Origin of the sequence: Pseudomonas sp. FSL R10-1339 (assembly GCF_009600545.1) — a bacterium.
Taxonomy (GTDB): domain Bacteria; phylum Pseudomonadota; class Gammaproteobacteria; order Pseudomonadales; family Pseudomonadaceae; genus Aquipseudomonas; species Aquipseudomonas bubulae.
In genome coordinates this window covers 1-55903 of sequence record NZ_WIVQ01000027.1, presented here as the reverse complement: position 1 = coordinate 55903, position 55903 = coordinate 1, and the positions used below count along the sequence as shown (strand labels likewise).

The 55903-nt window shown below is 59.2% G+C and carries 53 protein-coding genes and 1 tRNA gene; 26 read left to right on the top strand and 28 right to left on the bottom strand.

What is annotated here, in order from left to right:
• Window positions 1-304 (top strand): heme-binding protein (locus GHO03_RS10900; RefSeq protein WP_256668500.1); only part of this gene is annotated, 304 nt, incomplete at its 5' end.
• Window positions 305-331: 27 nt separating this feature from the next.
• Window positions 332-742, top strand: coding sequence for a hydroxyisourate hydrolase (uraH, locus tag GHO03_RS10895; RefSeq protein ID WP_095017768.1), 411 nt, complete (start codon window positions 332-334; stop codon window positions 740-742).
• 105 nt (window positions 743-847) lie between these two features.
• Here uraH and GHO03_RS10890 read toward each other — a convergent pair whose 3' ends face one another.
• Genes GHO03_RS10890 through GHO03_RS10870 form a run of 5 tightly spaced genes read right to left on the bottom strand, consistent with a single transcriptional unit; the run spans window position 848 to window position 5018 of the window.
• Window positions 848-2056 carry a methyltransferase gene (locus GHO03_RS10890; RefSeq protein ID WP_133143907.1) on the bottom strand — a complete coding sequence of 403 codons (1209 nt, stop codon included), beginning with the start codon at window positions 2054-2056 and terminating at the stop codon, window positions 848-850.
• Window positions 2037-2726 (bottom strand): ABC transporter permease, encoded by a 690-nt coding sequence (locus GHO03_RS10885; protein WP_095000769.1) that lies wholly within the window; start codon window positions 2724-2726, stop codon window positions 2037-2039. The genes GHO03_RS10890 and GHO03_RS10885 overlap by 20 nt, the downstream gene beginning before the upstream one ends.
• A complete protein-coding gene (locus GHO03_RS10880; protein WP_133143906.1) occupies window positions 2726-3418 on the bottom strand; it encodes an ABC transporter permease in 693 nt (230 codons plus the stop codon). The genes GHO03_RS10885 and GHO03_RS10880 overlap by 1 nt, the downstream gene beginning before the upstream one ends.
• 57 nt (window positions 3419-3475) lie before the next feature.
• Complete coding sequence (locus GHO03_RS10875; RefSeq protein ID WP_133143905.1) at window positions 3476-4231, bottom strand: ABC transporter substrate-binding protein; 756 nt, start codon at window positions 4229-4231, stop codon at window positions 3476-3478.
• Window positions 4232-4244: 13 nt separating this feature from the next.
• Window positions 4245-5018: an ABC transporter ATP-binding protein gene (locus tag GHO03_RS10870; RefSeq protein WP_088378475.1), complete on the bottom strand. Its 774-nt coding sequence runs from the start codon at window positions 5016-5018 to the stop codon at window positions 4245-4247.
• 543 nt (window positions 5019-5561) lie between these two features.
• On the opposite strand from GHO03_RS10870, the gene gabP reads away from it, so the two are divergent.
• From gabP to gltS, 4 genes are all read left to right on the top strand, one after another.
• Window positions 5562-6953, top strand: coding sequence for a GABA permease (gene gabP / locus GHO03_RS10865; protein WP_095017765.1), 1392 nt, complete (start codon window positions 5562-5564; stop codon window positions 6951-6953).
• A gap of 193 nt (window positions 6954-7146) precedes the next feature.
• Window positions 7147-7872, top strand: a complete 726-nt coding sequence (locus tag GHO03_RS10860) for an IclR family transcriptional regulator (RefSeq protein WP_153399810.1) — start codon at window positions 7147-7149, stop codon at window positions 7870-7872.
• A gap of 20 nt (window positions 7873-7892) precedes the next feature.
• Window positions 7893-8831, top strand: coding sequence for a formimidoylglutamase (hutG, locus tag GHO03_RS10855; RefSeq protein ID WP_095025198.1), 939 nt, complete (start codon window positions 7893-7895; stop codon window positions 8829-8831).
• 57 nt (window positions 8832-8888) lie between these two features.
• On the top strand, window positions 8889-10097 hold the full coding sequence (gene gltS / locus GHO03_RS10850; protein WP_095020136.1) for a sodium/glutamate symporter: 1209 nt from the start codon (window positions 8889-8891) through the stop codon (window positions 10095-10097).
• Window positions 10098-10194: 97 nt separating this feature from the next.
• Here the strand turns inward: gltS and GHO03_RS10845 are convergent, their stop codons facing one another.
• Together GHO03_RS10845 and GHO03_RS10840 are read right to left on the bottom strand one after the other, a co-directional pair.
• On the bottom strand, window positions 10195-12432 hold the full coding sequence (locus tag GHO03_RS10845; RefSeq protein WP_095000776.1) for an ATP-binding protein: 2238 nt from the start codon (window positions 12430-12432) through the stop codon (window positions 10195-10197).
• Entirely contained in the window at window positions 12429-13034 is a 606-nt protein-coding gene (locus GHO03_RS10840) for a biliverdin-producing heme oxygenase (RefSeq protein WP_133143903.1), read from the bottom strand. The genes GHO03_RS10845 and GHO03_RS10840 overlap by 4 nt, the downstream gene beginning before the upstream one ends.
• Window positions 13035-13385: 351 nt before the next feature.
• Here GHO03_RS10840 and GHO03_RS10835 point away from each other — a divergent pair, with 351 nt between their 5' ends.
• Window positions 13386-13631, top strand: coding sequence for a DUF1272 domain-containing protein (locus tag GHO03_RS10835; protein WP_095000778.1), 246 nt, complete (start codon window positions 13386-13388; stop codon window positions 13629-13631).
• Between the two features lie 2 nt (window positions 13632-13633).
• Here GHO03_RS10835 and GHO03_RS10830 read toward each other — a convergent pair whose 3' ends face one another.
• From GHO03_RS10830 to GHO03_RS10805, 6 genes are all read right to left on the bottom strand, one after another.
• Window positions 13634-14530 carry an alpha/beta fold hydrolase gene (locus tag GHO03_RS10830; protein ID WP_133143902.1) on the bottom strand — a complete coding sequence of 299 codons (897 nt, stop codon included), beginning with the start codon at window positions 14528-14530 and terminating at the stop codon, window positions 13634-13636.
• 59 nt (window positions 14531-14589) lie between these two features.
• Window positions 14590-15060, bottom strand: coding sequence for a hypothetical protein (locus GHO03_RS10825; protein ID WP_095000780.1), 471 nt, complete (start codon window positions 15058-15060; stop codon window positions 14590-14592).
• Window positions 15061-15223: 163 nt separating this feature from the next.
• Window positions 15224-15299 (bottom strand) — tRNA-Phe (locus GHO03_RS10820).
• A gap of 104 nt (window positions 15300-15403) precedes the next feature.
• Window positions 15404-15676, bottom strand: coding sequence for an oxidative damage protection protein (locus GHO03_RS10815; RefSeq protein WP_003438557.1), 273 nt, complete (start codon window positions 15674-15676; stop codon window positions 15404-15406).
• Complete coding sequence (gene mutY / locus GHO03_RS10810) at window positions 15673-16740, bottom strand: A/G-specific adenine glycosylase (protein ID WP_133143901.1); 1068 nt, start codon at window positions 16738-16740, stop codon at window positions 15673-15675. Before mutY ends, GHO03_RS10815 begins: the two co-directional genes overlap by 4 nt.
• Window positions 16737-18944, bottom strand: coding sequence for an AsmA family protein (locus GHO03_RS10805; protein ID WP_153399808.1), 2208 nt, complete (start codon window positions 18942-18944; stop codon window positions 16737-16739). Before GHO03_RS10805 ends, mutY begins: the two co-directional genes overlap by 4 nt.
• A 291-nt stretch (window positions 18945-19235) precedes the next feature.
• Here GHO03_RS10805 and GHO03_RS10800 point away from each other — a divergent pair, with 291 nt between their 5' ends.
• From GHO03_RS10800 to GHO03_RS10770, 7 genes are all read left to right on the top strand, one after another.
• The gene (locus GHO03_RS10800; RefSeq protein ID WP_095023763.1) at window positions 19236-20897 is read left to right on the top strand and encodes an OFA family MFS transporter; all 1662 of its coding nucleotides are present in this window, start codon (window positions 19236-19238) and stop codon (window positions 20895-20897) included.
• 214 nt (window positions 20898-21111) lie between these two features.
• Window positions 21112-21705, top strand: a complete 594-nt coding sequence (gene hisB / locus GHO03_RS10795; RefSeq protein WP_016783108.1) for an imidazoleglycerol-phosphate dehydratase HisB — start codon at window positions 21112-21114, stop codon at window positions 21703-21705.
• Window positions 21705-22343 carry an imidazole glycerol phosphate synthase subunit HisH gene (gene hisH, locus GHO03_RS10790; RefSeq protein ID WP_016783109.1) on the top strand — a complete coding sequence of 213 codons (639 nt, stop codon included), beginning with the start codon at window positions 21705-21707 and terminating at the stop codon, window positions 22341-22343. The genes hisB and hisH overlap by 1 nt, the downstream gene beginning before the upstream one ends.
• Window positions 22343-22600, top strand: coding sequence for a DUF2164 domain-containing protein (locus GHO03_RS10785; protein WP_016783110.1), 258 nt, complete (start codon window positions 22343-22345; stop codon window positions 22598-22600). Before hisH ends, GHO03_RS10785 begins: the two co-directional genes overlap by 1 nt.
• Before the next feature lie 39 nt (window positions 22601-22639).
• Window positions 22640-23377, top strand: coding sequence for a 1-(5-phosphoribosyl)-5-[(5-phosphoribosylamino)methylideneamino]imidazole-4-carboxamide isomerase (hisA, locus tag GHO03_RS10780; RefSeq protein ID WP_088378464.1), 738 nt, complete (start codon window positions 22640-22642; stop codon window positions 23375-23377).
• Between the two features lie 10 nt (window positions 23378-23387).
• The gene (hisF, locus tag GHO03_RS10775; RefSeq protein ID WP_048383956.1) at window positions 23388-24158 is read left to right on the top strand and encodes an imidazole glycerol phosphate synthase subunit HisF; all 771 of its coding nucleotides are present in this window, start codon (window positions 23388-23390) and stop codon (window positions 24156-24158) included.
• A 72-nt stretch (window positions 24159-24230) separates the two neighbouring features.
• Window positions 24231-24986, top strand: a complete 756-nt coding sequence (locus GHO03_RS10770) for an ABC transporter substrate-binding protein (protein WP_095017757.1) — start codon at window positions 24231-24233, stop codon at window positions 24984-24986.
• A gap of 70 nt (window positions 24987-25056) precedes the next feature.
• On the opposite strand, the gene GHO03_RS10765 is transcribed toward GHO03_RS10770, so the two are convergent.
• The 4 genes from GHO03_RS10765 to gpmI form a co-directional block, all read right to left on the bottom strand.
• Entirely contained in the window at window positions 25057-25839 is a 783-nt protein-coding gene (locus GHO03_RS10765) for a divergent polysaccharide deacetylase family protein (RefSeq protein ID WP_095017756.1), read from the bottom strand.
• 1 nt (window position 25840) lies between these two features.
• A complete protein-coding gene (locus tag GHO03_RS10760; protein WP_095000787.1) occupies window positions 25841-27157 on the bottom strand; it encodes a S41 family peptidase in 1317 nt (438 codons plus the stop codon).
• 35 nt (window positions 27158-27192) lie between these two features.
• A complete protein-coding gene (locus GHO03_RS10755) occupies window positions 27193-28479 on the bottom strand; it encodes a murein hydrolase activator EnvC (protein ID WP_133143899.1) in 1287 nt (428 codons plus the stop codon).
• Window positions 28480-28674: 195 nt separating this feature from the next.
• Complete coding sequence (gene gpmI, locus GHO03_RS10750) at window positions 28675-30210, bottom strand: 2,3-bisphosphoglycerate-independent phosphoglycerate mutase (RefSeq protein ID WP_095000789.1); 1536 nt, start codon at window positions 30208-30210, stop codon at window positions 28675-28677.
• A 148-nt stretch (window positions 30211-30358) separates the two neighbouring features.
• Here gpmI and GHO03_RS10745 point away from each other — a divergent pair, with 148 nt between their 5' ends.
• From GHO03_RS10745 to secB, 3 genes are read left to right on the top strand one after another with little or no spacing between them, the layout of a single operon-like run.
• Complete coding sequence (locus GHO03_RS10745; RefSeq protein ID WP_086799305.1) at window positions 30359-30772, top strand: rhodanese-like domain-containing protein; 414 nt, start codon at window positions 30359-30361, stop codon at window positions 30770-30772.
• A gap of 2 nt (window positions 30773-30774) precedes the next feature.
• Window positions 30775-31029 carry a glutaredoxin 3 gene (gene grxC, locus GHO03_RS10740; RefSeq protein ID WP_095023766.1) on the top strand — a complete coding sequence of 85 codons (255 nt, stop codon included), beginning with the start codon at window positions 30775-30777 and terminating at the stop codon, window positions 31027-31029.
• Between the two features lie 41 nt (window positions 31030-31070).
• On the top strand, window positions 31071-31556 hold the full coding sequence (gene secB, locus GHO03_RS10735) for a protein-export chaperone SecB (protein ID WP_003438592.1): 486 nt from the start codon (window positions 31071-31073) through the stop codon (window positions 31554-31556).
• Window positions 31557-31698: 142 nt separating this feature from the next.
• On the opposite strand, the gene trmL is transcribed toward secB, so the two are convergent.
• On the bottom strand, window positions 31699-32154 hold the full coding sequence (gene trmL, locus GHO03_RS10730) for a tRNA (uridine(34)/cytosine(34)/5-carboxymethylaminomethyluridine(34)-2'-O)-methyltransferase TrmL (RefSeq protein WP_095000791.1): 456 nt from the start codon (window positions 32152-32154) through the stop codon (window positions 31699-31701).
• On the opposite strand from trmL, the gene GHO03_RS10725 reads away from it, so the two are divergent.
• Window positions 32153-32590, top strand: coding sequence for a hypothetical protein (locus tag GHO03_RS10725; RefSeq protein ID WP_095017754.1), 438 nt, complete (start codon window positions 32153-32155; stop codon window positions 32588-32590). The genes trmL and GHO03_RS10725 overlap by 2 nt on opposite strands.
• 453 nt (window positions 32591-33043) lie before the next feature.
• Here GHO03_RS10725 and ntrC read toward each other — a convergent pair whose 3' ends face one another.
• The 4 genes from ntrC to glnA all read right to left on the bottom strand — a co-directional run bounded on the left by ntrC (window position 33044) and on the right by glnA (window position 37966).
• Window positions 33044-34477, bottom strand: coding sequence for a nitrogen regulation protein NR(I) (gene ntrC, locus GHO03_RS10720; protein ID WP_088378458.1), 1434 nt, complete (start codon window positions 34475-34477; stop codon window positions 33044-33046).
• A complete protein-coding gene (gene glnL / locus GHO03_RS10715; protein ID WP_095000793.1) occupies window positions 34474-35559 on the bottom strand; it encodes a nitrogen regulation protein NR(II) in 1086 nt (361 codons plus the stop codon). The genes ntrC and glnL overlap by 4 nt, the downstream gene beginning before the upstream one ends.
• Before the next feature lie 409 nt (window positions 35560-35968).
• The gene (locus GHO03_RS10710; protein ID WP_095023767.1) at window positions 35969-36385 is read right to left on the bottom strand and encodes a cupin domain-containing protein; all 417 of its coding nucleotides are present in this window, start codon (window positions 36383-36385) and stop codon (window positions 35969-35971) included.
• A 174-nt stretch (window positions 36386-36559) separates the two neighbouring features.
• Window positions 36560-37966: a glutamate--ammonia ligase gene (gene glnA, locus GHO03_RS10705; protein WP_095000795.1), complete on the bottom strand. Its 1407-nt coding sequence runs from the start codon at window positions 37964-37966 to the stop codon at window positions 36560-36562.
• A 332-nt stretch (window positions 37967-38298) separates the two neighbouring features.
• Here glnA and thiI point away from each other — a divergent pair, with 332 nt between their 5' ends.
• Window positions 38299-39753 (top strand): tRNA uracil 4-sulfurtransferase ThiI, encoded by a 1455-nt coding sequence (gene thiI / locus GHO03_RS10700; RefSeq protein WP_133143898.1) that lies wholly within the window; start codon window positions 38299-38301, stop codon window positions 39751-39753.
• A gap of 140 nt (window positions 39754-39893) precedes the next feature.
• On the top strand, window positions 39894-41714 hold the full coding sequence (typA, locus tag GHO03_RS10695; protein WP_016783126.1) for a translational GTPase TypA: 1821 nt from the start codon (window positions 39894-39896) through the stop codon (window positions 41712-41714).
• A gap of 228 nt (window positions 41715-41942) precedes the next feature.
• On the opposite strand, the gene GHO03_RS10690 is transcribed toward typA, so the two are convergent.
• Window positions 41943-42380, bottom strand: a complete 438-nt coding sequence (locus GHO03_RS10690; protein ID WP_095001087.1) for a YkgJ family cysteine cluster protein — start codon at window positions 42378-42380, stop codon at window positions 41943-41945.
• Between the two features lie 265 nt (window positions 42381-42645).
• On the opposite strand from GHO03_RS10690, the gene GHO03_RS10685 reads away from it, so the two are divergent.
• From GHO03_RS10685 to GHO03_RS10670, 4 genes are all read left to right on the top strand, one after another.
• Window positions 42646-45093, top strand: coding sequence for a glycogen/starch/alpha-glucan phosphorylase (locus GHO03_RS10685; RefSeq protein WP_095000797.1), 2448 nt, complete (start codon window positions 42646-42648; stop codon window positions 45091-45093).
• Window positions 45094-45316: 223 nt separating this feature from the next.
• Window positions 45317-46327 (top strand): class 1 fructose-bisphosphatase, encoded by a 1011-nt coding sequence (locus GHO03_RS10680; protein ID WP_133143897.1) that lies wholly within the window; start codon window positions 45317-45319, stop codon window positions 46325-46327.
• A gap of 204 nt (window positions 46328-46531) precedes the next feature.
• Entirely contained in the window at window positions 46532-46786 is a 255-nt protein-coding gene (gene bamE / locus GHO03_RS10675; RefSeq protein WP_016783130.1) for an outer membrane protein assembly factor BamE, read from the top strand.
• A 21-nt stretch (window positions 46787-46807) separates the two neighbouring features.
• Window positions 46808-47377, top strand: coding sequence for a lipocalin family protein (locus tag GHO03_RS10670; protein WP_095000798.1), 570 nt, complete (start codon window positions 46808-46810; stop codon window positions 47375-47377).
• Between the two features lie 46 nt (window positions 47378-47423).
• Here the strand turns inward: GHO03_RS10670 and GHO03_RS10665 are convergent, their stop codons facing one another.
• Complete coding sequence (locus GHO03_RS10665; protein WP_095023770.1) at window positions 47424-48812, bottom strand: inorganic triphosphatase; 1389 nt, start codon at window positions 48810-48812, stop codon at window positions 47424-47426.
• A gap of 158 nt (window positions 48813-48970) precedes the next feature.
• On the opposite strand from GHO03_RS10665, the gene argE reads away from it, so the two are divergent.
• Both argE and argA read left to right on the top strand, forming a co-directional pair.
• A complete protein-coding gene (argE, locus tag GHO03_RS10660) occupies window positions 48971-50113 on the top strand; it encodes an acetylornithine deacetylase (protein WP_133143896.1) in 1143 nt (380 codons plus the stop codon).
• 133 nt (window positions 50114-50246) lie between these two features.
• A complete protein-coding gene (argA, locus tag GHO03_RS10655) occupies window positions 50247-51545 on the top strand; it encodes an amino-acid N-acetyltransferase (protein ID WP_095017751.1) in 1299 nt (432 codons plus the stop codon).
• Between the two features lie 218 nt (window positions 51546-51763).
• On the opposite strand, the gene GHO03_RS10650 is transcribed toward argA, so the two are convergent.
• From GHO03_RS10650 to GHO03_RS10635, 4 genes are all read right to left on the bottom strand, one after another.
• Window positions 51764-52027 carry a DUF3077 domain-containing protein gene (locus tag GHO03_RS10650; RefSeq protein ID WP_095000802.1) on the bottom strand — a complete coding sequence of 88 codons (264 nt, stop codon included), beginning with the start codon at window positions 52025-52027 and terminating at the stop codon, window positions 51764-51766.
• 359 nt (window positions 52028-52386) lie between these two features.
• Window positions 52387-53970 carry a glutamate--cysteine ligase gene (gene gshA, locus GHO03_RS10645; protein WP_095000803.1) on the bottom strand — a complete coding sequence of 528 codons (1584 nt, stop codon included), beginning with the start codon at window positions 53968-53970 and terminating at the stop codon, window positions 52387-52389.
• A gap of 198 nt (window positions 53971-54168) precedes the next feature.
• Window positions 54169-54552: a PaaI family thioesterase gene (locus GHO03_RS10640; protein ID WP_095023771.1), complete on the bottom strand. Its 384-nt coding sequence runs from the start codon at window positions 54550-54552 to the stop codon at window positions 54169-54171.
• Window positions 54552-55903 (bottom strand): helix-hairpin-helix domain-containing protein (locus tag GHO03_RS10635; protein ID WP_153399806.1); only part of this gene is annotated, 1352 nt, incomplete at its 5' end. The genes GHO03_RS10640 and GHO03_RS10635, both read right to left, overlap by 1 nt.

Below are 55903 nucleotides of genomic sequence, written 5' to 3'. Positions count from 1 at the left end.
TGACGTGATGCTGCCGGGGCTCAATGGCTGGCAACTGCTGCAACTGATTCGCCAGCGCGGCGCCACACCGGTGCTGTCGACCAAAACCCCGACCCGCCTGTTTGCCGAGCGTGCGCGTAACAACCCCGAGGCCGCCAATCTCAACTCCATTGCCGAGCTGTTGCTGCTGGGCGGCGGTGTGCCGTTGTTCGCCGAAGGTGAACTGGTGGGCGCGCTGGGCGTGGCCGGGGCGGGCGGTGCTGAGCAGGACGAAGCCTGCGCGATCAAGGCTGCCGGGCAAGTTGGCCTGACCATTCAACGTTGATCAAATTTTAACCACTGAGGACTTACCATGAAATCGTTGCGAATCACCCTGGCGGCTTTAAGCCTGAGCGCTGTGTCGAGCCTGGCGCTGGCTGCCGGCAATCCGTTGAGCGTGCATGTGCTGAATCTTGAAAACGGTCTGCCGTCCCCGGGGGTCAATGTGACCCTGGAAAAGCATGTGGGCAAGGATTGGCAGCCGCTGGCGCAAGGCGTGACCAATGAGCAGGGACGTATTGGCGAGTTGTTCCCGGGCAAGCAGGCGTTCGAGGCGGGGGAGTACCGGGTGGTATTCAAGACCGGCGATTATTTCAAGAAGGCAGGGCGTGACACGTTCTTCCCGGAAATCCCGGTGATTTTTGAAGTGAAGAATGTGGATCAGCATTACCACATTCCGTTGTTGCTCAGCCCTTATGGTTTTTCGACATATCGCGGGTCGTAGTCCTGCGAAACCCTTTGTGGGAGCGGGCTTGCTCGCGATGAGATCGCTGTGGTTTAACTGTCAGACCGCAGCGCCTGAATCGCGAGCAAGCCCGCTCCCACAGGGTTATCCACAGCGCTGCGCAAGCACCATCAAATTGCGCGGCGTCAGCTGGCTGTCGCAGAACTCGCCAACCTGCACTGCATAGCCGTTCTCCTCCAGGTAGAGCGCCCGATCGAGCACCAACCACAGCTCCAGCGGGCGGCGAAACAGCCCGCGCACCAATTCCAGGTTGCGCACCTGCGCCAACCTCTCCCAGCCTGCGGCTTCCAGCGCCGGCCAGTCTTCTTCGCCACTTGTGGATAAGTTCTTCAGCGCCGCCAAGTCCGAGCAGTACTCGGCAAACGGCTTGTTCAGCCAACTGCTGGGCAGCGAGGGTGTGGATAAGTACTCATCACACTGACGGCGCTGGCGCTGCCACAGATCAAAACCCAAGCGCCGTGCCATCGACTGGTCACGCTGAAGGCGCACGCGGGTGCCGGCGGTCACGGTTTCGCTCATGGGCAGGTTCAGGTCCTCCAGTGACAGTTGCAGGGAAGATGCCTTGGCGGCTGTGGATAACGCTTGATAGTGCGACCCGCCGATGCGGTTGTAGCAGCAGGGGGACACGGCAAGTTGTGCACACCCCGCCGCGCTGGCCAGTTGCAGCAGGCGCACATGCAAATCGCCGCAGGCGTGCAGCGCCACGGGTGTCATTTGGGGTGTGAGCTGCCGGGCTGCTGCTTCAGCGAGCACATCTTGCTGAACATGACGGGCCGCCAGTTGATGACGCTGGCTCAGGTGTTGGCCGGATTCGATCAATGCCGGATCATATTCCAGGCACGTCAGTTGTTGCCCGGCACTTAACAGCCGGCGCCCCAAATGCCCCTTGCCCGCACACCAGTCCAGCCAGTGGGTTGGCGCTTGTGCAAAGGTCAGGCTCTGGGCGAAGGCCTCGATCTGTTGCCATTTGCGCCCGGGTACATCCACTTGTAAGCGCGGGTTTACGGGCGCAAGGGCTTGGGCCGCTAGTCGTGGCACTGCGCTCAGGGCAAGGGAAGTCGCCGCCAGTTCAGGGAACGGCGCAGGGGCGGGCAGGTGTTGGGGGTGGTTGTGGCTGGCTTCGGCGTCTTGCAGCGAACGCTGGCGCAACCACTGCGCCAGTTTCGGGTTTTGCGCTTCCCACGGCACGTTCAACTGAGTGAAGGGCCGTGGGCGCCAGAGGTGCTGGTGGTTTTGCAGAAACCCGTCCAGCGCCTCGAAGCGGGTAAGCAGGTCAGCGCCCTTGGCAGGCATCGACGCGCAACCAGCGCTCCAGCAGTTTGAAGCCCTGGATCAGCACAAACGACATGACCAGGTAAATTGCCCCGGCAGCCAGGAACATGTCCACGGTCTGGTAGTTGCGGGCAATGATGGTGCGGGTCATTCCGGTCAGTTCCAGCAGGGTCACGGTACTCGCCAGCGAGCTGGCTTTGAGCATCAGGATCACTTCGTTGCTGTAGGCCGGCAGACCGATGCGTGCAGCGCGTGGCAGGACGATATGCACCAGGGTCTTGAAACGCGACATGCCCAGGGCCCGTGCTGCCTCGATTTCACCTGGCGGGATGGCCTGGATCGCGCCGCGCAGGATCTCGGCAATGTAGGCAGCGGTGTGCAGGGTCATGGTGATGATCGCGCACCAGAACGGGCTGCGCAGGTACGGCCACAACGCGCTGTCACGCACCACATCGAACTGCGCCAGGCCGTAATAGACCAGAAACAGCTGGATCAGCAACGGCGTGCCGCGGAAGAAAAAGATGTAGGCGTAGGGCAGTGAGCGCACATACCAGAGCTTGGATGAGCGGGCGATGCCCAACGGGATGGCCACGATCAGACCGGCGATCACCGAGATGGCGGTCAGCTCCAGGGTCAGGGTCGCACCCTGCATCAGCTTGGGCAGCCACTTGAGGATTACTTCCCACTCCATTACGTCCTCCTCACGAAGCCGCGCGCTGCGCGTTTTTCAAGCACGTGCATGGTGCCCATGGCCAGTACGGTAAGGCACAGGTACATCACGGCTGCCACCATGTAGAAGGTGAACGGGTGTTTGGCGAAGGTCACGGCGTTTTGCGCCTGACGCATGATTTCTTCAAGGCCGATGACCGACACCAGCGCGGTGTCCTTCATCAGGATCATGAACAGGTTACCCAGGCCGGGCAGGGCAATGCGCCACATTTGCGGCAGCACCAGCTTGGTGAAAATCCGCGGTTTGGACAGGCCCAGTGCCATGCCCGCTTCGCGGTGGCCCTTGGGAATGGCCAGGATGGCACCGCGGAACACTTCGGTGGCATAGGCACCAAAGCACAGGCCCAGCGCGAGTACACCCGCCGCAAAGGCGCTGAGGGTGAGGTCGGGCATGCCGATGTATTCGCCGATGGTGCGCACCAGGTTCACGCTGCCAAAGTAGATCAGCAACACCCAGAGCAGTTCGGGCACGCCGCGAACCAGGGTCGAATAGGCGCCGCCCAACCATCTAAGCGGTTTGAAGGGGGAGGTCTTGGCCAAGGCACCGAGCAATCCGAGCACCAGGCCCAGACACAGCGCGGTAAGTGCCAGTTTGACGGTCATCAGCGCGCCAGCGGCAAGCGCCGGGCCGAATCCGTATAAATCGATAGTCATGGGGTAGGCAGGCTTTGCTAGGGACCGGCGCGCCTACAGGCGCACCGGTCAGGCAGGTCAGTAGATGCTGAACGGGAAGTACTTGTCGTTGATCTTCTTGTACGTGCCGTCTTCAACGATTTGCTTGAGGGCCAGGTTCAGCTTGGCACGCAGTTCGTTGTCGCCTTTGCGCAGGGCGATGCCGACCTTGTCGTCTTCGTTGACCGGTTCACCCTTGAACTCGTATGCCTGGCCAGCCGGGCTTTTCAGCCAGTCGTAGTTGGCGTACTTGTCAGCCAGCAGCGCGTCTACACGGCCCGAAGTCAGGTCGAGGTAGGCGTTTTCCTGAGTGTCGTACAGGGAGATGGTGGCGTCGGTACCCAGGTTGTCATCCAGCCAGGTCGCAGCCTGGGTTGAACGCTGAGTGCCCAGGGCCTTGCCCTTGAGGGACGCGAGGTCGGTTTTGAAGTCGACTTTTTTCGGCGCGATGAACTGCTGCTTGTTGGAGTAGTACGGGTCGGTGAAGTCCACCGCCTGCTTGCGTTCGTCAGTGATCGACAGCGACGACACGATGAAATCGTACTTTTTGGCGTTCAGTGCCGGGATGATGCCGTCCCAGTCGGAGGTGACGATGTCACACTCGGCTTTCATCTTGGCGCACAGGGCCATGGCGATATCCGGGTCGAAGCCCACGACTTCACCACTGGCGTTCTTGTTGTTGAACGGTGGGTAAGCGCCCTCAATGCCGACTTTGTACTTGTCTGCAGCCAAGGCGTTGGCGCTGAAAACCAGTGTGGCGGCAGCGGCCATGAGAAGCTTTTTATAGTTCTGCATTCGTGTTGCTCCGTTAGCGGTTGCTGGACATGAATTGTTTACAGCGCGCCGAAACCGGGTTGTCGAACACCTGTTCTGGCGACCCTTGCTCTTCGATCAGGCCCTGGTGCAAAAACACTACTTCGGTGGACACCTGACGGGCAAAGCCCATTTCGTGGGTGACCAACAGCATAGTGCGACCTTCTTCGGCGAGTGCGCGGATCACACTAAGTACTTCTTGAACCATTTCCGGGTCAAGTGCCGATGTCGGTTCATCGAACAGAATCACTTTGGGCTGCATGGCCAGGGTGCGGGCAATCGCTGCGCGTTGCTGCTGGCCACCGGACAATTCGGACGGATAGGCATGGCGTTTTTCGGCAATGCCGACTTTGGCCAGCAATGCTTCTGCCACTTCGATGGCCTCGGCCTTGCTTTGCCCCAGTACGCGACGTGGCGCCTCGATAATGTTGTCGAGGATGGTCATGTGCGGCCACAGGTTAAAGTTTTGAAACACAAAACCCAGTTCGCTGCGCATGCGGTTGATCTGCTTGCCGTCGGCCGCGATCAGTTCGCCATTTTTGGCTTTCTTGAGTTTGAGCTCTTCCCCGGCGACCACGATCTGGCCTTCGTGGGGGTTTTCCAGAAGGTTGATGCAGCGCAGCAGAGTGGACTTGCCGGAACCGGAAGAACCCAGGATCGAGATCACGTCGCCGTCGCGTGCGGTCAGCGAGATACCCTTGAGTACCTCAAGCTCGCCGTAGCGTTTGTGCAAGTTGCGGATTTCAAGCGCGGGCGTGGCCAAAGCCATGTGCGTTCCTCTTTGTGTTCGGGTGCGATCCTGCTGTTGGGCGGCCTTCCTGGCGCAGGCCAAGCTAGCATAGGGTTGCAGAGGCAACCAGCCGCCCTGAAGACACAAAAGGCGCGAGGGTGGCAGTTTGTCGCATCGCTACAGCAGAGTGTCGCGCCGACAACAACCGACCCTGTAATTCGCCGTTCGGCCAGACAGGTGTCGCTTAAAAAAGGTCGCGATGTTGCCAGCTTTGGCCCGGTGTTGGAAGCGCGAACCTACTAAAGGTTAAAGATGTGCACTGCTTTTGGGCCATATGGGGTGTTTTGGGTATTTTTGGTGCGTCGAGACCCTTGTAGCTGAGTGTTTCGGTAACGACTTGGCGAAATGCCATTGCGCTCAATGGCTTGCAATGTCTGTTGCAAATCGTTGCAGCCCGCGGAAACCGTGCATATGTCACATTCTGGCTCAGTTATTGCGTCAAGGATTCTAAACGCCCCGTTGGTTACTTTTTACGAAAGTCAACGCGGGTGCTCGGAGTGGCTTCAATGAAAGGTAGTCCCAATGAGCAATACGCAATCCTCTAGCGGCCTGGAACAAGGGCTCAAACCACGGCATGTGACCATGCTGTCGATTGCCGGTGTTATCGGCGCCGGTTTGTTTGTCGGTTCCGGACACGCGATTGCCCAAGCGGGCCCTGCCGTGTTGCTGGCTTATGCCGCAGCAGGCACCTTGGTCGTGCTGGTGATGCGCATGCTGGCCGAAATGGCCGTTGCCTCACCTGATACCGGTTCGTTCTCCACTTACGCCGACCGTGCCATCGGGCATTGGGCTGGTTTTACCATTGGCTGGCTGTACTGGTGGTTCTGGGTCCTGGTGATCCCGCTGGAAGCTGTCGCCGCAGGTACCATCCTGCATGCCTGGTTCCCGGGTACGGCGATCTGGGTGTTTACCCTGGTCATCACCCTGTTGCTGACCGCCACCAACCTGTTCAGCGTCAAGAACTACGGTGAGTTCGAGTTCTGGTTTGCGCTGGTCAAGGTGCTGGCGATTATTGGCTTTATCATTTTGGGTCTGCTGGCCATTTTCGGCTATCTGCCTACCAGCCAGGTCAGCGGTGTCGCGCATCTGTCCGATACCATCGGCTTTATGCCCAATGGCATGGGCGCCGTTCTGGCTGCCATGCTGACCACCATGTTCTCGTTCATGGGCACTGAAATTGTCACCATCGCGGCGGCGGAATCCAAAGATCCGAGCAAGCAGATCACCAAGGCCACCAATTCGGTGATCTGGCGTATTGGCCTGTTCTATCTGGTATCGATTTTCATCGTTGTGGCCCTGGTGCCGTGGAACGACCCGAGCCTGGCGCAGTTGGGTTCCTACCAGACCGTACTTGATCGCATGGGCATCCCGAATGCCAAGCTGATCGTTGATATCGTGGTACTGATCGCCGTAACCAGCTGCCTGAACTCGGCGCTCTACACCTCTTCGCGCATGCTCTACTCCCTGAGCAAGCGTGGTGATGCACCGGCTGCGGCCAAGCGCACCAATGCTGCGGGCACGCCTTACTGGGCGGTGATGATGTCCACGGGTGCAGCTTTTGTAGCGGTATTTGCCAACTATGTGGCGCCGGCTGCCGTGTTCGAGTTCCTGCTGGCCAGCTCTGGCGCGATCGCGCTGCTGGTGTATCTGGTGATTGCCGTGTCGCAACTGCGCATGCGCCAGAAGCGTACGGCCCTGGGCGAGAACATCTCGTTCAAGATGTGGCTGTTCCCGGGCCTGACCTATGCGGTAATCGTCTTTATCGTGGCTATTCTGACGGTCATGCTGTTCCAGGAAGCGCATCGCGTTGAAATCATGGCGACCGGTATGCTGAGCATTCTGGTGGTGGTGGCAGGCCTGCTGGTGGCACGCCGTCGTCGCATTGAGAAGTTGGGGGCACCGGTACTCAACTGAGGCCAGGACGGTTCTCGCGGTTGAATACCCAGAAAAGCCGTCATCCTTCGGGATGGCGGTTTTTTTGTGCCTGTAAGGGGGGCAATTTGCGACCGCTGATCACTATCTGGCGGTTTTTTCCCATTCAGTGGGAATCGAATTTCAGCTAATGGGAAACACCGTGCACCATGCAGGCAAGAGCATGGGGCCGATAATGAACTACAACACGCCAACTGATCGCTTGCTGCAAATCCTCGTCAGCCTGGGGCAATCCGCCGAGGCGATCTCCGCCAAGGCGCTTTCCGAGCAACTGGGGCAACCGCTGAGCAGCACCTATCGCCACCTCAACACCCTGTTGCGTTGGGGCCTGGCCGAAGAGAACGGCCAGGGCCGCTATCTGCCAGGGCCAGCCTGTTTGCAGCTGGCGAAAAAATTTGACCGCGAAGCGGTGCTGGTAACGCTGGCCAAACCTGAACTCAAGCGTCTGGCCGAGCAAAGCCAGGAGAGCGTGGCCTTGATGGTGCCGAGCAACGGTCAGGCGATTTGCATTGAGCTGGTCGACAGCCCGCAGCCGCTGCGCTGCTGTTACCAGAAGGGGCTGGCCCAGCCGCTGCTGGTCGGCGCTTCTGCGCGGGTGCTGCTGGCGTATATGGATGAAGCGCACAGTGTGTCGGCGCTTCTGGCGCAAGGCGTCGAGCCTGAAGAAGTTGCCACCTATCAGCGCAGCTTTGCCCAGATCCGTGCTGCCGGTTATGCCGTGAGTGTGAGTGAGATCGACGACGGTATCTGGGGCATCAGCGCGCCGTTGCTCGACAGCCGCAATCGCCTGCAAGGCGCCATCAGCCTCATGGCCCCGGCTACCAGGGCACACACCCGCAGTGAACGCCTGATCCGCTGGAGCCAGGACGTTGCCCTGCGCCTGAGCGCCCGGCTCGACTGAATTTGACTGGAGTTTCAAACATGACGGTTGTACCCGACATGTCCTTGTGGACAGGCCGTATTGATGCCGCTGAAGGGCAGGGCGCGTTGCGCTGGCATCAATGGGTCAAGCCTGTGGCCGATGGCCTGCCAGCGGGGGCTGCATTGATTGGTTTGGCCAGCGATGAAGGGGTCAGGCGCAATCAGGGCCGTACCGGTGCCCGCAAGGGGCCGGTGGCCTTGCGCAAGGCCTTGGCCAATCTGGCATGGCACGGTCACGCGCCGTTGTACGACGCCGGTGATGTGAGCTGCGCGGGCGATGATCTGGAGGGCGCGCAGCAAGGCTATGGCCAACAGGTCAGCCATTTGCTCGACCAGGGGCATTTACCGCTGGGCCTGGGTGGCGGGCACGAAATCGCCTTTGCCAGTTTCAGTGGTCTGGTTGATCACTTGCGCCGCAAACACCCGCAGCCACGCATTGGCATTCTCAATTTCGATGCGCATTTCGATTTGCGCCACGCCGAACAAAGCAGCTCAGGCACACCCTTCCGGCAGATTGCCGAGGCTTGCCAGCGTTTCGATATGCCGTTCACCTATTGCTGCCTGGGTGTCAGCCAGTTGAACAATACCCAGGCCCTGTTTGAACAGGCCGGGCGCCTGAAGGTGCGTTACCGCCTCGACCGGCAAATGAACAGCTGGGACATCCCCGCCTGCGAAGCGTTGATCGATGATTTTCTGCAAGACCTCGATCACCTCTACATGACCCTTTGCCTCGATGTCCTGCCCGCCAGCCAGGCACCCGGCGTCAGTGCGCCGTCTGCCCATGGGGTGGACATGCAGATCGTCGAGCACCTGGTACGCCACGCCAAAGCCAGCGGCAAATTGCGCATGGCCGACATCGCCGAGCTCAACCCGAGCCTGGACATCGACAACCGAACCGCCCGCATTGGCGCGCGTCTGCTCGCCAGCCTGATTGATTAATTTTTGCGCAAATCCCTGAAACCGCTTGTTGAATCATAAGAAAAAGAGAAATTCGCCATGCTGACATTCGAACTGGATGCGCTGAGCACCCTTGCTCTCGCGTTGCTCCTGCTGGGCCTGGGTGCCCAACTGAAAAAGCGCAGCTACTGGCTGCGTCAATTGTGTGTTCCTGCACCGGTCATCGGTGGTTTTGGGTTTGCCTTGGTGATCTGGTTATTACGGGATCAGCAACTGCTCAACCTGAGCCTCGACACCAGCCTGCAAACCCCGCTGATGGTGGCGTTCTTCACCACCGTGGGTTTGGGTGGCAGCCTGGGGTTGTTGCGCAAGGGCGGCAAGCTGCTGTTTATCTACCTGGGCGCGTGCTGGGGCCTGGCGCTGGTGCAAAACGTGGTGGGAGTGAGTGTGGCCAAGCTGCTGGGCATCGACCCGCTGCTGGGGATCATGGCCGGGGCGGTGTCACTGGAGGGCGGCTTTGGTGCGGCGGCAGCCTTTGGGCCGATTGCTGAAAACCTGGGGGCGGTCGGGGCTACGACTGCCGCGCTCGCCGCTGCAACCTTTGGCATGGTGGCCGGCGGTTTGCTCGGCAGCCCGCTGGCGCGCTGGTTGATCGAGCGCAACAAACTGGTGGTCAAGGCCGAAGCCGCGGGCAGTCTCAAGGCGTTCGAAGACGTGGTCCACACCCCTGTGGCCGCGCTGGATGCCGCAACCCTGCTGCGTTTGCTGACCTGCATTGTGGTGATTATGGTGCTGGGGTTCTGGCTGGGCTCCAGCTTGCAGCAGCAACTGGGTATCGTCTTGCCGAGCTATGTGGGGGCCATGTTCGTCGCGATCATCCTGCGCAACCTCAATGACCGGGCCCAGCTGATCGAGGTGCCCGACCATGCCGTCAGCACTATCGGTGATGTGTGCCTGGGCATGTTCCTGACCATGGCCATGATGAGCTTGAAGTTCTGGGAGCTGGAGAAGCTCGGCTTGCCGTTGCTGGTGATTCTGGTGGTGCAGGTGGTGATCATGATCCTGCTGTGCGTGTTCGTCCTGTTCCGCCTGTTTGGCCGCAACTACGACGCCGCGGTCTTGTGCGCTGGTTTCATGGGGCACGGGCTGGGCGCGACGCCCAATGCCGTGGCCAATATGGGGGCCATCTGCGATCACTACAAAGTCTTCTCGTACAAGGCCTTTATCATCGTGCCGCTGTGTGGGGCGGTGCTGATCGATATCGTGGCGATCCCGATGATCACCTGGTTTATCAACGCCTTCAGCTGACGGGTTGAATGTAAAACGGCCGCTCTCCCGTCAAGGAGGCGGCCGTTTTTATGCAGCATTCAGGCGTGATAGCTGCAGGGCATTGTGCTGTTAACCATCAGACCATTCTTGGGACCGTGAAGCGAAACTCGCTGCCTTCTCCCGGTGTACTTTCGGCCAGTAGCTGGCCGCCATGGGCCTTGATGATGCCCTGGGAAATGTACAGCCCCAGGCCCGTGCCCAGCGCGTTGCCTTCTTTAGCCGTCCAGTAGCGGTCGAAGATATGTGGCAGCTGTTCGGGGGCTATGCCCTTGCCCGAATCTCGCACGCTGAACACGATATCGTCCCCGTTGGACATGGCTGCTACGCCGATCTTGCCCTGTGCGGGGGTGAACTTGATCGCATTGCCGATCAGGTTGGAAAGCACCTGGAACAGGCGTTCGGGGTCGGCGCTGATTTTCAGGTCGGGCTCGGCGTGGAAAGTCAGTTCCACGGCTTTGTCCAGCGCCAGCGGCGCGAGCAACGACAGTGCCTCTTCAAAAATCTGGCTGACTTCCAGTGGCTGTGGGCTGATGGTGTAGCGACCGGCTTCGATTTTCGAGGTGTCGAGCAAATCGTCGAGCAGCACGTTCATGCGGCTGCTGGCCTGCTGCATGGTGTCGATGGCCGAGGTGATGCGTCGCGATGTGTGCGGGCCGTCGCTACTGAAGGCCTTTTGCATCATGCCGCAGAGCATCGAGATGATGGTCATGGGGTTGCGCAGGTCGTGGGAGACCACCGCCACCAGCTCGTCGCGTGCGCGCACGGCCTGTTGCTCGCGCAGCACCTGGCGCGACAGGTCGTTTTCCAGGGCCGAGCGGCGCAGGTCATTGGCAGCAAACAGATCGCCGTGGCTCCATTTGCTGGAGATGCCGTCCATCTCGACTTTCCAGATTTCGAACGAGGTGCGCGGGCTCAGGCGCAGGCCGTTGCTGCCGGCTTCCAGGTTCAGCGGTTTATTGGGGTCGCCGCTCCACTGGATGCTTTCTTTGACTTCGCGGCGAAACCACAGCACGGCGTTGTCCACGGGCTTGGGCAGGGTCATGGCCAGCAGGCCGCTGGCGATGTCCTTGTACTGTGCTGCCGGGGCGTGCAGGGTGCTGAGGTTGTGGCTGGAGAAGACTGGCTGGCCGCTGTCCTTGAACCATTGGTACAGCGCGCGAGTGTCTTCCGGGGAGGGGCACTGACCATAACGGTGCAGCACCTTGTCTTCCAGAATCGCCACGCCGCTGGCGCCAGTCAGATCCATCAAGGCTTCGGGCATTTGTGCCAGGCCTTCAAACACGGCTGCGGTGCTTTGCACCATGGCGGCGTTGAGGCGCACCAGGGCATCCATCTTGGCTTCGCGCTGACGGCTGATTTCCAGGGTTTGCAGGGCGCTGATCTGCAGGGACAGCACCTGACCGATGGTCTGGCAGGCCATGCGCAGTTCATGGGGGACATGCAGCGTCTGGCGATGCCCGCAACTGATGAGTCCCCACAGGCGCTCGCCATCCATCAGCGAGATGCTCATGGACGACAGCACGCCCATGTTCTTCATGTACTGGCAGTGAATCGGAGACACGCTGCGCAATACGGCCCCGCTCAGATCCAGTGCCTCGCCGGTGTCCGGGCGCAATGTGGGAATCAGCGGCACAGGTTGGTAATCGGCGTTCGGAATAATGCGCAGCCAGTGGGTGCGGTACAGCTCGCGGGCTTGTTCAGGGATGTCGGAGGCAGGGAAAAACATGCCGTTGAACAATTCCATCGCTGGCGAGGAGGCTTCCGCGATGACCTGGCCGTGGCCTTCATCCTGAAAACGGTAGATCAGAACCCGGTCGTAGCCCGTCAGTGCCTGGATCTCGCGCACGCAGATTTCATACAGTGCGGTGAGGGTCTTGGCCCCTTGCAGGCGTTGCAGCATACGGCTCAGGTTGCGCACCTTGCCCATGGTGCTGTGAATTTCTGAGTCATCGGGTTTGAGTTCCAGCTCCAGAACCAGAATGCCCTGGTCACGGTGCAGCAGGCCTTCGTATTCACGCCCCAGCAGGTTCAGGGCCAAAGGCGGAGCATCGGCCAGCGTGGTGTAAACGGCGGCCTGCTGCACTGCGTTGGCGGCTTCGGAGCCGCTGAGGGCGGCCAGTGGCAGGCCCAGCAGTGATTCGGCACTGACGCCGAACAGGGTCAGCACATTGGCACTGACCTGCTGGATTTGCAGCCCCGGCTCCGTCAGTGTCACGAGCAGGCCGTGGGGCTGGATCGCCCCGGGAAAGCGAATGGGTTCATCAGCACAATTGGCCAGCAAGCGTTCAAAGGCTTGAGGGTCCTGTGGGGTCATAATAAAACCTCCTGACGTTCGAGCCAGTGCTCGAAACAGCTAAATGTTGAGCTGGCAGCCTGTACGGCCTGGTCTCGCGCTTGGGCGTCCAGGGGCACGCTGCCCAGAAACTCCAGGAATGCCTTCCATTGCCGCCCGGTGGCCTCGCCGTACACGTAAAGGAAAGCGCAGCCGTTGTGTCCCTCCAGGCCCAGTCGTTGCGACATCTGCTTGCGCAGCACGTTGCCGCCCAGAGTGGCGCCTTCCAGCACATACAACACACCCAGTACGCAGGCGGGGCTGTGCAATGCCGGAAGGGTTTCGCACAGTGCAAGCGACTGGATGCTGACCCCCAGGGCCTGCAGATCCCGACGCAGCGCGGGTGTTTTGAGTCGTGCCTGCAGGTCGAAATCGTGGGTCATCCAGGGGCTGTGTTGCAGTCGCTCCTCCAGCTCGTGATAGAAGCCGTAGTAAGCGCTCAACAGGCGCGTGTAGCGTTCAAGTTCGAGTGTATTGCTGAAGAACGGCAGGCGTTTTTCAAGGGCTACATGGCGTGTATGAGTGCCAGCGCGTAGCTCGTGCAGAACGGGCGATACCGCTGATAAAGGTTGGTCTTCTGACATGCCTTGTAAGACGGCTCTCTGTGTGGCGCGTGAATTAGGCGCTCATAACTGTAGGAGGTCATGGTAATAAAAAAGTGCAATTATTTTGCTACAAAACCCGGCAGAACAGTGATTGTTTGAGTGCGCCCAGATTCGACTTCTCCCCGTAGCAGGATGCTTATTGGGTAGGCTCAATTCGTGACGCGCTGCGTCACAGCTTCGAAGGTTTGCAATGGCGAGGATGTGTATCGCAGGTTGGATACATTTAGGCCATTCCCGAATTCAGCTCTCTTGGCTTAGATCGGGGTTGGTTTTTCGTAGGAAGCGTCTTAAATGTAAAGATGAAAATTACCGGTTCAATGTGAGGTGCTTATGCTCGAATTACGCCCCAATTGCGAATGCTGTGATTGCGATTTGCCGCCAGATTCAGCACAAGCGCGGATTTGCTCATTCGAGTGCACCTTTTGTGCGACATGTACGGAGCAGCATCTAGGTGGTCTTTGCCCCAATTGCGGGGGCGAGCTGTTGGTCCGGCCGCGTAGACCGGTGAGCAAGTTGGCGAGCAATCCGCCGTCCAGTGAGCGGGTGTACAAACCTGAAGGCTGTGCTGCGCGTTGATTTTAAAGCCCCTCACCCTGGCTCTCTCCCGAGGGAGAGGGTGCTTTTACAGAGACTGTCTGCCCCGGGACATCCCCGTTCAATTCCCCGCGTTGCAACCACTGCAAGGCAATCGGCCATAGGCTGTCCTGAAAGCGGCTATGGAAAAACGCGAAATGACCTATGGCTGTTTCGCCAATGTCTTGCGGCTGGATACGCAGATGCGTACGCGAGCTGGCACTGAAGTAGTTCAGCAGGCGTTCGATGGCCGCGACAGTACCGAAAGGATCGTCAGTGAAGCTGATGGCGAGGGTTTTGGCCGTAACCGAGCAAAAGGGCAGGGCAGTGAAGCTTCGGGCGCTGGGGAGTTTTTCGTAGCGGGTACTGAAGGCGCCCCAGTCCTTGACCACCCCCGCCGGGGTATCTTCGAGCCAGCCCAGGCGCTTGCCGGGGAAGTAGCCGCACATGCGGGTCAGCAACGGCATGACCCCGTGCCATTTGACGAGCATCTGCCAGCGCTGTGCGGGTGCGTAGTCACGCCAGTGGGCATATTGCGCGCCGACTGTGACCAAATGGCGAATCGCCGGCCCGGAAGCCGCCAGGCCCGCCGCACAACCGCCAAAGCTATGGCCCACCACGTCGATCGGCTGGCCGGGGTACTCGCGCTGTGCGCGCTTGAGCACTGCTTCTGCGTCCAGCGTGCCCCAGTCCGACCAAGAGGCCGTAAAACCGCGCAACGATCCGCTGCGTGAGGCGCCGATACCGCGGTAGTCGAACAGCATCACGTCCATGCCCTGGCGGAACAGGTATTCGGCAAACCGCGAGTAATACTGGCAACGCACCGAGGTGGCGGCGTTGATGATGATCACTGCTCGCGTGCTGTCCGGTATGCGCTGGCGCCATTCGAAACCGCCCAGCAGGTAACCGTCAGCAGCAGGCTCGGTGAACGCCCGGCTGACAGGTTCGGGCAGGGCTGCTGTCAGTGCGCGCTCCGGGCGTTGCGTTCTGTCAGTAGCCGTGAAGCTTCGACGTAGGCTTTCTGGAATGCCGGGGTTTCGATCCAGGCCACGGCACTGTCTTCATCATCGCCATGTACGGCAATGCGGTATTCGATCAGCAAGCCCATCAGAAAATCGGTGGCCGGCTCTTCCTCTTCTTCCGAGATCACCAGTTCCAGTACCGGGTACTGCAGGAATACTGCACACAGGGTTTGCAGGTTGATGGCTTCGGCGGCTTTCATGGCCTGGAACAGGTCATCGTAGTCAGCGGGGTCAAAACCGTTGTCGAGGATGTCCTGGAAGTTGAAGGTGCTGAGGTCGATTTTCACGTCATCGAACGGGTTGTCGATCAGGGCGCCAGCCGAGGCTTTGGCCGGTTTGCCCACGCGATTCTGCTTGGCCTTGGTTTTGGCCCGCTGCGCGTTTTTTTGCTGCTTTTTTGGCGATGACATGAAGGTGTGTCCTTTGCAGGCTGATGAGAGGATTGAACCCCATCTCTTTGCAATCGCCAAGAGAGGTGGCGCCGCCGGGTATAAATAACGGCCAAAAAAAAACCCGCACTAGGCGGGTTTTCTTTTTTTTGGCGTGGTGTGAACACCACATCAAAACTGAATGTGGTGCCCAGAGACGGAATCGAACCGCCGACACGGGGATTTTCAATCCCCTGCTCTACCGACTGAGCTATCTGGGCAACGGGGCGCATTAGAAGCCTTTTTCGATAACCCGTCAAACACTTTTTTGAAAAATATTTAATTATTACCGTCGCTTACGGATCAAAGCCTTTAAAACCGGGGTTTATTCGGTTGGCGGAACGTAGCCTTCGGCTTGTGCGTATTCCTCGCCGCTGAAGAACTTGTCCATTTCGCCCTGCAAATATTTACGGTCTTCGGCGTTCATCATGTTCAAGCGCTTTTCGTTGATGAGCAGGGTCTGGTGTTTTTGCCAGTCAGCCCAGGCTTTGGCCGAAACGTGGTCAAAAATGTCCTGGCCTTTGGCGCCCGGAAACGGAGCGCGCTCAAGGGCAGGCAGTTCTTCTTTGTACTTGCGGCAAATGATGGTGCGGGTCATGACGTCTCTCCAGCGTTCAATAGGTCGGCTGCGCGTTTGAGCAGCTTCTTGACCGGGGCGGCAAGGCCCAGGCGCGGCGGGGTGGCGAGGTTATACCAGAGCCAGTCGGCCTCGGCCACGTGATGGCCGGACTCCTTGACGTGGATCAGCCAGGGTTCGATGGCCAGTTGGAAATGGCTAAAGGTATGGGTCAGGCCGGTCAGTTCGTGTTGCGCGCCCAGGGCCAGCGAGTGTTGCAGCGCCAGATGCTCGATGTCCTGCAGGTCATCGAGCTCGGGCAGGCTCCACAGGCCGCCCCACAAGCCGGTCGACGGACGGCGGTAAAGCAGGATTTCGCCCCCGGCATTGGCCAGCATTGGCATCAGCGTGCGCTTTTGCGGGATGACCTTGCGCGGTTTGGGGATCGGGTAGCGGGTTTCCAGGCCCAGCAAGTGCGCTTCACAGCCGCTTTCAAGCGGGCACAACAGGCAGCTGGGCTTGCTGCGGGTGCAGAGCGTGGCGCCCATGTCCATCATCGCCTGGGTGTAGGCGTTGACGCGGTCGTGGGGGGTGAAGCGCTCGGCAGTGGCCCACAGCTGTTTGGCCACCTTGGGCTCGCCGGGGTAGCCCTCTTGTGCCGTGTAGCGCGCCAGTACCCGCTTGACGTTGCCGTCCAGAATCGGCGCCCGCAGACCCATGCTCAGGCTGGCAATCGCACCGGCTGTGGATAAACCGATACCGGGTAACTCGACCAGTTTTTCCACATCCCGCGGAAATTGGCCGTCATATTTGGCGACAACGATTTTGGCGGTCTTTTGCAGGTTGCGCGCACGGGTGTAGTAGCCCAGGCCGGTCCACAGGTGCAGTACTTCGTCTTCCGGTGCAGCGGCCAGGGCCTCGACCGTCGGCAGTGAAGCCATAAAACGGTCGAAGTAGTTCAGCACGGTACTGACCTGGGTTTGCTGCAGCATGATTTCCGAGACCCATACCCGATACGGGGTGATGCCCTGTTGCCAGGGCAGGTCGTGGCGACCGTGCTGGTCATACCAGTCCAGCACCGCGGTTGAAAACTGCTCATCTCTCATCGGTTGAACAGCCCTTTGAGCGCGTTCTTGAGCTCGGGGCTGACCTTGTCACCGAGCTTTTCTTCGAGTTTGTCAGTGAGCTTGTTGCCCGCCACTTTGGCGGCAACCTTGCCCAGCCCTTCCTTGTCCAGACGGCAGGCCTTGGCCCCCAGCTCCAGCGGGCCACGGCAGCGTAATGGCAGTTCGATGCCGACAAAGTTCTTGCCGACCTGGCAGGCCGGGTCGGGCATGGCGCGGGTGTCGCCTTCGATGATGATGCCGATGCGGTAATCCATGCCCAGTACGCGCAGGTCGATGTCGCCATCGCCTTTGACGCTCAGGCCGGGAATGCGCACGATCATGTCCGGGTTGCTGGCCACGCCGTTGCGGAACACCAGGGTGCCCTTGAGCTCCTTGAATGGCGTGTCTTTGCCCAGGGGTGCGCCGCTCAGGGTTTTGCGGTTGAGTACCGAAATACCCTTGCACAGCTGTTGCTCAAGGTTGGCGTTGAGCAGCACACCATCATTAAGCATAAAGCTGGCGGTGCCGTTGAGGCTGGAAATCAGCTCGCTCTGGCTGTTGCCGCTGCCAGTGACGTTGCTGTTGAGGGTTAGCAGACCGGTCACCGGTGGTTTTTGCCCCTGGCTTTGCAGGATTTTATCCACCGGCACATTGGTAATGCGGGTCTGCAGTTTGACCACCGGTAGCATGGGTTGTACGTCCAGGCTGCCATTGGCGGCAAAGCTGCCTTTGTAAAGGTTACCGCTGAGGTTTTCCAGGGTCAGGACACCGGCTTTGCTGTTGGCCTTGAGCACCGCGTTTTGTATCGGCAGTTTGCTCAGGGTCAGTTGGCCAAAGCTGATATCAGCATTCAGGTCGAGCGCCTTGAGGCGGGTGACCGGAATGATCCTGGCGGTGCTCCAGCCGCTTTTGGTCGGAGCCTCCGGCAGCGGCGTGTCGCCCGATGCGGCCAGGGCGCCGGCTTCGCTGCTCTGTACTTCAGCCTTGCGCGCAACGCTGGCGCTGCTGGCTTCGGCCGACTTGGGCGGCATGTAGCGATCAGCGTCGAATGTGTCGCCTTTGAGCTGAATACGTACGGCTTGTTTGGCGAAATCGTCAATGGCCACGAGGCCGGTGAAGGTGCTGTCGTCGACTTTCAGGTTCAGCTCGTCAAAGGTCACGCTGCTGGGCGTGCCCGAAAGGCGACTGACCAGTTCGACCTTGCTGAGGCTGTTCGGCGCCGAGGCAGGTAGCGGGTGGCCGATGCTGTCGAGGAACCGGGCCAGATCAAGCTGGGCAATCGACAGGCCGCCACTGATTTGCGGAGTGGTATCGAGGCTGTTGGCCTTGAACTCACCCAGGGCGCGCAACTGGTTGGCTGAAATCTTCAGGCTGCTCCATTCGGCGACGTTCGCAGCCAGATCAACCAGAATTTGCCCCTGTGCGGCGAACGTCATGGTCTTGCCCTGCAGCGGCTCACCGGAGGCTTCGCCGGTGACCTTCATGTCTTCAAACTGATAGCGCTTGAGTACACGGTCAAAGCGCAACTTGCCGTCAACTTCGGTCTTGACCCGCATCACCGGCTGGTTGGTGCCCAGGAAGGCGGTCAGCTTGACCGGGATACTGGTAGCCTCGTGAACCGGGCCGGTGCTCAGCTGGATGCTTTCGGCGCTGAACTGCTTGCCGCTTTGCTCGTCGTTATATTCAACCCGGGCGTTGTTCACGGTCAGGCTGTCGATATCGAGCTTGAGGGGCTGGCCGGCGCTTTCAGGCTTGTTGCTCGCAGCGGGCTCGGTGCCGGTGGTTGGCGCGGCGGCGGTGGCCGGCTTGCCGATGTCCTGCCAGTTGCCGTGGCCGTCCTTGTCGCGGGTCAGGCGCAGGTTCAGGCCTTCGACACGCACGTCGCTCATCTGCACTTCTTTGCGCAGCAGCGGCAGTACGCGTACGGACAGACCGAGCATCTGAAGATCGGCGAAAGGCTGGGTCGGCGCTGCGAGAGTGGCAACGCTGGCGTCGTGCAGTTCCAGGCCAAGCCAGGGGAAGAGGCTCCAGCCGATGTCGCCATTGAGGGTCAGCTCAATGTGGGCTTTGTCACGGGCTATCTGGCGGATCTCGTCTTTATAGTCGTTGGGATCGAACAGATGGCTGAGGGCAAAGCCCAGGGCCACGATGATCAGCAACAATCCGAGAAGCACCAGACCCAGGATTTTGCCGAACGCTTTCATGGGCGAGTCCTTGTAAGTCTGTGTGAGAGTAAGTTTTAAATTCAGCCGCAGAGTATAGCGCCACGCGCATGCCGACTGGGGGGTGGATAGTAGCGGATCAGTTGCTTGGCCAAAGACCACATCAGGTTAGGGCCAGGCTGGCGATCAAATGGTAATCTTTGCTTGTTTTTCGGGCCTTCTGCGGCACATTGCCGCGTCTCGATCCAATAAAAACGACTGTGTGCCACAGAGCGCCAAAGTCAGGGAGCGAGCGTGCCGGGGAAATAACTTCATTACCTGGGGGAAACACCTATGAGTATCAGCATTGCTGCGGGCAGTTCTGCTTCGCCGCCTGCGTTCCTGTCCAAGGAGCGCATCATCGCCAAACCCGGCTTCAACCGCTGGCTGGTGCCGCCAGCTGCTCTGGCCATCCATCTGTGCATCGGCATGGCCTATGGCTTTTCGGTGTTCTGGCTGCCGTTGTCCAAAGCCCTGGGCGTGACTGCACCTGTGGCTTGTGCGCCAGACATGAGCTTTATCGCGCAAGTGTTTTCGTCGCAATGCGACTGGCCGATTTCGATGCTCGGCTGGATCTACACCCTGTTCTTTATCTTCCTCGGTTGCTCGGCCGCGGTATGGGGCGGCTGGCTTGAGCATGCCGGGCCACGCAAGGCCGGTGTGGTGTCGGCTTTGTGCTGGTGCGGCGGTTTGCTGATTTCTGCATTGGGTATTTATACCCATCAGATCTGGCTGATGTGGCTGGGTTCTGGGGTTATCGGCGGTATCGGCCTGGGGCTGGGTTATATCTCGCCGGTGTCGACACTGATCAAGTGGTTCCCGGACAAGCGTGGCATGGCTACGGGCATGGCGATCATGGGCTTTGGTGGCGGGGCAATGGTGGGCGCACCGTTGGCTGCCGCATTGATGAACCATTTTGCCGGGCCGGACGGTGTGGGCGTGTGGCAGAGCTTTGTCGCAATGGCGGCGATTTACTTCGTGTTCATGATCGGCGGCGCGTTGTCTTATCGCGTACCACCGACCGGCTGGAAGCCTGAGGGCTGGAAGGCGCCGGCAAAAAAAGCGGCCAACGCGATGATCACCCAGCGCCATGTACACGTAAGTGTGGCGTGGAAAACTCCGCAATTTGCGCTGGTATGGCTGGTTCTATGCCTTAACGTATCGGCCGGTATCGGCATTCTGGGCATGGCCTCGCCATTGCTGCAGGAAGTCTTCGCGGGCAAGTTGCTGGGCAATGATCTGACCTTCAGCCAGCTGGATGCAGCGCAGCTGGCGCAGATCGCCGCGATTGCAGCAGGGTTCACCGGTTTGCTGAGTCTGTTCAATATTGGCGGGCGGTTTTTCTGGGCGTCGTTCTCGGATTACCTGGGCCGCAAAAACACCTACTTTGTGTTCTTCGCCCTGGGTTTTGCGCTGTACGCGATGATTCCGAACCTGGGCCATCTGGGCAACGTATCGCTGTTCGTGGCGGCGTTCTGCATCATTCTGTCGATGTACGGCGGCGGGTTTGCCACAGTGCCAGCGTATCTGGCCGATCTGTTCGGTACGCAGATGGTCGGCGCGATCCACGGTCGCCTGCTGACCGCCTGGGCGGCGGCGGGTGTGCTGGGGCCGGTGCTGGTCAACTACCTGCGCGAGTATCAGTTGAGCATCGGTGTGGAGCGTGCGGCGGCGTATGACATCACCTTGTACATCCTCGCCGGTCTGCTGGTGTTGGGCTTTATCTGCAACCTGCTGGTACGCCCGGTGGCCGACAAATACTTCATGACCGACGCCGAGCTGGCCGCCGAACAGGCGCTGGGGCACGACAAGGGCGCGGACGCCAGTACGTCGCTGGAGTGGAAAGCCGCACCGGGCAGTCAGCCATTGGTGATTGCAGCCTGGCTGGCCGTGGGCATCCCCTTGTTGTGGGGCGTGTGGGTAACGGTGCAGAAGACGGCGGTGTTGTTTCACTGATTGACGTGTTGAGTCAGCGCTGACGCCATCGCGAGCAAGCCCGCTCCCACAGACGGATTGCGTCTCTGTGGGAGCGGGCTTGCTCGCGATTCAGGCGGCGCGGCCTGTGCGTCAACGCGCATTACGTCAGCCACCGCACCCTTAATGTTTCTGTTTGCCTGACCCGTGCCTATAATGGCCACCTTTTTCGCCCAATGATTTTGCGGAGCTGGTGATGGCCGAACGTAAGGCGTCAGTCGAGCGCGATACTCTGGAAACCCAGATTAAAGCCTCGATCAACTTGGATGGTACCGGTAAGGCCCGATTCGATATCGGTGTTCCTTTTCTTGAGCACATGCTCGACCAGATCGCCCGACATGGGTTGATCGACCTGGACATCGAGTGCAAAGGCGACCTGCATATCGACGATCACCATACCGTCGAGGATGTCGGCATTACCCTGGGTAAAGCCTTCAGCGAAGCAGTCGGCGATAAAAAAGGCATGACCCGCTACGGTCACGCTTACGTCCCGCTGGACGAAGCGCTGTCCCGTGTAGTCATCGACTTTTCCGGTCGTCCTGGTCTGCAAATGCATGTTCCCTACACCCGCGCCACCGTCGGCGGCTTCGATGTTGACCTGTTTCAGGAGTTCTTCCAGGGCTTCGTGAACCACGCCAATGTCAGCCTGCACATCGACAACCTGCGCGGCACCAACACCCACCACCAGATCGAAACCGTGTTCAAGGCTTTCGGCCGCGCGCTGCGCATGGCCGTTGCACTGGATGAGCGGATGGCCGGGCAAATGCCTTCTACCAAGGGCGTGCTCTGATGCAGACAGTGGCGGTAATCGATTACGGCATGGGTAACCTGCACTCGGTGGCCAAGGCGCTGGAGCACGTTGGCGCCGGTCGGGTGCTGATTACCAGCGATGCCAGCGTGATTCGCGAAGCCGACCGCGTAGTGTTCCCTGGTGTGGGTGCGATCCGCGATTGCATGGCCGAAATCCGTCGCCTGGGTTTTGACTCGCTGGTGCGTGAAGTCAGTCAGGATCGTCCGTTTCTCGGTATTTGTGTCGGCATGCAAGCCTTGCTCGACAGCAGCGAAGAGAACGGCGGTGTTGATTGCATCGGCCTGTTCCCGGGCGCCGTGAAGTTCTTCGGCAAGGACCTGCACGAAGACGGCGAGCATCTCAAGGTGCCGCACATGGGCTGGAACGAAGTGCAGCAAAAAGTGGATCACCCGCTGTGGCACGGCATCCCCGACCTGGCGCGTTTCTACTTTGTACACAGCTACTACATTGCGGCGGGCAATCCTCGCCAGGTAGTCGGTGGCGGGCATTACGGTGTTGATTTCGCCGCAGCGCTGGCCGAGGGCTCGCGCTTCGCGGTGCAGTTCCACCCGGAAAAAAGCCATACCCACGGCTTGCAGCTGCTGGAAAACTTTGCGGCCTGGGATGGCCGCTGGTAATGGCGCCGCGCAAAAAGCCGCCGATTCTCACGCTCACCCCTGAGCAAGAGAGCGAAGCCAACAGCAAGATCAAACGCTTTATGGAAGACCGCTTCGAACTGGACCTGGGTTCGTTCGAGGCGGCTGAAATCCTTGAGCTGTTCACCCGCGAAATCGCCCCGCATTACTACAATCGGGCGATTTTCGATGTGCAGGCGCACCTCAAAGAGAGGTTCGAGAGCATCGAAAGCGACCTGTGGGCGCTCGAGAAGAACTGATTTCCGAGTCTCAGACTCCCGAATTTGAAGGTTTGCCACATGCTGATTATTCCCGCTATCGATCTTAAAGACGGTGCCTGTGTACGTCTGCGCCAGGGCCGCATGGAAGACTCCACGGTATTTTCCGATGACCCGGTGAGCATGGCTGCCAAATGGGTAGAGGGCGGTTGCCGCCGTCTGCACCTGGTCGACCTCAACGGCGCCTTTGAAGGCCAGCCGGTCAACGGCGAAGTGGTCACTGCCATTGCCAAGCTGTACCCGCACCTGCCGATCCAGATCGGTGGCGGGATTCGCTCCCTGGAAACCATCGAGCATTACGTCAAAGCGGGCGTGAGCTATGTGATCCTGGGCACCAAGGCAGTGAAAAACCCTGAGTTCGTGGCCGAGGCCTGCCGCGCGTTCCCGGGCAAGATCATTGTCGGCATGGATGCAAAAGACGGCTTTGTGGCCACTGACGGCTGGGCTGAAGTGAGCACCGTGCAGGTCATCGACCTGGCCAAACGATTTGAAGCAGACGGCGTGTCGGCCATCGTTTATACCGACATTGCCAAGGACGGCATGATGCAGGGCTGCAACGTGAGCTACACCGCCGCATTGGCCGCTGCCACCAGCATCCCGGTGATCGCTTCGGGCGGCATCCACAACCTGGGTGACATCAAGGCCCTGATGGACGCCAAGGCGCCGGGCATCGTGGGCGCCATTACCGGTCGCGCCATCTATGAAGGCACGCTGGATGTGGCCGAGGCGCAAGCCTTCTGCGACAGCTACAAGGCCTGAGGAGAGACCCATGGCGCTGGCCAAACGCATCATCCCTTGCCTGGACGTGGATAACGGCCGGGTCGTAAAGGGCGTCAAGTTCGAGAACATTCGCGATGCCGGCGACCCGGTAGAGATCGCCCGTCGTTACGATGAGCAGGGTGCTGACGAGATTACCTTTCTCGATATCACTGCCAGCGTCGATGGGCGCGACACCACGCTGCATACAGTCGAACGCATGGCCAGTCAGGTGTTTATCCCGTTGACCGTAGGTGGCGGGGTGCGCTGCATCCAGGACATACGCAACCTGCTCAATGCCGGTGCCGACAAAGTCTCGATCAATACCGCAGCGGTGTTTAACCCGGAGTTTGTGGGCGAAGCGGCGCAACATTTTGGCTCGCAGTGCATTGTGGTCGCCATTGATGCCAAGAAAGTCTCCTTGCCGGGCGAAACCCCGCGCTGGGAAATTTTCACCCACGGCGGGCGCAAGCCAACCGGGCTCGACGCGGTCGAGTGGGCCATGAAGATGGAAGGCCTGGGCGCCGGCGAAATCCTGTTGACCAGCATGGATCAGGACGGCATGAAAAATGGCTTCGATCTGGGTGTTACCCGCGCAATCAGTGATGCACTGGGCATTCCGGTGATTGCCTCGGGCGGTGTCGGTAACCTCCAGCATCTGGCTGACGGCATTCTGGAAGGTCACGCCAGTGCAGTGCTGGCGGCGAGTATTTTCCACTTTGGTGAATACACGGTGCCAGAGGCCAAGGCGTACATGGCAGAGCGCGGAATCGTGGTTCGCTAAGGCCAAAGGCTACTGGACAGCATGGCGTGCCCACGGCACTCTTGAGCACGCCATGGATTCAGGTCGCCTGTCATGTTTAAACGCTTTGTGCCTATTCTCGTCAGTTCCACCATGTGGCTGGCGAGTACCGCTTTTGCGGCTGATACGTCGAACTCATCGATCGTGTTACTGACTGAAAACTTCCCGCCGTACAACATGGCCAAAAACGGCAAGAATTTTGCGCAGAACGATAATATTGAAGGTATCGCCGTCGATATCCTGCGTGAAGCCTTCAAACGTGCCGGCATCCCCTACAGCATGACCCTGCGTTTCCCTTGGGAGCGTATCTACCACCTTGCCCTCGAAAAACCCGGATACGGTGTGTTTGTCACCGCCCGCGTGCCCGAGCGTGAAAAGCTGTTCAAGTGGGTCGGCCCTATTGGTCCTGATGACTGGGTGTTGCTGGCCCGAGGGGATAGCCCGATTACCCTGACGTCCCTCGAACAGGCCCGCCAGTATCGGGTGGGCGCTTACAAGGGCGACGCCATTGCCTTGTCCCTAGAGAAGCAGGGGCTGGCGCCGGTGATTGTGCTGCGCGATCAGGACAACGCCCGCAAGTTGCAGGCCGGGCAAATCGACTTGTGGGCCACAGGTGCTCCAGCTGGCCAATTTTTGGCGCGTCAGGTAGGGATTTCAGGGTTCAAGACGGTGTTGCGTTTCAATCAGGCCGAGCTGTTTTTGGCGCTGAACAAAGACGTGCCGGACGAGGTGGTGAGCAAGTTGCAGAAGGCGCTGGATGAGTTAAAGGCAGAAGGCGTGGATGAGAAAATCCGCGCAAAGTACCTGTAACACACAGAGCGTGTAACCGCTGACGAGGAACGAAGGCTGCGCTCCTCAGCGGCTACAAATGGCACGGGTCTCAGCGATAAACCCCATCCTTCCCATGCCCGGCCATCGCCTTGTTGCTGCGCACGCCGATCATTTGCCTGATATCGATCCAGTCAATGCCCTGGGCCTTGAGCTTGGGCAGCTCCCGTTCAAGCACGGCGAGGGTTTGCGGGTAGGGATGGCCGATCATCACCGCCGAACCTTGCTTGCGCGCCAGATTGATCGCGGTATGCAGTTGTGTGGTGATCGCCTGCTCGGTACGTACGTCATCGAGAAACACATCCCGCGAAACACTGGCCAGGCCGATTTTTTGCGCCTCGGCCGCCGCGACCGTCTGCGCGCTGGTGCGGCTGTCGACAAAGAATTTGTGACGTTGCTGCAAGTTGCCCATCAGCCAGGCCATCGCTTGTGGCTGGGAGGTCATGCGGCTGCCCATGTGGTTGTTGATACCGCTGGTGTAGGGCACTGCCTTGAACGCGGCGTTGAGGCGCTTTTCAAGTTCGTCGACAGGCAGGTCCGGGTGCCAGGCAAAGGGCCCGGTGGCCGGGTCCATTGGCATGTGCAAAATGACGATCTTGCCGGCCTTGTGGGCTTCGCGGGCAAATTCGGCAGCATGGGGGGTGTCGGGCATCACGGCGGTGGTGACCGGGCCGGGCAGCGCCAGCACGCGGCGGTCCCGGGGCAGGTTTTGCCCAAGGTCATCGATAATCAGGCTCAGGTAAGCCTTGTGCGGTGTGGCGGGCGCGCTGACCGGTGCCGCGTGGGCGGTACCGGTCAGGCAGCAGAGCAGGGTGAGGGCCAGGGAAAGACGCACCTCAGTTGCCGCGTGTGATGCTCAAGCCTTTAAGCAGGCTCAGGGCCTGGCTCAGCTGGAAGTCATCGTCCTGAGGCATCGGCTTGGCTTTGGGGCCGGAGCCGGTCGGCTTGTCGGCACCGCCGTTACCATTGCCGAGGTGACCTTGCAGGTCGGCCTCTTTGTAGTACTCGGTGTCTTGCTCGCGGGTGATCCTGGCGCGGCTGACTTCGATGTCCGGAACAATGCCCTGGGCCTGGATCGAGCGCCCGTTCGGAGTGAAGTACAGCGCCGTGGTGATCTTCAGCGCGCGGTCATTGTTCAACGGCAGTACGGTTTGCACCGAGCCTTTGCCGAAGCTGGTGGTGCCCATCACCACACCACGCTTCTGATCCTGCAAGGCACCGGCGACGATCTCTGACGCCGAGGCGCTGCCGCCGTTGATCAGTACCACCAATGGCACGCCTTCGCTCAGATCCTTGCCGGTAGCCGAGAAACGCAGCTCAGAGTTGGCGATACGGCCCTTGGTGTAGACGATCAGACCTTTGGTGATGAAATGGTCTACCACTTCAACTGCCGACTGCAGCACGCCGCCCGGGTTGTTGCGCAGGTCAAGGATGATGCCCTTGAGGCGTTTGTTGCCGTTTTCCCTGCGCAGTTTGGACAGCGCAGCGGCCACTTCTTCGCCAGTCTTGACCTGGAACTGGGTTATGCGGATGTAGCCGTAGCCGTCTTCAAGCAGCTGGGCCTTGACGCTCTTGACCTGGATATTGGCCCGGGTCAGGGTTACGTCAAACGGTGCGCCACCGTTGCGTACCAGGGTCAGGGTGATTTTCTGACCGATCTTGCCGCGCATTTTGTCTACGGCCTCGGTCATGCTCAGGCCACGGGTGGGCTGACCATTGATCTTGACGATTAAGTCACCGGCCTGGATGCCGGCTTTGCTGGCAGGGGTGTCGTCGATCGGCGAGACGATCTTGATGTTGCCGTCTTCAGTGCCGACTTCAATGCCCAACCCGCCAAATTCGCCGCTGGTGCTTTCCTGCAGCTCGGCGAAATCTTCCGGCCCCAGATAGGCAGAATGCGGGTCGAGGTTGCTGAGCATGCCCTTGATGGCATTCTCCAGCAGGGTTTTGTCGTCTACCGGCTCAACATAGGCGGCCTTGATCCGATCCATGACCTCGGCAAATGTGCGCAGCTCTTCCAGAGGCAGCGGTGCCTTGGCGCTGGTAGCAGCCCCGGCTGGCGGAATGCTCGGTTCGGCAGCAAATGCCAATGGCGAGCCGATCAGCAGAGCGATCGTCAGGGCCAGCGAGTTGAGGCGGGACAAATGCGGCATGTTGAGCGAACTCCTACGTATTAAAGGTGATGGACTCATCCCTGAGTGCGACACCATTGTGCAGGGTCGCTTGGGCGTCCCTGCTGACGAATAGCAAAATACAGTGCTGGCGTGGCCTGCCCACCGCTGTTGCCCACGGTGGAAATTACCTCGCCGGCTTTTACAACGTCGCCGGCAGACTTGAGCAACGTCTGATTGTGGCCATACAAGCTTAAGAAACCATTACCGTGGTCCAGAATCACCAGTTGGCCAGCGCCGCGCAGCCAGTCGGCAAACACCACGCGCCCGCCGTGTACGGCGTGTACCTGGGTGCCGGCACCGGCGCTGATCATCACGCCGTCCCACTTGGTGCGCGAGTCGTCGCCACGGGTTTCACCGAAACGTGCAAGCAGTCGACCATCAACTGGCCATGGAAGTTTGCCCCGGGCTTGAGAAAAAGCACCGCCGTAAGACGCACCTGCGCTGGAGACCAATGGCCCCGGTGTGGATTGCACCGGTTTTCGCGGGGCATCGGTAACGACCGATGCAGCCTCGCGCTGGCGTTTTTTCTCGGCTTCCTGCTGCGCAATCAGGGCTTTTTGCCGCGCCTGCTCGGCTTCGCGGGCCTGGCGGGCGAGGGTTTCTTCGATGGTCTTGAGGACTTTAGCCAGATCGGCCTGATCCTGCTCGCGGGCCTGCAACTTCTGGTCGCGGTCCTTTACGTCGGTATTGAGCTTGGCCAGCACTTGCTGGCGCTCTGCACGCACCTTGTCGAGCTCGGCGCGCTGGGTGTCCAGGCTGCTTTTCTGGGTCAGCAGTTGCGCTTGCTGCAAGTTGATATCGGCCTCGACATTGGCCAGTTGGCGCAGTGTCTCGTTGAAGCCTTTGAGCTGGGCCAGACGGGCTTCGCTCAAGTAGTCGTAATAAGTGAGGGTTCGGGCGAACTTCTCGGGGTTTTGCTGGTTGAGCAGCATCTTCAAGTATTCCTGACGCCCACCCTGATAGGCGGCGCGGGCCTGAATGGCGATCAGACGTTGCTGTTCAAGTTTTGCGCTGTGGAGTTTTTTTTTCTCGCTATCTAAGCGCAGCAGCTCGCCTTCACTCTTTTTTAGTTCTTGTTGCAGGGTTTCAACCTGCCTCTCCAGCTTGCCGATTTCGGTTTCGGTACCGCGCAGGTCTTTCTGCACGCCGGACTTTTCTTCCTGCAGCTTGCCCAGGAGCTTTTTCAGCTCGCTGATATCCTGGCGCGTGGCATCCAGCTGCTGTTGGGTTTGCGCGCGCTCGTCGGCAAACGCCGGTTGGAGCATGCATGCGAGGGTCAAGGCTATAAGGGCGCGAAGCATGGGGCGGGCGACACCTGGGGAACGGGACGGCCTAGTATGCCCGCCCTCGTCACCTATAAGAAATGGATGAAGGTGAAATTGTAGCCGTTGATCCTGTGGGAGCGGGCTTGCTCGCGATAGCATCACCACGCAATGCCTGATGCACCGCGTCGCCGGTATCGCGAGCAAGCCCGCTCCCACAGGCATTGCGTTGTTTTAAGCGTCGACCAGAATCGATTTGCCGGTCATCTCTTGCGGCTGTGGCAGCCCCAGCAGTTTGAGCATGGTGGGTGCCACGTCGGCCAGCACGCCGCCTTCGCGAACTTTGAGCGAGCGCTTTCCTACATATATAAACGGCACGGGCTCACAGGTGTGGGCGGTATGCGCCTGGCCTGTGGACTCGTCTTCCATCTGCTCCACGTTGCCGTGGTCAGCGGTGATCAGGGCTTCGCCGCCGACCTTGTCCAGTGCTTCCACGATACGGCCCACGCAGGCATCCAGGCATTCAACTGCCTTGACGGCTGCGTCGAATACGCCGCTGTGGCCAACCATATCGCCATTGGCGTAGTTGACCACGATCACGTCATAACGCTGGTTTTCGATGGCATCGACGATATGGTCGGTGACTTCGGGGGCGCTCATTTCCGGTTGCAGGTCGTAGGTGGCGACTTTGGGCGACGGCACCAGAATGCGCTCTTCACCCGGGAACGGCTCTTCACGGCCGCCCGAGAAGAAGAAGGTCACATGGGCATACTTCTCGGTTTCTGCAATGCGCAACTGGGTTTTGCCGTTTTTGGCCAGGTAATCGCCCAGTACGTTTTCCAGGCTGCCGGGCGCGAATGCGCTGGGTGCCGGGATACTGGCAGCGTATTGGGTCAGCATCACGAAACCGGCCAGTTTTGGCTGGCGGGCGCGGGCGAAGGCGTTGAAATCATCTTCAACGAATACGCGGGTCAGCTCGCGGGCGCGGTCGGCGCGGAAGTTCATAAAGACCACGGCGTCGCCGTCTTCCACTGTCACCGGCTCGCCGATGGTCGTGGCTTTGACGAATTCGTCGCTTTCGCCACGTGCGTAGGCAGCTTCCAGGCCTTCCTGGGCGGTAGCGGCGTTGAACTCGCCCTTGCCGTCGACGATCAGGTTGTAGGCCTGCTCTACGCGGTCCCAGCGATTGTCACGGTCCATGGCGAAGTAACGGCCGATCAGGCTGGCGATACGGCCTTTGCCCAGGTCCTTGAACGCTTCGTCCAGCAGTTCAATGGAAGATGAGGCACTTTTTGGCGGGGTGTCGCGGCCATCAAGGAAGGCGTGCAGGTAGATTTTTTCTGCGCCGCGCTTGAATGCCAGCTCGGCCATTGCGATCAGGTGGTCCTGATGGCTGTGAACACCACCATCGGACAGCAGGCCCAGGATGTGCACGGCCTTGCCTGCAGCCACGGCCTTGTCGACCGCGGCGCAAATGGTCGGGTTTTCAAAGAACTCGCCATCGCGGATGGATTTGGTGACACGGGTGAAATCCTGATACACCACGCGGCCGGCGCCCAGGTTCATGTGGCCGACCTCGGAGTTGCCCATCTGGCCGTCAGGCAGCCCGACATCCATGCCCGAACCCGAGATCAGGCCGTTCGGCATGCTCGCGCAAAGACGATCCAGCACCGGTTTCTTGGCCGAATAAACGGCGTTGTATTCGTGACTTTCACTGTGACCGAAGCCATCCAGGATGATCAGGACCAAAGGTTTAGGCGTGGTAGTCATAGATCCCACTCGTGGCTGGTTTATAAGAAGGTATACAGAGGACGCGCAGTTTAAAGCGAAGTTCATGTGGCGTCACCGCCGGGCGGGGTTTGGCCGACCAAGGTGGCTGTGTATACTGGCCCACATTTTACGACCCTGGAACCTTCTGATGGTTGAGCACCTGATTGCATTTGCGACTTCCCACTACCTGCTTGTAGGCGCGTTTGTCATCCTGCTGGCGCTGTTGATCGCCCACGAGATGAGCCGTGGCGGGCGCAGCATCAGCACGGGCGAACTGACCGGCCTGGTCAATCGCGACGAAGGTGTGGTGATTGATATTCGCCCGGCCAAGGATTTTGCCGCCGGCCACATCGTGGGTGCTATTAATATCCCGCAAGACAAACTGATGGCGCGCATTGCCGAGCTGGACAAGCACAAGGGCAAGACCATCATTCTGGTCGACGCTGCCGGCCAGCACTCGGGCGGCCATGCCCGTGAGCTGCTCAAGGCTGGTTACAATGCTGCCAAGCTGTCTGGCGGCATTTCCAGCTGGCGCGCTGACAACCTGCCAGTGGTGAAGTAACTATGTCCAAGGTCATCGTTTACTCCAGCGACTATTGCCCTTATTGCATGCGTGCCAAGGCTCTGCTTGAGAACAAGGGTATTGCCTTCGAAGAGATCAAAGTCGACGGCAAGCCACAGGTACGTGCCGAGATGGCTCAGAAGGCAGGCCGCACGTCGGTTCCGCAAATCTGGATTGGCAACAAGCATGTTGGCGGATGCGATGACCTGTTTGCTCTGGAGCGCGCAGGTAAATTGGATGCGCTGCTGAACGTCTGACTCTCATTCTCTATAAGCCCCAAGATCAACAAGGATCTGTGATGACTGACCAACAGAACACCGCCGCTGTTAGCGATGAAGACACCGCACCACAATTCTCCCTGCAGCGCATCTACGTGCGTGACCTGTCGTTCGAAGCGCCAAAAAGCCCGGCGATCTTCCGTCAGCAGTGGGAGCCGAGCGTTGGCCTGGATCTGAACACCCGTCAAAAGCCGCTGGAAGGCGACTTCCACGAAGTGGTTCTGACCCTGTCGGTTACCGTTAAAAACGGCGACGAAGTGGCTTTTATTGCTGAAGTGCAACAGGCTGGCATCTTCCTGATCAAAAACCTTGATCCAGCGTCGATGAACCACACTCTGGGCGCGTTCTGCCCGAACATCCTGTTCCCGTATGCCCGCGAAACCCTGGACAGCCTGGTGACACGTGGCTCGTTCCCTGCGTTGATGCTGGCTCCGGTGAACTTCGATGCCCTGTACGCGCAAGAACTGCAGCGCATGCAGGAAGAAGGCAGCCCGACTGTTCAATAAACAGCCGATTGCCAAAAAAAAGCGCCTGAGGGCGCTTTTTTTGTGTGTGGGAGCGGGCTTGCTCGCGATTGAATCGCTGCGGTGCAACAGGTACATCGCGTAGCTTTCATCGCGGGCAAGCCCGCTCCCACAGGGTGTGTGTTTACTTGAAGCCTAGCTGGCGCCAGGCCTCATACACGGCGACCGCTACGGTGTTAGACAGATTCAGGCTGCGGCAGCCTTCGCGCATAGGCAGGCGCAGGCGGTGCTCGCCGTCCAGGCTGTCGAGCACTTCGGGCGGCAGGCCACGGCTTTCAGGGCCGAAGAGAAAAGCATCGCCCTCGGCAAACTGCACGTCGTGAAACGGCCTGGAGCCTTTGGTGGTAAAGGCGAACAGGCGCGGATGGCCCAGGCTTTCCAGGCAACTGGCCAGGTCGGCATGACGCTTGAGCGGCGCATACTCGTGGTAATCGAGCCCGGCACGGCGCAAGCGCTTGTCGTCCAGCTCAAAACCGATAGGCTCGATCAAATGCAGGTGGCAGCCGCTGTTGGCGCACAGCCTGATAATGTTGCCGGTATTCGGCGGAATTTCTGGTTGAAAAAGGATGACGTGAAACATGCACGGCTCCGAACTTAAAGATGGACAGCATTCTACGCTTGAAGAGGACCCGCGACCGAAACTATGGCCACGGGTTTTAGGTTCTTTGGCGATAGTCGGTGTGATGGTGGGGATGATGATCGGTCGATTGACCGCGCCAACCCCTGTAGAGCTGCAGCAGGTGGACGTGCTGCCCGGCGGCCTGGTGGTGTGGTTCAGCGCCGAGCCCAAGCTGCATGGTGAGCTGGTCGACGGCACGCTGGGGTTGCTGTTTGATGCCAGGGGCAAGGTGCAGAGCGGCCAGTTGACGTTTAACGGCAAGAGCGTGAACTGGCGGGTGCGTGATACGGATGGCGGGTTGCTGCTGACCCTGGTGGCGGCCCGTGCCTTGAAGGGCGACTGGGCCGGGGCGTCGCAAGATGGACGCTGGCGGTTGCAGGTGAACCTGCGAGAGTAATAAAAGAGGGAATTCCAGCCTGCCTGTACCGGGTTCCCCAAAAGCGCTGTGCGCGTTGATGCAAAAGGCATCAAGGCTGCGGTGTAAAAGTGGGGAGTCTTGACCTGCCTGTATCAAGGTCCCCTAAAGCGGTGTTGCGTGTAATAGGTATTGCAGGGCGCGTGCCAGTTTTTGATTTTTTGTAAAAATTGCCCCTTGAGTACGCAAAAGCCCCGGAATCCGGGGCTTTTGTTTGGGGGCTGATTTTGTTCCCGGGTTTGGCGCAAACCCTTGAGCTAGAGCTGTGCACGATATTGGGGCGGGTTGCTTGAGGGTGGTGCGGTCAGATCAAGAGCCCCTAACCCTCTTCCGCAGGGAAAGGGGACTAAAGGCAAAAGCAGATTTATGAAACACCACCCATCAGCTCCCTCTCCCTACGGGAGAGGATTGGGGTGAGGGCGCTTTTGAACGGCTTCAAGCCTCGTCGCCCTCATCCTCGTCGCCATCGATCTTCATGCCCAGTTCCTTGATCTTGCGGGTCAAGGTATTGCGGCCCCAGCCCAACAGCACGGCAGCGTCGCGACGGCGGCCTGCGGTGTGCTTGAGCGCCGTCTCGATCATGATCCGCTCAAAGGTCGGCACTGCACTGTCGAGCAGGTTGGACTGGCCACGCCCCAGCGCCTGGTCAGCCCACTGGCGCAGTGCCTGCTCCCAGTTGGTGACAGGGGAGGCGTCCTGTTGCAGGTTGAGCAACTCGGGAGGCAGGTCGCCGATATGCACTTCGCGACCCGAAGCCATCACCGTGATCCAGCGGCAGGTGTTCTCCAGCTGGCGCACGTTGCCTGGCCAGGGCAGGTTTTTCAGGTACTGCTCGGTCTCGGCCTTGAGCAGTTTTGGCTCTACGGACAGTTCTTGCGCGGCGCTGCTGAGAAAGTGCCGGGCCAGGGTCGGGATATCTTCACGGCGGTCTGACAGGCGCGGGATATGGATGCGGATCACGTTCAGACGGTGGAACAGGTCTTCACGGAACTTGCCGGCCTGCACCAGGGTTTCAAGGTTCTGGTGTGTGGCTGCGATGATGCGAACATCGACCTTGACCGGCGTGTGCCCGCCAACCCGATAGAACTCGCCATCGGCCAGTACCCGCAGCAACCGGGTTTGGGTGTCCGCCGGCATGTCGCCGATCTCATCGAGGAACAGGGTGCCGCCATCGGCCTGCTCAAAACGGCCCCGGCGCAGGTTTGCAGCGCCAGTGAAAGCGCCTTTTTCATGGCCGAATAGCTCGGATTCCATGAGGTCCTTGGGGATCGCAGCCATGTTCAATGCGATAAATGGCGACGCGGCCCGCGGGCTGTGGCGGTGCAGGGCGTGGGCCACCAGCTCTTTGCCGGTACCTGATTCACCGTTGATCAGCACCGTGATGTTGGAGTGGCTCAGGCGGCCAATGGCACGAAACACCTCTTGCATCGCCGGGGCTTCGCCGATGATTTCCGGCGTCGGGGCCAGCGTCGGCGCTACGGCCAGGCCTTGCTGCTCCTGGGCGTGCTGGTTGGCGCGCTTGACCAGAGACACGGCGTCATCGACATCAAACGGCTTGGGCAGGTATTCGAATGCGCCGCCCTGATAGGACGCTACCGCGCTGTCCAGATCGGAATGAGCGGTCATGATGATGACCGGCAGGCGCGGGTGCTGTTCGCGGATTTTGGCGAGCAGGTCCAGACCGCTGGAGCCGGGCATGCGGATATCGGAAATGATCACGTCAGGCTGTTGGCGAGCCAGTCGGCTCATGACCCCATCGGCACTGTCGAAACTTTGTGTGGTCATGCCTTCCTGTTGCAAGGCTTTTTCCAGTACCCAGCGGATTGAACGGTCGTCGTCGACGATCCACACGGTTTCACTTCGGCTCATGTCGATGCGGCTCCTTGTTCCAGTGGTAGAAAGATCGAGAAGAGTGTGTGGCCGGGGTGGCTTTCACACTCGATCAACCCCTGGTGCTGACTGATGATGTTTTGCGTGATGGCCAGGCCAAGCCCGGTACCGTCCGGGCGGCCGCTGACCATCGGGAAAAACAGGGTGTCTTGCAGCTCGAACGGTATGCCCGGGCCGTTGTCGATAATTTCGATTTTTGTCACCAGCCGGTGGCGTATGTGGCCAATGGTGAACTGGCGCATGGCGCGGGTGCGCAGGCTGATGCGGCCCAGGCGCAGCTCATTCTGGCTGCCGATGGCCTGCATGGCGTTGCGCACGATATTGAGTACTGCCTGGATCATCTGTTCACGGTCGATCAGCAGGTCAGGCAGGCTGGGGTCATAGTCACGCACCAAAGTGATGCTGCCCTGGGTCTCGGCCTCGACCAGGTTGCACACGCGCTCCAGTACTTCGTGGACGTTGGTCATGGCCAGCGACGGCAGTTTGTTGGAACCCAGCATCCGGTCGACCAGATTACGCAGGCGATCTGCTTCTTCGATGATGACGTTGGTGTAGTCGCGCAGGTTTTCGTCGGGCAATTGCCGGGCCAACAGCTGGGCCGCACCGCGAATGCCTCCCAGAGGGTTCTTTATCTCGTGGGCCAGGCCGCGCACCAGCATCTTGCTGGTTTCTTGCTTGGACAGCTGGGCTTCTTCTTTGGTGATGCGCAGCAGACGGTCGCGGGGGTGTACCTCAAGCAACAGCATGGTGCCGCCATTGCTCAAGATGGGCGTTACGGCATAGTCCACCGTCAGGTTCTGGCCCGTCAGCGAGGTCAGCATGGCTTCGCGTTTGGTAAACGGGTGCGCTTGCTCAACTGCCTGGCGCAGCGAGTGCAGAGCCTCGGTGGACTCCGTAAAGAGCTCGCTGATGAACTGGCCGTGACTGCGTTGACCGCTGATCGCCAACAGCATCTCTGCCGCCGGGTTCATGTACTCAAGGCGCAAATCAGCATTGAGTAAAAGCGTGGCAGTGGTCAGGTTGTCGAGTAACAGTCGGTGCAGGGCGTCACTGATGGTCATGGGCCGATCCCGGATTGCGTGCGCGGTGAAGCGCTGGTGCAAGGAAAATGCAAAAACCAAACCAAGGCTCCGAAAAGAAGCGTCGCTCCCCTGAAATAGGCGTTTACAAGCTGGGCGCATATCGCCGCAGCCCGGCATGCGAATGTTTATGAACCAAATTGGGCTGGTAAGTGCACTATCAAACTATAGTCGCACCAATATAGTGCAATTTAGATGAATGGATTCAGTTGCCTGAAAATGTGCGCGGGATATTTGCTATGGGTGCAGCCAGAGGTTGTGTACCGCGATCGAGCGCACACCGGTCACAAGCCCCGAGTGTGCGATGCGACACAGGCAGCGCCCACTCTGAGGTGACCACCGTTTTGCGTTTCGAACGCAGCTTCCGGTACCTGCTACGGGCCTTGCGTGGTTAATGGGACAGCGGCATGCCGGGCGTGCCTGCATAGAACACGATCAGTTCTACGGGGGCCTTGCCGCTGGTGCCTCGATGGGAAGTATTGACCATCTCGGGCAGTACCTGGCCAGGTTTGAGCGTGGTTTTGTGCATGCCGTCTTCGGTTTCGACCAGCAGTTCACCAGCGACCACGTAGGCGATATTGGGCATGGGGTGCGTGTGCCATTTCAGTGCGGTGTTGGCCGGGAGTGTGATTTTGACCACGGTGAATTCCGGCTTGCCGTCCGGCCAGGTGTAAGGGGTGCCTGTCCAGGATTGGCCTGTCTTGAGCAGTTGTTCGACCGTTACTGCAGTGGGTGAACTGTTGCAGCCCAGCATGAGCAGGCAGGCGCATGCCAGCAGCAGGGTTTTGAGGGCGAGTAAGGGGTGCATGTCAGTCTCCATTGGTTGAGTGGCGACAAACTACCGGTCACTCAGCAGGGTGGCTGTCAGGTGCAGGCACGAATCCAGAAGCTCTGATCCGATGCTTGTGTAAGACGGCGCCCACAAAAAAGCCTCCCGAAGGAGGCTTTTTCAAATCACGCCGCTTGCGCAGGCGTCACCGGATTAGCAGCTGTAGTACAGCTCGTATTCCAGTGGGTGTACGAAGGTACGAACCTGGATTTCTTCTTCGCTTTTCAGGGCGATGTACGCGTCGATGAAGTCGTCGCTGAAAACGCCGCCTTTGGTCAGGAACGCGCGACCTTTGTCCAGTTCCTCCAGGGCCTCTTTCAGGCTGCCGCACACTTGCGGGATCTCTTTGGCTTCTTCAGGCGGCAGGTCATACAGGTTTTTGTCCGCTGCGTCGCCAGGGTGGATCTTGTTCTGGATACCGTCCAGACCAGCCATCATCAGTGCCGCGAAGCACAGGTACGGGTTGGCTGCCGGATCCGGGAAGCGTGCTTCGATACGGCGAGCTTTAGGGCTGGACACGTAAGGAATACGGATCGAAGCCGAACGGTTGCGAGCCGAGTAGGCCAGCATTACCGGTGCTTCGAAGCCTGGTACCAGACGCTTGTAGGAGTTGGTAGCCGGGTTGGTGAAGCCGTTCAGGGCCTTACCGTGCTTGATGATACCGCCGATGAAGAACAGGGCAGTGTCGGACAGGCCGGCATAGCCTTCGCCTGCGAAGGTGTTCTTGCCATCTTTGGAGATGGACATGTGAACGTGCATACCCGAGCCGTTGTCGCCGTACAGAGGCTTTGGCATGAAGGTAGCGGTACGGCCGTAGGCATCTGCCACGTTGTGTACGCAGTATTTCAGGGTCTGAACTTCGTCAGCCTTTTTCACCAGGGTGTTGAACTGCACGCCGATTTCGTTCTGGCCAGCAGTTGCCACTTCGTGGTGGTGAACTTCGATAACCAGGCCCATCTCTTCCATGGCGTTGCACATGGAGGTACGGATTTCGTGGTCATGGTCGAACGGCGGAACCGGGAAATAACCGCCTTTGACGCCAGGACGGTGGCCTTTGTTGCCGCCTTCCACGTCCTGGTCGGACATCCACGAACCCTGTTCGGAGTAGATCTTGAACATGGAGCCGGAAATGTCGGACTTGAACTTCACCTGGTCAAAGATGAAGAACTCTGGCTCCGGGCCAACGAAAACGGTGTCGCCGATACCGGTGGACTTCAGGTATTCCTCGGCACGGGTAGCGATGGCGCGTGGGTCGCGGTCATAGCCTTGCATGGTCGACGGTTCGATGATGTCGCACACCAGGATCAGCGTAGGCTGTTCGGTGAACGGGTCCAGAACAGCCGTGCTGTCGTCTGGCAGCAGGATCATGTCGGACGCTTCGATGCCTTTCCAGCCAGCAATGGAGGAGCCGTCGAACATTTTGCCGTCGGTGAAGAAGTTTTCATCCAGCGCATCACGGGCCGGCATGGTCACGTGGTGCTGAGTACCTTTGGTATCAGTGAAGCGCAGATCAATCCACTTGACGTCATGATCTTTGATGAGTTGAACCGACTTCGACATAGTGTCCTCCGGGGTGGCTTAGGGCTGGTAGTGGAATGCCCTTAATAAGTGGTTGATGCCGGCGCGAATACTCTGCCAAGGCAACCTGCCTCACAAGGGAGCAAATTGCATGCCAGTGCCCCGACTTGGGCGTAATGCGCCAATCTCAAGCAGGTAAGCGGGGCAGACTACCGATTAGCCGCGTTTATCGCACCCAAATGAAGCGAAATCTGGCGTTTATGTTCTATTTTGGTGCGATGAAAACCGTTTGTACGATAACTGGTTAAACCTTGAGCAATTTCCGCTATAATCCGCGCCCCCCTTTTTTGGCAGGCTGCTCGCGCGCTGTTTTCATGAAACTAATCGTTAAAGTCTTCCCCGAAATCACTATCAAGAGCCGTCCGGTTCGGATGCGTTTCGTCCGTCAATTGGCCAAAAACATCCGTACTGTGCTCCGCGATCTGGACCCGGCTGTGGTGGTGACGGGCGTGTGGGACAACATCGAGCTGCAAACGCGCGTAAGTGACCCTAAAGCCTTGAAAGAAATGACCGAACGCCTGAGCTGCATGCCGGGCATCGCGCATTTTCTGCAGGTTGACGAGTACCCGTTGGGCGACTTCGACGACATCGTTGAAAAGTGCAAATTGCACTTCGGCGAAGCGCTGGCGGGCAAGATCTTTTCGGTGCGTTGCAAGCGCGCTGGCAAGCACCCGTTTACCTCGATGGAAGTCGAGAAATACGTCGGCAGCAAGCTGCGTCGTGAGTGCGGTGCGGCCGGAATCGAGCTGAAAAAGCCAGAAATCGAAGTTCGCATTGAAATTCGCGACCAACGGTTGTTTGTGATTCACAACCAGCACGACAGTATTGGTGGCTACCCGTTGGGTTCGCTCGAGCAGACCCTGGTGCTGATGTCCGGTGGTTTCGATTCTACCGTGGCGGCCTACCAGATCATGCGTCGCGGCCTCATGAGCCATTTCTGCTTCTTCAACCTGGGCGGACGTGCCCATGAACTGGGCGTGATGGAAGTCGCGCACTATATATGGAAGAAGTACGGCAGCTCCCAGCGCGTGCTGTTTGTGAGCGTTCCGTTCGAAGAAGTTTTGGGCGAAATTCTCGGCAAAGTCGATAACAGTCATATGGGCGTCATTTTGAAGCGTATGATGTTGCGCGCTGCAACGCGTATTGCCGAACGCCTCGATATCGAAGTGCTGGTGACCGGTGAAGCGATTTCCCAGGTGTCGAGCCAGACGCTGCCCAACTTGTCGCTGATTGATTCGGCTACAGACAAGCTGGTGTTGCGCCCGCTGATCGCCAGCCACAAGCAGGACATCATCGATCTGGCAGAAGAAATCGGTACGGCTGACTTCGCCAAGCATATGCCTGAATATTGCGGGGTGATTTCGGTCAACCCCAAGACCCACGCCAAGCGCAACCGCGTGGAGTATGAAGAACAACAGTTTGATATGGCCGTGCTTGAGCGTGCGCTCGAGCGGGCCAAACTGGTGCCGATTGATCGGGTAATCGATGAATTGGGCCAGGACTTGCAAGTCGAAGAAGTCAGCGAAGTGCTGGCGGGCCAGATCGTAATCGACATCCGTCACCCGGATGCTCAGGAAGATCAACCGCTGGAACTGGCTGGCATCGAAGTACAAGCGTTGCCGTTCTATGCTTTGAACAGCCGCTTCAAGGAACTGGATGACACCCGTCAGTACCTGTTGTATTGCGACAAAGGCGTGATGAGTCGCCTGCATGCTCACCATTTGCTCAGTGAGGGACATGCCAATGTGCGCGTTTATCGACCGAGCTAAGAGCCCGGGGCTGTATGCCTGTGGCCTGCGTCACCGGCCCCCCGACGCCGCCGTCAAGCTGTAACGGCTTGCACGGACTCTACTGTTAATCGCTGCCTGGACTCAGTCAGCACACCGAATCCTCTGATCGAGATACACAAGTGATCGAAAATCTACGTAACATCGCCATCATTGCTCACGTTGACCACGGTAAAACCACCCTGGTAGACAAACTCTTGCGTCAATCCGGCACCCTGGAGCGCAACGAGCTTAACGACGAACGCGTAATGGACTCCAACGACCAGGAGAAAGAGCGCGGTATTACCATTCTGGCGAAAAACACCGCCATCAACTGGAACGGCTACCACATCAACATCGTGGATACCCCGGGCCACGCCGACTTCGGCGGCGAAGTTGAACGCGTAATGTCGATGGTTGACTCCGTTCTGCTGCTGGTTGACGCTCAAGACGGCCCTATGCCGCAAACCCGTTTCGTGACCAAGAAGGCTTTCGAAGCCGGCCTGCGTCCAATCGTGGTCATCAACAAGGTTGACCGTCCGGGCGCACGTCCGGACTGGGTTCTGGACCAGATCTTCGATCTGTTCGACAACCTGGGTGCTACCGAAGAACAGCTGGACTTCAAAGTGGTTTACGCCTCTGCCCTGAACGGTATTGCTGGTCTTGACCACACCGACATGGCTGAAGACATGACCCCGCTGTACCAGTCGATCGTCGACAACGTACCAGCACCAGCCGTAGACCGTGACGGTCCGTTCCAGATGCAAATCTCGGCACTGGACTACAACAGCTTCCTGGGCATTATCGGTGTTGGCCGTATCGCTCGTGGTCGCGTCAAGCCGAACACCCCGGTTGTTGCCATCGACGCTGACGGCAAGCGCCGCAACGGTCGTATCCTGAAGCTGATGGGTCACCACGGTCTGCACCGTGTAGACGTTGAAGAAGCTTCGGCAGGCGACATCGTTTGCATCAGCGGTATGGATTCGCTGTTCATCTCCGACACCCTGTGTGATCCGATGAACGTTGAAGCGATGAAGCCGTTGACCGTTGACGAGCCAACCGTTTCCATGACCTTCCAGGTAAACGACTCGCCTTTCTGCGGTAAAGAAGGCAAGTTCGTGACTTCCCGTAACATCAAGGAACGTCTGGACAAAGAGCTGCTGTACAACGTTGCTCTGCGCGTTGAAGAAGGCGACTCGGCTGACAAATTCAAAGTATCGGGCCGTGGCGAGCTGCACTTGTCCGTACTGATCGAAACCATGCGTCGTGAAGGCTTCGAAATGGGCGTTGGTCGTCCAGAAGTGATCATCCGCCTGGTTGACGGCGTCAAGCACGAACCGTTCGAAAACGTCACCATCGACCTGCCTGAAGAATCTCAGGGCAAGGTGATGGAAGAGATGGGTCTGCGTAAGGGCGACCTGACTAACATGGTGCCGGATGGCAAAGGCCGTGTGCGTCTGGAATACAACATCCCTGCTCGTGGTCTGATCGGTTTCCGTAACCAGTTCCTGACCCTGACCAACGGTGCTGGTATCCTGACCTCGATCTTCGACCGTTACGACGTGATGAAGTCGGGCCACATGTCCGGCCGTCAGAACGGCGTTCTGGTATCGGTTGAAACTGGCAAGGCGCTGACCTACTCCCTGGAAACCCTGCAGGCGCGTGGCAAGCTGTTCGTTGAGCACGGTCAAGAGATCTACAACGGTCAGATCGTTGGTCTGAACAGCCGTGACACCGACATGGGCGTTAACCCTACCAAGGGCAAGAAGCTCGACAACATGCGTGCTTCGGGTAAAGACGAAACCATCGCTCTGGTTCCACCTGTTCGCTTCACTCTGGAACAGGCTCTGGAATTCATCCAGGACGACGAGCTGTGCGAAGTGACTCCTAAGTCCATCCGTCTTCGTAAGAAGATCCTGGACGAAGGCGAGCGTACCCGCGCTGCTAAAAAGGCCAAAAACTAAGTTACTTAGTTAGCGGTTACAAAAACGCCCCCGACCTTGCGGTCGGGGGCGTTTTTTTATGGTCGGGATTTGACTCGTTCATCGCTGCCCGTGCTGCGGCGAGCGCGGTCTGTCAGGTCATTTGCGTACAGGCCATCGCGGGCAAGCCCGGCTCCCACAGGGGGCTGTGGTAATTGTGGGAGCGGGCTTGCCCGCGAAGCGATCTGTCAGTCGATTCTACGCTGCAGGTTAAAAATCCATCAGCTTGACGCTGCTGTTCTTGCGCTCAACGGCCTTGGGCACATACGCGCAGTAACCTGGGCGCGGGCCAATCCGCGGATGGTTGCGGCAGGTATCCGGGCGAATCTCATAAATCGTGCACATGCGCGATTTGCGGTCCAGGTACAGGCAGTCGTTATTGCTCATGCGCTGCAGGGTGAAAATCCCGGACTTCTGGTTGAAGCGCTCAACGATCCCTTCCTTTTGCAGGCGCTTGGCGATGTTCTTTGGCGGGTCGCCCATCTCGAACTCGTCAACGATGCCGATGCGGATCAGGTCTTTGATTTTGACCTCGACCGGCAAGGTGCAGCAGCTGGAAATGCAGGAGCCGCACATGGGCGCGGAGTATTTGGCCCAGGTATCGAGACGGTCGATTTCCGCGGCGGCGATCAGGTTGGACTTCATCAGACTTGTATTCCAGCGTGCATCAGGGCGCGCGATCATACCGGGGTTGCTGAAGGAGTGAACAACCATTTGCCGGTTTTTCGATCAGAGCCATGTTTTAAAGCGTTCAACTGCGAATGTGCCTCGTTTTGGGGCGGCATTCACTTTGTCAGCTTTTTTTAAATAATCGCCGAAAAAAGCCCGAATCAAAGCACTTGGTTTCTGTTGAAGCGTCTAGGCTGACACCACTCGCTCTTCAAATCGCCCCATCTCGATTGAGGTTGTATCGATGCCCCAGGAACCGCTTGTTCGTGACGCACAGGTGGCGGCTTTCCGTGCCGCTGTAGTAGCCAAGCTGACTTACGCGGTGGGTAAGGACCCGGAACACGCGTTTGACCATGACTGGTTTGAGGCCATAGCCCTGGCCGCCCGCGACCATATGGTCGAGCACTGGATGGACAGCACCCGGCAGATTTATCGCAAGGACCAGAAACGGGTGTACTACCTGTCGCTGGAGTTTCTGATCGGTCGCCTGCTGTATGACAGCCTGAGCAACCTGGGGTTGCTGGAGGTGGCGCGTGAGGCACTGGGCGAGCTTGGCGTGGATCTGGAGCGCATCCGTGTCCTGGAGCCGGACGCGGCCCTTGGTAATGGTGGCCTGGGTCGGCTGGCGGCGTGCTTTATGGAAAGTATGTCGACCCTGGGCATTGCCGCCCACGGCTATGGCATCCGCTATGAGCACGGGCTGTTTCGCCAGAGCATTGTCGATGGCTGGCAGCAGGAACAAACCGAGAACTGGCTGGATTTCGGCAACCCGTGGGAGTTCGAGCGTGCTGAAGTGCTGTACTCGGTGGGTTTTGGCGGTTCGGTTGAAACCAAACAGGATGAACAAGGCCAGCTGCGGCAGATCTGGTGGCCGGGCGAGACGGTGCGGGCTATTGCCTATGACACGCCTGTTGTGGGCTGGCGCGGGGCCAGCGTCAACACCCTGCGTCTGTGGCGGGCGAGGGCCCTGCACGATCTGAACCTGGGCCGCTTCAACGCAGGCGATCATTTGGGGGCGGTGGCCGAAGTGGTACGGGCCGAGAGCATCTCCCGCGTGCTGTACCCGGCTGACAGCAACGAGGCTGGCCAGGAGCTGCGTCTGCGCCAGGAATTCTTCTTTGTCTCGGCCTCGTTGCAAGACCTGCTGCGCCGCCATCTGCACGTCCATGAGACGCTGCTGAACCTGGCCGAGCATGTGTCGATCCAGCTCAACGACACCCACCCCTCGATCGCCGTGGCCGAGTTGATGCGTATCCTGGTTGATGAGCACGGCATTGAATGGCATGCGGCGTGGCAGGTCACCGTCGACACCTTGTCCTATACCAACCACACGTTGCTTCCGGAAGCGCTGGAAACCTGGCCTGTGGGCTTGATGGAGCGGCTGTTGCCGCGCCATATGCAGATCATCTACCTGATTAACGCACACCATATCGATGCGCTGCGGGCCAAGGGCATTCATGATTTTGACGTGTTGCGTGCCGTTTCGCTGATCGAGGAAGACCACGGCCGCCGGGTACGCATGGGCAACCTGGCATTTCTCGGTTCCCACAGCGTCAATGGCGTTTCCGGGCTGCATACGCAATTGATGCGCAGCACCGTGTTCGCCGAGTTGCACAAGCTCTACCCGGAGCGCATCAACAACAAAACCAACGGCGTGACCTTCCGCCGCTGGCTGTTCCAGGCCAACCCGCCATTGACCGCCATGCTGGTGGATGTGCTGGGCCCGGATGTGCTTGATGAAACCGAACACAAACTGATCAGGCTGGAGCCTTTTGCCGAGCGCTCCGATTTTCGCAAACGCTTCGCCGAACAGCGCCTGCAAAGCAAATGCACCCTGGCGGCGCTGATTTATGAGCGCCTGGGGGTCGTGGTCAACCCTGAAGCCCTGTTCGATGTGCAGGTCAAACGGATTCACGAGTACAAGCGCCAACTGCTCAACCTGATGCACACCGTAGCGCTGTATCAGGCCATTCGGGCCGAGCCGGGCAACCAATGGGTGCCACGTGTGAAGATTTTTGCCGGCAAGTCGGCGGCCAGTTATGAACAGGCCAAACTCATCATCAAACTGGCCAATGACATCGCCCGTACCGTCAACAACGATCCCACCGTACGCGGTCTGCTCAAGGTGGTGTTTATCCCCAACTACAACGTCAGCCTGGCCGAAAGCATCATTCCGGCGGCTGACTTGTCCGAACAGATCTCCACGGCAGGCTACGAAGCGTCGGGCACCAGCAACATGAAGTTCGGCCTTAACGGCGCGCTGACCATTGGCACAATGGATGGCGCCAACGTCGAAATGTGCGAGCGGGTGGGTGCCGACAATATGTTTATCTTTGGTCTGAGCTCGCAGCAGGTCGAAGCGCGCAAGCGCAATGGCGAGTTCCATGCAGCACCGGATGTCGCGGCCTCACACAGGCTCAATGACGTGTTGCAGGCGATTCGTGGGGGGGTGTTCTCCCACGACGACCCTGCGCGCTACACCGGCCTGGTGGATTCGCTGATCGAATATGACCGGTTCCTGGTGTGTGCCGACTTCGATGCCTACTGGGATGCCCAGATGCGCGTGGAGCACCTGTGGCACGACAGGGAAGAGTGGTGGCGCAAATCCGTGTTGAACACGGCACGCATGGGCTGGTTCTCATCGGACCGGACCATTCGCGAATACGCGACCGAGATCTGGAAAGCGTTGTAGGAAGTTTCACGCGCTGTGGGAGCGGGCTTGCTCGCGATGCAGGCGACGCGGTTGAGCTGAAAACCGCGTGGCCTGCATCGCGAGCAAGCCCGCTCCCACAGGGTCTCTGGTGGCTGTTTTGGAACCCGTTCGGCCAGTTCTGAGTCTGATTAGAAGATTTGCACGGCAACACGCGCTAAACTGCGCGGGTTTTTCGCCCCCTCCCCCTTGTTCGGAGCCTTACATGTCCCGCGTTACCCTGAGTCGCTATTTGATCGAGCAGACCCGCAGCAACAACACGCCTGCTGATTTGCGTTTCCTCATCGAAGTGGTGGCGCGTGCTTGCAAAGAGATCAGCCACGCCGTATCCAAAGGCGCCCTGGGTGGTGTTCTGGGCAGCATGGGCACCGAAAACGTGCAAGGTGAAGTGCAGAAGAAGCTCGATGTGATCTCCAACGAGATCCTGCTTGAAGCCAACGAATGGGGCGGTCACCTGGCCGGCATGGCGTCCGAAGAAATGGACAATGCCTACCAGATCCCGGGCAAATACCCGAAAGGCGCGTACCTGCTGGTATTCGACCCGCTGGACGGCTCGTCGAACATCGACATCAACGCACCAGTTGGCACTATCTTCTCGGTACTGCGTTGCCCGAACGAATACCTGACCCAGAACGAACCTTTGAATGAAAAGGCCTTCCTGCAGCCAGGCACTCAGCAAGTCGCTGCCGGTTACGCCATCTACGGCCCGCAGACCATGCTGGTTCTGACCCTGGGCGACGGCGTCAAAGGCTTTACCCTGGACCGCGAAATGGGCAGCTTCGTACTGACCCACGAAGACATCACCATTCCTGACGCTACCCAGGAATTTGCCATCAACATGTCCAACCAGCGTCACTGGGAAGCCCCGGTACAGCGCTACGTTGACGAACTGCTGGCAGGTGAAGAAGGTCCGTTGAAAAAGAATTTCAACATGCGCTGGATTGCCGCCATGGTTGCCGACGTGCACCGTATCCTGACCCGCGGTGGTCTGTTCATGTACCCGCGCGACAACCGTGAGCCGTCCAAGCCGGGCAAATTGCGTTTGATGTACGAAGCCAACCCGATGTCGTTCCTGGTGGAACAGGCTGGCGGCGCATCGACTGATGGCCATCAGCGCATTCTCGACATCCAGCCAGAAGGCCTGCACCAGCGTGTAGCCGTGTACCTGGGCTCGAAAGAAGAAGTCGCACGCATCACCGCTTACCACAAAGCGTAAGCCCCTGTGGGAGCGGGCTTGCTCGCGATAGCATCGACCCGGTATGTCAGGCATACCGGGTTGCCTGTATCGCAAGCAAGCCCGTTCCCACTGTTGTTATCCCTCCTGAAATAAATCCCTGCGTCCTGCGGGAACCAGCCTGCGCTTTTCTCTTCTAAGCTTGGATCAAGCGGCACTGCCGACTTTCTTTCTCAGGAGCTTTCCATGAAGTTGCGTTCTCTGGCGTTGTTGTCGTTCTGTGTCTTGCTGGCCGCGTGCAGCAAAATCAATCAGCAAAACTACTCGAAACTGTCGACCGGCATGACCAAGGCCGAAGTCGAGCAGTTGCTGGGCACCCCGACCGATTGCTCCGGCGCGCTGGGCATGTCGAGCTGCACCTGGGGCGATCAGAAGAGCTTTATCAGCGTGCAGTACGCAGGCGACAAAGTGCTGATTTTCTCTGGCCAGGGTTTGAAGTAAGACCGATCAGGAGCGTTTACGATGAAACGTCTTTTAGTCAGTCTCGGGGCTGCGCTGTTATTGGGCGGGTGTGCAAGTTCCAGCAGCGATTCGCTGGCGCCCAACACCGTCTCCAGTGTCGACCTCAAGCGCTATCAGGGCACCTGGTATGAATTGGCGCGGTTGCCGATGTTCTTTCAGCGCAATTGCGCGCAGTCCGAAGCCCATTACAGCTTGAAGCCCGATGGGGACGTGGCGGTGTTGAACCGTTGCCGCACCGCAGAGGGCAAGTGGGAGGAGGCCAGGGGCACGGCAACGCCGCAAGTGGAGGGCAAGACCGACAAGCTGTGGGTCGAGTTCGACAATTGGGTATCGACACTTTTGCCGGGTGTGACCAAGGGCGATTACTGGGTGTTGTACCTGGGCGACAACTACAGCACGGCGCTGGTAGGCAATCCCGACCGTAAATACCTGTGGTTGCTGTCGCGTAAACCGCAGGTTGATCAGCAAACCCGTGATGAGTTGCTCAGCAAGGCCCAGCAGCAGGGCTATGACACCACACGCTTGATCTGGCGCACGCCGGATGCGGACATGCCCAAGGGCACGAAGTAAGGCAGGAATGTCCCTCAGCAGGCGCTGAGGGACACAGGCCGGGCGCTTAAGCGCGCAGCAGGGTCTTCCAGGCGCGGTTCTGGTACACGGCGATGGCTTGCTGCTTGCGGGCGTTGAGCAGTTCGTCGTTGCTCTCGGCGTCTTCAGAAATCGGCAGGTTGGCCAGTTCCTGCAGCTTGTTCATCTCGCCGTACAGACGGTCCAGTTCCGGGATTTCCAGCACGTTACGCGCCAGACGCAGCCAGGCCTGAATACGCTCGATGCGCGGCAGTTGCTCGGCCAGGTCTTCGGGTTGCTGCTGGTAGCGGTTCAGACGCAAGGCAATCGCTTCGTCCGACAACAACCGTGGCAACCAGCTTTGCAGCTGCGCAGCGCCCTGGCGGTTGCCCCGGGTGGTGCCACGGTCCACAGTCCAGCTGCGCTCCATCAACCAGCGCGAAGTGTTCAGGGAGAACTGGCCCCAGCGCGGGTCTTCCAGTTCCTCGAGGAACTGCTCCGGTGCGGCTTTGCGCACATCTTCGTCGTCCTGACCGATCTGCACCAGCGGGCGCCAGTCTTCCAGCAGAGCGTCCAGCGCAGCGCGCAAGGCGCTGGTGGACTGACGTGGTGCGGCTTGACCCAGGCTGCTGACCAGTGCACGCAGGTCGATCAATTGCTGAACCCAGTCTTGCAGCAAACGCCAGTGGCCATTGAAGCGATACTGCTCGGCCAGGCGCTGGCTATTGCCCAGCAAGTGCCAGGCCAGGGCGGCGAAGGCATCGTCCAGGGGTGTTTCTGGCGCCAGCACCGGGGCTGGCAGGGTGACGGCGTAGCTGTTGGCGTCGAACAGGCGATAGCCGCGCTCGGCCTTGCTGATATCACACGGCATCAGGGCCAGCTTCTCGGCCAGTTCGGCGGCCAGTTCCAGCAGGGCAGACGGCTCGCCTTCGCGCAGTTCGAGCTCCAGCTCGCAGATTTCTTCCTTCTGCTTGCCGGCAATCACATGGCCCAGGTCCAGAGCGGCTTCGATGACCACTTTGGCTTTGCCACGGCCCCAGGAAATTTCAGCACGTTCGCGTACGAAATCCGTGGTGAAAATGGGCTTGAGAGTTTTTTTGTCCAGCTCGGCCAGCTCTTGTGGCCAGCATTCGCCGTCGAGCTTCTTGATATCGAGCTTGGCTTTGGGCAGGTTCCAGTCGTACTCGTTGCGTACGGACAGGCCAGCAACGCTTTCGCCGCGGGTCTTGAGGGTCTGGATCACGTCTTCGCCATCACGGCGCAGGCGCAGGGCAACCTTGGCCTTGGCCAGGTCGCGCTCAGGTGTATCGAAGTACTGGTTCAACAACTCACGGCTTTCCCAGCCACTTTTGTTGCGCTTTTTCAGCAAAGGGTGCTCGCGCAAGGCGGCGAGGGTTTCGCGGCTGACGCGCAGTTTGATTTCGGTTTCTTTTTGCATGGCCGGAAAATCCAGGAACGGTTGCGCAGCCGGGAAAAAGTGTGGCTGCCAAGGCCGTGCAGTGTACAGGACTCGCCGCCCCGGCGGGCCGCGAGGGTTTATTCTGCGGCGCAGATAGCTCTATGATGGGCCTCGCCCCGCCTACAGGAAGTCAGCGCATGCCCTTACCTTCCATGAAAGAGCAGTTCGCTGCCTTGATCGCCGCACCGTCGGTCAGTTGCACCCAGCCGACACTGGATCAGTCCAACCGCGGGGTGATCGATTTGCTGGCCAGCTGGCTTGGCGATTTGGGTTTCAACTGCGATATCCAGCAGGTCAGCCCCGGCAAATTCAATTTGCTCGCCAGTTTTGGCAGTGGCCCCGGCGGGCTGGTGCTGGCCGGGCACAGCGACACCGTGCCCTACGATGAAGCGCTGTGGCAGACCGATCCGCTCAAGCTGACAGAGGTCGATAACCGCTGGGTTGGCCTTGGCAGTTGCGATATGAAGGGCTTTTTTGCGCTGGTGATCGAAGCAGTGCGGCCTTTGCTCGATCAGCCCTTCAAGCAGCCACTGCTGATTCTGGCCACCTGTGACGAAGAAACTTCGATGGCCGGGGCCAGGGCGCTGGTCGAAGCTGGTCGCCCGCTGGGCCGTGCTGCGGTGATTGGTGAACCGACCGGGCTCAAGCCGATCCGCATGCACAAGGGCGTGATGATGGAGCGCATCGAGATCCTCGGGCAGAGCGGTCACTCATCCGACCCAAGCCTGGGCCACAGCGCGCTGGAGGCCATGCACGACGCGATCAGCGAACTTAAGGGGTTGCGTCAGCAGTGGCTCAATGAGTACCGCAATCCGCAGTTCAGCGTGCCGCAACCGACCCTTAACTTTGGCTGTATCCATGGCGGCGACAACCCCAACCGGATTTGCGGCCAGTGCTCGCTTGAATTTGACCTGCGCCCGCTGCCGGGCATGGACCCGAATGCGCTGCGGGCCATTATCCGCAGCAAGCTGCAACCCCTGGCCGAGCGTCATCAGGTGAAGATCGATTTCGCGCCCATTGCCGCCGGAGTGCCGCCCTTCGAGCAGGATGCCGATGCCGAGTTGGTGCGCGTGGCTGAGCGCCTCACCGGGCATCGTGCGCAAGCAGTAGCGTTTGGCACCGAAGCGCCTTATCTTCAGCAGCTTGGTTGCGAAACGCTGGTATTGGGCCCGGGTGACATCGCCTGTGCGCATCAACCAGGGGAATACCTGGAAATGTCACGTTTGCAGCCGACAGTACGTCTACTGACTCAATTGATCGAACACTATTGTCTGAAATAGTGAAGATACCCATACGATTTATCCACAAGGAGAGCCGCGTGTTGCCAACAATGTTTCGACGATAGCCATCAGCCCGTTGTGCGTTTGCTGTTCTAGCCCTTTTTAGGCGATTTATTTTCTACAGGCTCTGGTTATGCACGATTACGTTAACTGGTTGCGTCACGCGTCTCCCTACATCAATGCCCACCGCGATTGCACCTTTGTTGTCATGCTCCCTGGCGACGGTGTGGCACACCCCAACTTTGGCAATATCGTCCACGACCTGGTGCTGTTGCACAGCCTGGGTGTGCGTCTGGTGCTGGTCCACGGTTCGCGCCCGCAGATCGACAGCCGCCTTGAGGCGCGTGGCCTGGTGCCGTATTACCACAAGGGCATGCGTGTCACCGATGCATCAACGCTCGAATGCGTGATCGATGCTGTCGGGCAACTGCGCATTGCGATTGAAGCGCGCTTGTCGATGGACATGGCGTCTTCGCCGATGCAGGGTTCGCGTCTGCGCGTAGCCAGCGGCAACCTGGTCACTGCGCGGCCGATCGGCGTGCTCGACGGTGTGGATTTTCACCATACCGGCGAAGTGCGCCGGGTGGACCGCAAGGGCATCAACCGCCTGCTCGATGAGCGTTCGATTGTGCTGCTGTCGCCCTTGGGTTACTCGCCCACCGGTGAGATTTTCAATTTGGCCTGTGAAGACGTCGCCACCCGTGCCGCCATCGACCTGGCGGCGGACAAACTGCTGCTGTTTGGTGCTGAATCGGGTTTGCTCGATGCCGAAGGGCGGTTGGTGCGTGAGTTGCGTCCACAACAGGTGCCGGCGCATATGAAACGTCTGGGCAGTGACTACCAGGCCGAATTGCTGGAAGCCGCCGCCGAGGCCTGCAGTGGCGGCGTGGCTCGTAGCCATATCGTCAGTTATGCCGAAGACGGTGCGCTGTTGACCGAGCTGTTCACCCGTAACGGTGGCGGTACGCTGGTGGCGCAAGAACAATTTGAAGTTACGCGGGAGGCGGCGATTGAAGACGTCGGCGGCCTGCTTGAATTGATCAGCCCGCTGGAAGAGCAGGGGATCCTGGTGCGTCGTTCGCGTGAAGTGCTGGAGCGTGAGATCGAACAGTTCAGTGTGGTGGAGCGCGAAGGCATGATCATCGCCTGTGCGGCGCTGTACCAGATTGCCGATTCGGATGCGGGGGAGCTGGCGTGTCTGGCGGTGAACCCGGAGTACCGTCATGGCCGTCGTGGCGATGAGTTGCTCGAACGTATTGAAAACCGCGCCCGTGCCCAGGGGCTGAAAACCTTGTTCGTGTTAACCACGCGCACTGCTCACTGGTTCCGTGAGCGCGGGTTTGAGCCTAGCGGTGTAGAGCGCCTGCCGGCGGCGCGGGCGTCGCTGTACAACTACCAGCGTAACTCGAAGATCTTTGAGAAAGCGCTGTAAGGCGCCAGCTGTTCAGGCTCTGGGCTGGAGAAGATTCGTAGCAGCTGACGAGTGGAACGAGGCTGCGTTCGGCGGCGAAGCCGTCGTAAAGTCAAACACCGTGGTGTGCCAGTTAAACTTGGAACTCTGGTTTTACGGTCGCTGCGCAACCGAACGCAGCCTCGTTCCACTCGTCAGCTGCTACGGATAACTGCAACTGCGGTGCTCAACAAGCCCCGTCAAAACTCCCGCAAACACACATCATCTATTACCGCCTTGCCCATGTCGCACAAGTAATGTGAAGCCCAGGCATGGCGCTCGCAGTTCTTGTCCAGCGCGGCATCCAGCGCCAGTTTTTTTGCGCAATAAAGCAACGCCGACACCTGCTCCAGCGCCTGGCGCAGCGGTATGTCGGGGTTGACGCGGAACAGCTCGTGGTTGTCTTGGCCGCAGGGGCCGAAGGTGACAGTGCCGAGAGTTTTGATTGGGGGATGATCAGCCATTTAGCGCGCTCCTAAAGTAATTAAGAGCTGTCACTTTCGTTTCCAGGCGAAGGTGGCAGCTGTACGCAGGCTGGAAACCGGGACAATAGGAACCCGGCAGGTCCGAAGACCTCCCGCGTACAGCCGCCATAGCACATAAAAACAGGGATTGATGGCATTAAGGCGAATATTGTTACCCGGGTTTCCAGGCCCGGTCACTGTTTTTTCAGTGACGGTGCACAGTACGCTTTGCTGTAAAACCCGTAAGCCGTCCCTTGCCTCAGTGGGCGTAGGAACTGACCGCCCGCGCTCGCACGAACACCACCGGTCTGTCCCCTCTCCCTCCGGGAGAGGGCTAGGGTGAGGGGCTTTTGATCTGCCTAGTTACTGATCGCCAAAATACTCGCCTGGTACGAAGCCACAAACAGGTCGAAGTCGCCTTCTTCCGTTTGTTCGGTCTCGGCCTGCTCGAGCAGTGACTTGCGCGCTTTCTCTTCAAACGCAGCCTGATCTTCAGCACTCAACGGTTCACTGCGGAAGAACTCGGCATGGGCCAGGCTCTGGCGCATCGAGAACTGAGCGAAGCTCTCCTTGTGCTCGGCCATGCTGGCCAGCACTTTGGCAGACGGCGTCAGCGACACGTCCTTGATCTTCGCCAGCTGTTCGTCGACTGCCTTGCTGTGGTTATCGCCACCCTGGCTCTGGTCGAGCAAGGCGGCCAGCGGCGCGATTTTTTCCAGCAGCTCGGTAGCCCATTCCTTCATGTCAACGGCTGCGCCATCACGCTGCAATTGCAGGCCCGGACGGCGACCTTCCTTGACTACGCTGAGGAAGTTGGAAGAGCAGCTGCCACAGCCTGCGCTGTCGAACTGCGGGCTGTCTTGCAGCGCGCAATACAGCAGGAAGGCGTCCAGAAAACGCGCTTCAGGCAAATCGATGCCCACCGGCAGAAACGGGTTGATATCCAGCAGGCGCACTTCAACGTACTGCACGCCACGGGACACCAGGGCCTGGATCGGCCGCTCGCCGGTGTAGGTCACGCGCTTGGGGCGAATGTTGGAGTAGTACTCGTTTTCGATCTGCAGGATGTTGGTGTTCAACTGCACCCACTCGCCATCCTTGTGCGTACCGATTTCTACATACGGCGGATAAGGTGTGGCCACTGCCTTGCGCAGGCTGTCGGTGTAGCTGTCGAGGTTGTTGTAGCACGGCGTCAGGCCTGCCTGGGCGTTGCTCTGATAGCCCAGGTCGCTCATGCGCAGGCTGGTGGCATAGGGCAGGTAGAGCGTGTCGGCATCCAGTTGCTCCAACTGGTGCGAACGACCGCGCAAAAAGCCCGCATCCAGCGCAGGCGAAGCACCGAAGAGGTACATCAGCAGCCAGCTGTAGCGACGGAAGTTACGAATCAGGGCGATATAGGCGTCGGACTGATAATCGCGCTCGGTGCCGACAAAACCCTCTGCCTGCATCAGCACTGGCCACAGGGCCTCTGGCAGGGAGAAGTTGTAGTGGATGCCGGCAATGCACTGCATGGTCTTGCCGTAGCGCAGGGCCAGGCCCTTGCGGTAAACGTACTTGAGCTGTCCGATATTGGACGTGCCGTAGTAGGCAATCGGGATGTCTTCTTCGGCCGGCAACGGGCACGGCATCGAAGGGCTCCACAGGAACTCGTTACCGAGCTTGCTGTAGGCAAAGCGGTGGATCTTGTCGAGGCTGGCCAGCGTCTGCGCCGGATCAGGCAGGGCCGGGGTGATGAACTCCAGCAGCGACTCGGAATAGTCGGTGGTGATTTGATCGTTGGTCAGGGCCGAGCCCAGTTCTTCCGGGTGCGGGGTTTGCGCCAGGCGAGCATCGGCCGTGACGCGCAGGCATTCGCGCTCGATGCCGTGCAGGCACTGCTCCAGAAGAGAGAGGTTGGCGCGCTCGCTGAGCAGAGCCAGGCGGCGGTTGAGAAGTTGGCTCAAGTTGGATTCCTTCACGCGTCAGTCGCCCCAATATGGGGGTGGTCAGGACGGTCTACAAGGGTGAAGTTGAAACTGGCGTGGTCGCCTGGTTTTGTTGGCATCGCTCAGTTCCGTCCCTGATTCGGCGCCGCGGCGCTCCAAGCGCATTTCGGCACTGCATTGGCAGTGCCGAAATTAACTCAAATCAGCCGTTGGCCGCTACAGGACAGCGAACGTGCCTTGTGCTTTTGCGACCAGCTTGTCGCCCTGCATAACATCCGCTTCGACGACCAGCGTGCGTCGCCCGGGGTGGATGACCTTGGCGATACATAGCACTTCGCCTTCAGCCACCGCGCGAATGTAGTTGATTTTGCACTCAATGGTCGCGCTCTGCTGATCGAAGCCATGGGTGCTGGAACAGGCCAGGCCCATGCTGATGTCCACCAGGCTGAACAACACACCACCGTGCAACTTGCCGGCGCGGTTGCGCAATTGCGGCTCCAGGCTCAGCGCAACATGCGCCACACCGTCTTCCAGCGATTGCACGCGGCAGCCGAGCAACTGGCTGAAGGCGCTTTGGGTCAGGCCGTCCGGGATGGCCATCAGCGTTTCTTCAACTGTTTGGCGTTGGCGAACAACGAGGCCATGGCGTTATTGGTCGGTGCGGCGGCAACGCTCTCCTTGCGCGGTGCCGAGCTTTGCTGGCGCGGGGCCGAGCCCGGACGTGCGCCGCGAGCACCGTCGATTTTCTCGCCCGGGGTGTCGCTCATGCGCATCGACAGGCCTACGCGTTTGCGCGGGATGTCGACTTCCATGACCTTGACCTTCACCACATCACCGGCTTTCACGGCTTCGCGCGGGTCCTTGATGAATTTCTCGGACAAGGCCGAGATATGCACCAGACCGTCCTGGTGCACGCCGATATCGACGAAAGCCCCGAAGTTGGTCACGTTGGTCACCACGCCTTCCAGGATCATTCCCAGTTGCAGGTCTTTGAGGTCTTCGACACCTTCCTGAAACTCGGCGGTCTTGAACTCCGGGCGCGGGTCGCGGCCTGGTTTCTCCAGCTCCTGGAGAATATCGGTCACCGTCGGCAGGCCGAAGGTCTCGTCGGTGAATTTCTTCGGATCAAGACGCTTGAGGAACCCGGCGTCGCCGATCAGCGAGCGGATGTCCCGCTCGGTGTCCGTAGCGATGCGTTTGACCAGCGGGTAGGCTTCGGGGTGAACCGCCGAGCTGTCCAGCGGATTGTCGCCATTCATCACGCGCAAGAAACCTGCCGCCTGCTCGAAGGTTTTTTCGCCCAGACGGCTGACTTTTTTCAGCGCTGCACGGGTTTTGAATGCACCGTTTTCGTCGCGGTGAGCCACGATATTTTGCGCCAGTGTGGCATTGAGGCCCGAAATTCGCGCGAGCAGTGCTACCGAAGCCGTGTTCACGTCCACGCCCACGGCGTTCACGCAGTCTTCAACCACAGCGTCCAGGCCGCGTGCCAGCTTGAGCTGGGACACGTCGTGCTGGTACTGGCCGACACCGATGGATTTAGGGTCGATTTTCACCAGTTCGGCCAGCGGGTCTTGCAGGCGGCGGGCGATCGATACGGCGCCACGGATCGAAACGTCCAGATCCGGGAATTCCTTGGCTGCCAGTTCCGATGCCGAGTACACCGAAGCACCGGCCTCGGACACCATCACTTTGGTGACTTTCAGGGCCGGGTATTTTTTCATCAGATCGATCACCAGCTTGTCGCTTTCGCGGCTGGCAGTGCCGTTGCCAATGGCAATCAGATCGACCGAATGCTTGGCACACAGGGCGGCCATGACCGAAATGGTCTGGTCCCACTTGTTGTGCGGCACGTGCGGGTACACGGTGGCGTACTCCAGCAGCTTGCCGGTGGCATCGACCACGGCAATCTTGCAACCGGTGCGCAGGCCCGGGTCCAGGCCCAGGGTGG

Coding starts and splice junctions, on each gene's coding strand:
- GHO03_RS10710 (WP_095023767.1), bottom strand. CDS start 36,385: ATGCACCCCTTACTCGCCCTCAAAACCCTGCTGCTGGCATGCGCCTGC.
- GHO03_RS10725 (WP_095017754.1), top strand. CDS start 32,153: ATGCACGGCTCCGAACTTAAAGATGGACAGCATTCTACGCTTGAAGAG.
- GHO03_RS10640 (WP_095023771.1), bottom strand. CDS start 54,552: ATGGCCATCCCGGACGGCCTGACCCAAAGCGCCTTCAGCCAGTTGCTC.
- GHO03_RS10845 (WP_095000776.1), bottom strand. CDS start 12,432: ATGACCCCACAGGACCCTCAAGCCTTTGAACGCTTGCTGGCCAATTGT.
- GHO03_RS10760 (WP_095000787.1), bottom strand. CDS start 27,157: ATGCCGCATTTGTCCCGCCTCAACTCGCTGGCCCTGACGATCGCTCTG.
- bamE (WP_016783130.1), top strand. CDS start 46,532: ATGAAGTTGCGTTCTCTGGCGTTGTTGTCGTTCTGTGTCTTGCTGGCC.
- GHO03_RS10860 (WP_153399810.1), top strand. CDS start 7,147: ATGAACTACAACACGCCAACTGATCGCTTGCTGCAAATCCTCGTCAGC.
- GHO03_RS10825 (WP_095000780.1), bottom strand. CDS start 15,060: ATGTCATCGCCAAAAAAGCAGCAAAAAAACGCGCAGCGGGCCAAAACC.
- GHO03_RS10770 (WP_095017757.1), top strand. CDS start 24,231: ATGTTTAAACGCTTTGTGCCTATTCTCGTCAGTTCCACCATGTGGCTG.
- GHO03_RS10800 (WP_095023763.1), top strand. CDS start 19,236: ATGAGTATCAGCATTGCTGCGGGCAGTTCTGCTTCGCCGCCTGCGTTC.
- hisF (WP_048383956.1), top strand. CDS start 23,388: ATGGCGCTGGCCAAACGCATCATCCCTTGCCTGGACGTGGATAACGGC.
- GHO03_RS10745 (WP_086799305.1), top strand. CDS start 30,359: ATGGTTGAGCACCTGATTGCATTTGCGACTTCCCACTACCTGCTTGTA.
- argA (WP_095017751.1), top strand. CDS start 50,247: ATGCACGATTACGTTAACTGGTTGCGTCACGCGTCTCCCTACATCAAT.
- GHO03_RS10680 (WP_133143897.1), top strand. CDS start 45,317: ATGTCCCGCGTTACCCTGAGTCGCTATTTGATCGAGCAGACCCGCAGC.
- GHO03_RS10880 (WP_133143906.1), bottom strand. CDS start 3,418: ATGACTATCGATTTATACGGATTCGGCCCGGCGCTTGCCGCTGGCGCG.
- hisB (WP_016783108.1), top strand. CDS start 21,112: ATGGCCGAACGTAAGGCGTCAGTCGAGCGCGATACTCTGGAAACCCAG.
- GHO03_RS10650 (WP_095000802.1), bottom strand. CDS start 52,027: ATGGCTGATCATCCCCCAATCAAAACTCTCGGCACTGTCACCTTCGGC.
- GHO03_RS10885 (WP_095000769.1), bottom strand. CDS start 2,726: ATGGAGTGGGAAGTAATCCTCAAGTGGCTGCCCAAGCTGATGCAGGGT.
- GHO03_RS10685 (WP_095000797.1), top strand. CDS start 42,646: ATGCCCCAGGAACCGCTTGTTCGTGACGCACAGGTGGCGGCTTTCCGT.
- GHO03_RS10835 (WP_095000778.1), top strand. CDS start 13,386: ATGCTCGAATTACGCCCCAATTGCGAATGCTGTGATTGCGATTTGCCG.
- GHO03_RS10840 (WP_133143903.1), bottom strand. CDS start 13,034: ATGTCAGAAGACCAACCTTTATCAGCGGTATCGCCCGTTCTGCACGAG.
- hisA (WP_088378464.1), top strand. CDS start 22,640: ATGCTGATTATTCCCGCTATCGATCTTAAAGACGGTGCCTGTGTACGT.
- ntrC (WP_088378458.1), bottom strand. CDS start 34,477: ATGAGCCGAAGTGAAACCGTGTGGATCGTCGACGACGACCGTTCAATC.
- gpmI (WP_095000789.1), bottom strand. CDS start 30,210: ATGACTACCACGCCTAAACCTTTGGTCCTGATCATCCTGGATGGCTTC.
- uraH (WP_095017768.1), top strand. CDS start 332: ATGAAATCGTTGCGAATCACCCTGGCGGCTTTAAGCCTGAGCGCTGTG.
- gabP (WP_095017765.1), top strand. CDS start 5,562: ATGAGCAATACGCAATCCTCTAGCGGCCTGGAACAAGGGCTCAAACCA.
- grxC (WP_095023766.1), top strand. CDS start 30,775: ATGTCCAAGGTCATCGTTTACTCCAGCGACTATTGCCCTTATTGCATG.
- hisH (WP_016783109.1), top strand. CDS start 21,705: ATGCAGACAGTGGCGGTAATCGATTACGGCATGGGTAACCTGCACTCG.
- GHO03_RS10870 (WP_088378475.1), bottom strand. CDS start 5,018: ATGGCTTTGGCCACGCCCGCGCTTGAAATCCGCAACTTGCACAAACGC.
- thiI (WP_133143898.1), top strand. CDS start 38,299: ATGAAACTAATCGTTAAAGTCTTCCCCGAAATCACTATCAAGAGCCGT.
- argE (WP_133143896.1), top strand. CDS start 48,971: ATGCCCTTACCTTCCATGAAAGAGCAGTTCGCTGCCTTGATCGCCGCA.
- GHO03_RS10805 (WP_153399808.1), bottom strand. CDS start 18,944: ATGAAAGCGTTCGGCAAAATCCTGGGTCTGGTGCTTCTCGGATTGTTG.
- gltS (WP_095020136.1), top strand. CDS start 8,889: ATGCTGACATTCGAACTGGATGCGCTGAGCACCCTTGCTCTCGCGTTG.
- hutG (WP_095025198.1), top strand. CDS start 7,893: ATGACGGTTGTACCCGACATGTCCTTGTGGACAGGCCGTATTGATGCC.
- trmL (WP_095000791.1), bottom strand. CDS start 32,154: ATGTTTCACGTCATCCTTTTTCAACCAGAAATTCCGCCGAATACCGGC.
- mutY (WP_133143901.1), bottom strand. CDS start 16,740: ATGAGAGATGAGCAGTTTTCAACCGCGGTGCTGGACTGGTATGACCAG.
- GHO03_RS10815 (WP_003438557.1), bottom strand. CDS start 15,676: ATGACCCGCACCATCATTTGCCGCAAGTACAAAGAAGAACTGCCTGCC.
- GHO03_RS10665 (WP_095023770.1), bottom strand. CDS start 48,812: ATGCAAAAAGAAACCGAAATCAAACTGCGCGTCAGCCGCGAAACCCTC.
- GHO03_RS10890 (WP_133143907.1), bottom strand. CDS start 2,056: ATGCCTGCCAAGGGCGCTGACCTGCTTACCCGCTTCGAGGCGCTGGAC.
- glnL (WP_095000793.1), bottom strand. CDS start 35,559: ATGACCATCAGTGACGCCCTGCACCGACTGTTACTCGACAACCTGACC.
- GHO03_RS10875 (WP_133143905.1), bottom strand. CDS start 4,231: ATGCAGAACTATAAAAAGCTTCTCATGGCCGCTGCCGCCACACTGGTT.
- GHO03_RS10755 (WP_133143899.1), bottom strand. CDS start 28,479: ATGCTTCGCGCCCTTATAGCCTTGACCCTCGCATGCATGCTCCAACCG.
- GHO03_RS10785 (WP_016783110.1), top strand. CDS start 22,343: ATGGCGCCGCGCAAAAAGCCGCCGATTCTCACGCTCACCCCTGAGCAA.
- glnA (WP_095000795.1), bottom strand. CDS start 37,966: ATGTCGAAGTCGGTTCAACTCATCAAAGATCATGACGTCAAGTGGATT.
- secB (WP_003438592.1), top strand. CDS start 31,071: ATGACTGACCAACAGAACACCGCCGCTGTTAGCGATGAAGACACCGCA.
- GHO03_RS10670 (WP_095000798.1), top strand. CDS start 46,808: ATGAAACGTCTTTTAGTCAGTCTCGGGGCTGCGCTGTTATTGGGCGGG.